This is a genomic window from Microbulbifer mixtoriginis (SeqCode) (assembly GCF_052466695.1).
The window spans coordinates 4,132,501-4,188,838 of the sequence record NZ_CP174285.1; the positions used below are offsets into that span (position 1 = coordinate 4,132,501).

Annotated in this window: 59 protein-coding genes, 5 tRNA genes and 2 rRNA genes (2 of these 66 running past the window's edge); 58 read left to right on the forward strand and 8 right to left on the reverse strand. The window is 51.8% G+C overall.

Annotated features, from left to right (window positions below; translation table 11 throughout):
- Positions 1-2,624: ribosomal RNA gene (locus ACJJI0_RS18010) — 23S ribosomal RNA — on the forward strand (it extends 258 nt beyond the left edge of the window).
- Positions 2,625-2,827: 203 nt separating this feature from the next.
- Positions 2,828-2,943 (forward strand): 5S ribosomal RNA (gene rrf / locus ACJJI0_RS18015).
- A 786-nt stretch (positions 2,944-3,729) separates the two neighbouring features.
- Here rrf and ACJJI0_RS18020 read toward each other — a convergent pair.
- Complete coding sequence (locus tag ACJJI0_RS18020) at positions 3,730-4,692, reverse strand: hypothetical protein (RefSeq protein WP_252084396.1); 963 nt, start codon at positions 4,690-4,692, stop codon at positions 3,730-3,732.
- Between the two features lie 300 nt (positions 4,693-4,992).
- On the opposite strand from ACJJI0_RS18020, the gene ACJJI0_RS18025 reads away from it, so the two are divergent.
- The 25 genes from ACJJI0_RS18025 (at position 4,993) to tuf (ACJJI0_RS18145) (ending at position 31,007) form a co-directional block, all read left to right on the forward strand.
- The gene (locus ACJJI0_RS18025) at positions 4,993-6,306 is read left to right on the forward strand and encodes an alpha/beta hydrolase (protein ID WP_444885953.1); all 1,314 of its coding nucleotides are present in this window, start codon (positions 4,993-4,995) and stop codon (positions 6,304-6,306) included.
- Positions 6,303-7,058 carry an ABC transporter ATP-binding protein gene (locus ACJJI0_RS18030; protein ID WP_444883673.1) on the forward strand — a complete coding sequence of 252 codons (756 nt, stop codon included), beginning with the start codon at positions 6,303-6,305 and terminating at the stop codon, positions 7,056-7,058. The genes ACJJI0_RS18025 and ACJJI0_RS18030 overlap by 4 nt, the downstream gene beginning before the upstream one ends.
- On the forward strand, positions 7,055-8,245 hold the full coding sequence (locus ACJJI0_RS18035; RefSeq protein ID WP_444883674.1) for an ABC transporter permease: 1,191 nt from the start codon (positions 7,055-7,057) through the stop codon (positions 8,243-8,245). Before ACJJI0_RS18030 ends, ACJJI0_RS18035 begins: the two co-directional genes overlap by 4 nt.
- Before the next feature lie 25 nt (positions 8,246-8,270).
- Positions 8,271-9,383, forward strand: coding sequence for an alanine racemase (alr, locus tag ACJJI0_RS18040; RefSeq protein WP_444883675.1), 1,113 nt, complete (start codon positions 8,271-8,273; stop codon positions 9,381-9,383).
- Between the two features lie 5 nt (positions 9,384-9,388).
- Positions 9,389-10,390: a bifunctional biotin--[acetyl-CoA-carboxylase] ligase/biotin operon repressor BirA gene (gene birA / locus ACJJI0_RS18045; protein WP_444883676.1), complete on the forward strand. Its 1,002-nt coding sequence runs from the start codon at positions 9,389-9,391 to the stop codon at positions 10,388-10,390.
- Positions 10,387-11,124, forward strand: a complete 738-nt coding sequence (locus tag ACJJI0_RS18050) for a type III pantothenate kinase (RefSeq protein WP_444883677.1) — start codon at positions 10,387-10,389, stop codon at positions 11,122-11,124. The genes birA and ACJJI0_RS18050 overlap by 4 nt, the downstream gene beginning before the upstream one ends.
- A gap of 15 nt (positions 11,125-11,139) precedes the next feature.
- Positions 11,140-11,829 (forward strand): SPOR domain-containing protein, encoded by a 690-nt coding sequence (locus tag ACJJI0_RS18055; RefSeq protein WP_444883678.1) that lies wholly within the window; start codon positions 11,140-11,142, stop codon positions 11,827-11,829.
- Positions 11,830-12,021: 192 nt separating this feature from the next.
- A tRNA-Thr gene (locus tag ACJJI0_RS18060) sits at positions 12,022-12,097 on the forward strand.
- A 111-nt stretch (positions 12,098-12,208) separates the two neighbouring features.
- Positions 12,209-12,292, forward strand: a tRNA-Tyr gene (locus ACJJI0_RS18065).
- A 60-nt stretch (positions 12,293-12,352) separates the two neighbouring features.
- Positions 12,353-12,426: transfer RNA gene (locus tag ACJJI0_RS18070), tRNA-Gly, on the forward strand.
- Positions 12,427-12,494: 68 nt separating this feature from the next.
- Positions 12,495-12,569: transfer RNA gene (locus ACJJI0_RS18075), tRNA-Thr, on the forward strand.
- Positions 12,570-12,699: 130 nt separating this feature from the next.
- The gene (gene tuf, locus ACJJI0_RS18080; RefSeq protein WP_252084404.1) at positions 12,700-13,893 is read left to right on the forward strand and encodes an elongation factor Tu; all 1,194 of its coding nucleotides are present in this window, start codon (positions 12,700-12,702) and stop codon (positions 13,891-13,893) included.
- A gap of 101 nt (positions 13,894-13,994) precedes the next feature.
- A tRNA-Trp gene (locus tag ACJJI0_RS18085) sits at positions 13,995-14,070 on the forward strand.
- Positions 14,071-14,187: 117 nt separating this feature from the next.
- Positions 14,188-14,556: a preprotein translocase subunit SecE gene (gene secE / locus ACJJI0_RS18090; RefSeq protein WP_152451114.1), complete on the forward strand. Its 369-nt coding sequence runs from the start codon at positions 14,188-14,190 to the stop codon at positions 14,554-14,556.
- Between the two features lie 10 nt (positions 14,557-14,566).
- On the forward strand, positions 14,567-15,100 hold the full coding sequence (gene nusG, locus ACJJI0_RS18095; RefSeq protein WP_252084405.1) for a transcription termination/antitermination protein NusG: 534 nt from the start codon (positions 14,567-14,569) through the stop codon (positions 15,098-15,100).
- Between the two features lie 158 nt (positions 15,101-15,258).
- Positions 15,259-15,690, forward strand: coding sequence for a 50S ribosomal protein L11 (rplK, locus tag ACJJI0_RS18100; RefSeq protein ID WP_252084406.1), 432 nt, complete (start codon positions 15,259-15,261; stop codon positions 15,688-15,690).
- Positions 15,691-16,386 carry a 50S ribosomal protein L1 gene (gene rplA, locus ACJJI0_RS18105; RefSeq protein ID WP_152451120.1) on the forward strand — a complete coding sequence of 232 codons (696 nt, stop codon included), beginning with the start codon at positions 15,691-15,693 and terminating at the stop codon, positions 16,384-16,386. It begins immediately after the preceding gene.
- Positions 16,387-16,665: 279 nt separating this feature from the next.
- On the forward strand, positions 16,666-17,160 hold the full coding sequence (gene rplJ / locus ACJJI0_RS18110) for a 50S ribosomal protein L10 (RefSeq protein ID WP_020411124.1): 495 nt from the start codon (positions 16,666-16,668) through the stop codon (positions 17,158-17,160).
- Positions 17,161-17,238: 78 nt separating this feature from the next.
- Entirely contained in the window at positions 17,239-17,607 is a 369-nt protein-coding gene (gene rplL / locus ACJJI0_RS18115) for a 50S ribosomal protein L7/L12 (protein ID WP_252084407.1), read from the forward strand.
- A gap of 294 nt (positions 17,608-17,901) precedes the next feature.
- A complete protein-coding gene (gene rpoB / locus ACJJI0_RS18120; RefSeq protein WP_444883679.1) occupies positions 17,902-21,975 on the forward strand; it encodes a DNA-directed RNA polymerase subunit beta in 4,074 nt (1,357 codons plus the stop codon).
- A 131-nt stretch (positions 21,976-22,106) separates the two neighbouring features.
- A complete protein-coding gene (rpoC, locus tag ACJJI0_RS18125) occupies positions 22,107-26,336 on the forward strand; it encodes a DNA-directed RNA polymerase subunit beta' (RefSeq protein ID WP_252084409.1) in 4,230 nt (1,409 codons plus the stop codon).
- Positions 26,337-26,585: 249 nt separating this feature from the next.
- A complete protein-coding gene (gene rpsL, locus ACJJI0_RS18130; RefSeq protein ID WP_067150990.1) occupies positions 26,586-26,960 on the forward strand; it encodes a 30S ribosomal protein S12 in 375 nt (124 codons plus the stop codon).
- A gap of 110 nt (positions 26,961-27,070) precedes the next feature.
- On the forward strand, positions 27,071-27,541 hold the full coding sequence (gene rpsG, locus ACJJI0_RS18135) for a 30S ribosomal protein S7 (RefSeq protein ID WP_143729448.1): 471 nt from the start codon (positions 27,071-27,073) through the stop codon (positions 27,539-27,541).
- A gap of 90 nt (positions 27,542-27,631) precedes the next feature.
- Positions 27,632-29,737 carry an elongation factor G gene (gene fusA / locus ACJJI0_RS18140; protein ID WP_444883680.1) on the forward strand — a complete coding sequence of 702 codons (2,106 nt, stop codon included), beginning with the start codon at positions 27,632-27,634 and terminating at the stop codon, positions 29,735-29,737.
- A 76-nt stretch (positions 29,738-29,813) separates the two neighbouring features.
- On the forward strand, positions 29,814-31,007 hold the full coding sequence (tuf, locus tag ACJJI0_RS18145) for an elongation factor Tu (protein WP_252084404.1): 1,194 nt from the start codon (positions 29,814-29,816) through the stop codon (positions 31,005-31,007).
- Positions 31,008-31,685: 678 nt separating this feature from the next.
- Here tuf (ACJJI0_RS18145) and ACJJI0_RS18150 read toward each other — a convergent pair.
- The gene (locus tag ACJJI0_RS18150; RefSeq protein ID WP_444883681.1) at positions 31,686-32,162 is read right to left on the reverse strand and encodes an aminoacyl-tRNA deacylase; all 477 of its coding nucleotides are present in this window, start codon (positions 32,160-32,162) and stop codon (positions 31,686-31,688) included.
- Between the two features lie 175 nt (positions 32,163-32,337).
- Here ACJJI0_RS18150 and rpsJ point away from each other — a divergent pair, with 175 nt between their 5' ends.
- The 30 genes from rpsJ (at position 32,338) to ACJJI0_RS18300 (ending at position 47,574) form a co-directional block, all read left to right on the forward strand.
- On the forward strand, positions 32,338-32,649 hold the full coding sequence (gene rpsJ / locus ACJJI0_RS18155) for a 30S ribosomal protein S10 (RefSeq protein ID WP_010133849.1): 312 nt from the start codon (positions 32,338-32,340) through the stop codon (positions 32,647-32,649).
- Positions 32,650-32,760: 111 nt separating this feature from the next.
- On the forward strand, positions 32,761-33,396 hold the full coding sequence (rplC, locus tag ACJJI0_RS18160; RefSeq protein ID WP_252084412.1) for a 50S ribosomal protein L3: 636 nt from the start codon (positions 32,761-32,763) through the stop codon (positions 33,394-33,396).
- Between the two features lie 18 nt (positions 33,397-33,414).
- Positions 33,415-34,029, forward strand: a complete 615-nt coding sequence (gene rplD, locus ACJJI0_RS18165) for a 50S ribosomal protein L4 (RefSeq protein ID WP_252084413.1) — start codon at positions 33,415-33,417, stop codon at positions 34,027-34,029.
- Entirely contained in the window at positions 34,026-34,322 is a 297-nt protein-coding gene (gene rplW / locus ACJJI0_RS18170; protein ID WP_152451143.1) for a 50S ribosomal protein L23, read from the forward strand. The genes rplD and rplW overlap by 4 nt, the downstream gene beginning before the upstream one ends.
- Positions 34,323-34,336: 14 nt before the next feature.
- Entirely contained in the window at positions 34,337-35,161 is an 825-nt protein-coding gene (gene rplB / locus ACJJI0_RS18175) for a 50S ribosomal protein L2 (RefSeq protein ID WP_020411387.1), read from the forward strand.
- A gap of 37 nt (positions 35,162-35,198) precedes the next feature.
- The gene (rpsS, locus tag ACJJI0_RS18180; protein ID WP_020411388.1) at positions 35,199-35,477 is read left to right on the forward strand and encodes a 30S ribosomal protein S19; all 279 of its coding nucleotides are present in this window, start codon (positions 35,199-35,201) and stop codon (positions 35,475-35,477) included.
- Positions 35,478-35,492: 15 nt separating this feature from the next.
- Positions 35,493-35,825, forward strand: coding sequence for a 50S ribosomal protein L22 (gene rplV / locus ACJJI0_RS18185; protein WP_020411389.1), 333 nt, complete (start codon positions 35,493-35,495; stop codon positions 35,823-35,825).
- A 19-nt stretch (positions 35,826-35,844) separates the two neighbouring features.
- A complete protein-coding gene (gene rpsC, locus ACJJI0_RS18190; protein ID WP_444883682.1) occupies positions 35,845-36,525 on the forward strand; it encodes a 30S ribosomal protein S3 in 681 nt (226 codons plus the stop codon).
- Between the two features lie 11 nt (positions 36,526-36,536).
- Positions 36,537-36,950 (forward strand): 50S ribosomal protein L16, encoded by a 414-nt coding sequence (gene rplP / locus ACJJI0_RS18195; RefSeq protein WP_020411391.1) that lies wholly within the window; start codon positions 36,537-36,539, stop codon positions 36,948-36,950.
- Positions 36,950-37,141, forward strand: a complete 192-nt coding sequence (gene rpmC / locus ACJJI0_RS18200; RefSeq protein ID WP_020411392.1) for a 50S ribosomal protein L29 — start codon at positions 36,950-36,952, stop codon at positions 37,139-37,141. The genes rplP and rpmC overlap by 1 nt, the downstream gene beginning before the upstream one ends.
- 2 nt (positions 37,142-37,143) lie before the next feature.
- Positions 37,144-37,407, forward strand: a complete 264-nt coding sequence (gene rpsQ / locus ACJJI0_RS18205) for a 30S ribosomal protein S17 (protein WP_108731660.1) — start codon at positions 37,144-37,146, stop codon at positions 37,405-37,407.
- A 46-nt stretch (positions 37,408-37,453) separates the two neighbouring features.
- Positions 37,454-37,822 (forward strand): 50S ribosomal protein L14, encoded by a 369-nt coding sequence (rplN, locus tag ACJJI0_RS18210; RefSeq protein WP_067151032.1) that lies wholly within the window; start codon positions 37,454-37,456, stop codon positions 37,820-37,822.
- Positions 37,823-37,842: 20 nt separating this feature from the next.
- A complete protein-coding gene (rplX, locus tag ACJJI0_RS18215; protein ID WP_108731661.1) occupies positions 37,843-38,154 on the forward strand; it encodes a 50S ribosomal protein L24 in 312 nt (103 codons plus the stop codon).
- A 31-nt stretch (positions 38,155-38,185) separates the two neighbouring features.
- A complete protein-coding gene (rplE, locus tag ACJJI0_RS18220) occupies positions 38,186-38,725 on the forward strand; it encodes a 50S ribosomal protein L5 (RefSeq protein ID WP_020411396.1) in 540 nt (179 codons plus the stop codon).
- A gap of 9 nt (positions 38,726-38,734) precedes the next feature.
- Positions 38,735-39,040 (forward strand): 30S ribosomal protein S14, encoded by a 306-nt coding sequence (rpsN, locus tag ACJJI0_RS18225; protein ID WP_020411397.1) that lies wholly within the window; start codon positions 38,735-38,737, stop codon positions 39,038-39,040.
- Positions 39,041-39,080: 40 nt separating this feature from the next.
- A complete protein-coding gene (rpsH, locus tag ACJJI0_RS18230) occupies positions 39,081-39,473 on the forward strand; it encodes a 30S ribosomal protein S8 (protein WP_252084415.1) in 393 nt (130 codons plus the stop codon).
- Between the two features lie 12 nt (positions 39,474-39,485).
- Entirely contained in the window at positions 39,486-40,019 is a 534-nt protein-coding gene (gene rplF / locus ACJJI0_RS18235) for a 50S ribosomal protein L6 (protein WP_252084416.1), read from the forward strand.
- A 13-nt stretch (positions 40,020-40,032) separates the two neighbouring features.
- Positions 40,033-40,383, forward strand: a complete 351-nt coding sequence (gene rplR / locus ACJJI0_RS18240; protein WP_252084417.1) for a 50S ribosomal protein L18 — start codon at positions 40,033-40,035, stop codon at positions 40,381-40,383.
- A 10-nt stretch (positions 40,384-40,393) separates the two neighbouring features.
- The gene (gene rpsE / locus ACJJI0_RS18245; RefSeq protein ID WP_252084418.1) at positions 40,394-40,900 is read left to right on the forward strand and encodes a 30S ribosomal protein S5; all 507 of its coding nucleotides are present in this window, start codon (positions 40,394-40,396) and stop codon (positions 40,898-40,900) included.
- 38 nt (positions 40,901-40,938) lie between these two features.
- Positions 40,939-41,124: a 50S ribosomal protein L30 gene (rpmD, locus tag ACJJI0_RS18250; RefSeq protein ID WP_020411402.1), complete on the forward strand. Its 186-nt coding sequence runs from the start codon at positions 40,939-40,941 to the stop codon at positions 41,122-41,124.
- A gap of 1 nt (position 41,125) precedes the next feature.
- Entirely contained in the window at positions 41,126-41,560 is a 435-nt protein-coding gene (gene rplO, locus ACJJI0_RS18255; RefSeq protein ID WP_444883683.1) for a 50S ribosomal protein L15, read from the forward strand.
- Positions 41,561-41,571: 11 nt separating this feature from the next.
- Positions 41,572-42,918 carry a preprotein translocase subunit SecY gene (gene secY / locus ACJJI0_RS18260; protein ID WP_444883684.1) on the forward strand — a complete coding sequence of 449 codons (1,347 nt, stop codon included), beginning with the start codon at positions 41,572-41,574 and terminating at the stop codon, positions 42,916-42,918.
- A 41-nt stretch (positions 42,919-42,959) separates the two neighbouring features.
- Complete coding sequence (gene rpmJ, locus ACJJI0_RS18265) at positions 42,960-43,076, forward strand: 50S ribosomal protein L36 (RefSeq protein WP_010133825.1); 117 nt, start codon at positions 42,960-42,962, stop codon at positions 43,074-43,076.
- A 348-nt stretch (positions 43,077-43,424) separates the two neighbouring features.
- Complete coding sequence (rpsM, locus tag ACJJI0_RS18270) at positions 43,425-43,781, forward strand: 30S ribosomal protein S13 (RefSeq protein ID WP_152451165.1); 357 nt, start codon at positions 43,425-43,427, stop codon at positions 43,779-43,781.
- A gap of 87 nt (positions 43,782-43,868) precedes the next feature.
- Positions 43,869-44,258 (forward strand): 30S ribosomal protein S11, encoded by a 390-nt coding sequence (gene rpsK / locus ACJJI0_RS18275; protein ID WP_020411406.1) that lies wholly within the window; start codon positions 43,869-43,871, stop codon positions 44,256-44,258.
- A gap of 15 nt (positions 44,259-44,273) precedes the next feature.
- A complete protein-coding gene (gene rpsD, locus ACJJI0_RS18280) occupies positions 44,274-44,894 on the forward strand; it encodes a 30S ribosomal protein S4 (protein WP_108731669.1) in 621 nt (206 codons plus the stop codon).
- Between the two features lie 44 nt (positions 44,895-44,938).
- Positions 44,939-45,943, forward strand: coding sequence for a DNA-directed RNA polymerase subunit alpha (locus ACJJI0_RS18285; RefSeq protein WP_252084420.1), 1,005 nt, complete (start codon positions 44,939-44,941; stop codon positions 45,941-45,943).
- Between the two features lie 123 nt (positions 45,944-46,066).
- The gene (gene rplQ, locus ACJJI0_RS18290; protein ID WP_152451171.1) at positions 46,067-46,453 is read left to right on the forward strand and encodes a 50S ribosomal protein L17; all 387 of its coding nucleotides are present in this window, start codon (positions 46,067-46,069) and stop codon (positions 46,451-46,453) included.
- 72 nt (positions 46,454-46,525) lie between these two features.
- On the forward strand, positions 46,526-46,780 hold the full coding sequence (locus tag ACJJI0_RS18295; RefSeq protein WP_444883685.1) for a DUF1315 family protein: 255 nt from the start codon (positions 46,526-46,528) through the stop codon (positions 46,778-46,780).
- 158 nt (positions 46,781-46,938) lie between these two features.
- Positions 46,939-47,574 (forward strand): hypothetical protein, encoded by a 636-nt coding sequence (locus ACJJI0_RS18300; RefSeq protein ID WP_444883686.1) that lies wholly within the window; start codon positions 46,939-46,941, stop codon positions 47,572-47,574.
- Positions 47,575-47,638: 64 nt separating this feature from the next.
- Here ACJJI0_RS18300 and ACJJI0_RS18305 read toward each other — a convergent pair whose 3' ends face one another.
- From ACJJI0_RS18305 to uvrA, 6 genes are all read right to left on the reverse strand, one after another.
- Positions 47,639-49,093, reverse strand: coding sequence for a pectin acetylesterase-family hydrolase (locus ACJJI0_RS18305; protein WP_444883687.1), 1,455 nt, complete (start codon positions 49,091-49,093; stop codon positions 47,639-47,641).
- A gap of 411 nt (positions 49,094-49,504) precedes the next feature.
- Entirely contained in the window at positions 49,505-50,482 is a 978-nt protein-coding gene (locus ACJJI0_RS18310) for a 5-oxoprolinase subunit C family protein (protein ID WP_444883688.1), read from the reverse strand.
- 13 nt (positions 50,483-50,495) lie between these two features.
- On the reverse strand, positions 50,496-51,194 hold the full coding sequence (gene pxpB / locus ACJJI0_RS18315; RefSeq protein WP_444883689.1) for a 5-oxoprolinase subunit PxpB: 699 nt from the start codon (positions 51,192-51,194) through the stop codon (positions 50,496-50,498).
- Between the two features lie 29 nt (positions 51,195-51,223).
- Positions 51,224-51,973, reverse strand: a complete 750-nt coding sequence (gene pxpA, locus ACJJI0_RS18320; protein ID WP_444883690.1) for a 5-oxoprolinase subunit PxpA — start codon at positions 51,971-51,973, stop codon at positions 51,224-51,226.
- A 52-nt stretch (positions 51,974-52,025) separates the two neighbouring features.
- Complete coding sequence (locus ACJJI0_RS18325) at positions 52,026-52,628, reverse strand: hypothetical protein (protein ID WP_444883691.1); 603 nt, start codon at positions 52,626-52,628, stop codon at positions 52,026-52,028.
- A 172-nt stretch (positions 52,629-52,800) separates the two neighbouring features.
- Positions 52,801-55,626: an excinuclease ABC subunit UvrA gene (gene uvrA, locus ACJJI0_RS18330; protein WP_444883692.1), complete on the reverse strand. Its 2,826-nt coding sequence runs from the start codon at positions 55,624-55,626 to the stop codon at positions 52,801-52,803.
- Between the two features lie 160 nt (positions 55,627-55,786).
- Here uvrA and ACJJI0_RS18335 point away from each other — a divergent pair, with 160 nt between their 5' ends.
- A protein-coding gene (locus ACJJI0_RS18335; RefSeq protein ID WP_444883693.1) for a mannose-1-phosphate guanylyltransferase/mannose-6-phosphate isomerase crosses the window boundary here: on the forward strand, positions 55,787-56,338 show its 5' portion. Its footprint extends 855 nt past the window's final position; only the first 552 of its 1,407 coding nucleotides appear in the window; it begins with the start codon at positions 55,787-55,789; its stop codon lies off the right edge, out of view.

The following is a 56,338-nucleotide window of genomic DNA, read 5'->3' on the forward strand; positions in this document are numbered from 1 at the left end:
ATTAGCCCTTAAGCTCTTTATGTTTTAGTGGAAGGTTCTGGAAAGTACCGCGATACAGGGTGATAGCCCCGTACACGAAAAGGCATTTAGAGTGAAATCGAGTAGGTCGGGACACGTGTTATCTTGACTGAATATGGGGGGACCATCCTCCAAGGCTAAATACTCCCAGCTGACCGATAGTGAACCAGTACCGTGAGGGAAAGGCGAAAAGAACCCCGGAGAGGGGAGTGAAATAGAACCTGAAACCGTATACGTACAAGCAGTAGGAGCCCTTCGGGGTGACTGCGTACCTTTTGTATAATGGGTCAGCGACTTATTGTCTGTAGCAAGGTTAACCGCTTAGGGGAGCCGTAGAGAAATCGAGTCTTAATAGGGCGTTTAGTTGCAGGCAATAGACCCGAAACCCGGCGATCTATCCATGGGCAGGTTGAAGGTTGAGTAACATCAACTGGAGGACCGAACCCACTAATGTTGAAAAATTAGGGGATGACCTGTGGATCGGAGTGAAAGGCTAATCAAGCCGGGAGATAGCTGGTTCTCCTCGAAAGCTATTTAGGTAGCGCCTCGCGTCTCACCCTCGGGGGTAGAGCACTGTTTGGGCTAGGGGGTCATCCCGACTTACCAACCCCATGCAAACTCCGAATACCGAGGAGTGCAATCGCGGGAGACACACGGCGGGTGCTAACGTCCGTCGTGGAAAGGGAAACAACCCAGACCGCCAGCTAAGGTCCCAAATACCAGTTAAGTGGGAAACGATGTGGGAAGGCCCAGACAGCTAGGAGGTTGGCTTAGAAGCAGCCATCCTTTAAAGAAAGCGTAATAGCTCACTAGTCGAGTCGGCCTGCGCGGAAGATATACCGGGGCTAAAACTGGTAACCGAAGCTGCGGATGCTCTTAGGAGCATGGTAGAGGAGCGTTGTGTAAGCCGTTGAAGGTGGATCGGGAGGTCTGCTGGAGGTATCACAAGTGCGAATGCTGACATGAGTAACGACAAGGGAGGTGAAAAACCTCCCCGCCGGAAGACCAAGGGTTCCTGTCCAACGCTAATCGGGACAGGGTTAGTCGACCCCTAAGGCGAGGGCGAAAGCCGTAGTCGATGGGAAACAGGTTAATATTCCTGTACTCGCTATTGCTGCGACGGAGTGACGGAGAAGGCTAGGCCAGCATGGCGATTGGTTGTCCATGTTTAAGGTTGTAGGCTGGGGACTTAGGCAAATCCGGGTCCCTAAGGCTGAGAACTGATGACGAAGCCCACTTAGTGGGTGAAGTGGTTGATGCCCTGCTTCCAGGAAAAACTTCTAAGCTTCAGGCAATAGTGAATCGTACTCTAAACCGACACAGGTGGTCAGGTAGAGAATACCAAGGCGCTTGAGAGAACTCTGGTGAAGGAACTAGGCAAAATGGTACCGTAACTTCGGGAGAAGGTACGCCGGTTTTGGTGATGGGACTTGCTCCCTAAGCTGAGGCCGGTCGAAGTGACCAGGTGGCTGCGACTGTTTATTAAAAACATAGCACTCTGCAAACTCGTAAGAGGACGTATAGGGTGTGACGCCTGCCCGGTGCCGGAAGGTTAATTGATGGGGTTAGCTTCGGCGAAGCTCTTGATCGAAGCCCCGGTAAACGGCGGCCGTAACTATAACGGTCCTAAGGTAGCGAAATTCCTTGTCGGGTAAGTTCCGACCTGCACGAATGGCGTAACGATGGCCACGCTGTCTCCACCAGAGACTCAGTGAAATTGAAATCGCTGTTAAGATGCAGTGTACCCGCGGCTAGACGGAAAGACCCCGTGAACCTTTACTACAGCTTTGCACTGAACTTTGAGCCTACTTGTGTAGGATAGGTGGGAGGCTTTGAAGCAGTAACGCTAGTTACTGTGGAGCCGTCCTTGAAATACCACCCTGGTATGTTTGAGGTTCTAACTCTGGTCCGTTATCCGGATCGAGGACAGTGTATGGTGGGTAGTTTGACTGGGGCGGTCTCCTCCCAAAGAGTAACGGAGGAGTACGAAGGTGCACTCAGCATGGTCGGAAATCATGCAATGAGCATAATGGTATAAGTGCGCTTGACTGCGAGACAGACATGTCGAGCAGGTACGAAAGTAGGTCATAGTGATCCGGTGGTTCTGTATGGAAGGGCCATCGCTCAACGGATAAAAGGTACTCCGGGGATAACAGGCTGATACCGCCCAAGAGTTCACATCGACGGCGGTGTTTGGCACCTCGATGTCGGCTCATCACATCCTGGGGCTGAAGCCGGTCCCAAGGGTATGGCTGTTCGCCATTTAAAGTGGTACGCGAGCTGGGTTTAGAACGTCGTGAGACAGTTCGGTCCCTATCTGCCGTGGGCGTTGGAAATTTGAGAAGAGTTGCTCCTAGTACGAGAGGACCGGAGTGAACGAACCTCTGGTGTTCGGGTTGTCACGCCAGTGGCATTGCCCGGTAGCTATGTTCGGACGGGATAACCGCTGAAAGCATCTAAGCGGGAAGCCTCCTTCAAGATTAGATTTCCCTGACTCCTTGAGAGTCCTAAAGGGCCGTGGAAGACTACCACGTTGATAGGCTGGGTGTGGAAGCGTTGTGAGGCGTTGAGCTAACCAGTACTAATTGCCCGTGCGGCTTGACCATACAACAGAGATGGTTACTAACGACTAGCTAAGCTAGCGGATTGTGGAATGAAAGACACACAATGATCGCTTGCGGTGTATTACTACAGATTGTTTTACCGACTTATTTGGGGTTATCGCCGGTCACCAGACCGAGGCAAACAGCGATAACACGGCAGGCCAAGCAGATTGCTTATAAGACCAACGCCAACCCAAGCCAGTTTGCCTGACGACAATAGAGTTGTGGAACCACCTGATCCCTTGCCGAACTCAGAAGTGAAACGCAACATCGCCGATGGTAGTGTGGGGCTTCCCCATGTGAGAGTAGGTCATCGTCAGGCTTCTAATCCGAAAAGGGCCACCCAATAGGGTGGCCCTTTTTTTATGTACAAAAATATTGAATGCATAAAAAAATAAAAACAGAGAATAAAAAATAAAATTCAAAATACAGAAAAATAAAAAGCCCAATCGAATTTTTACTCGCAACACTCCCGCCGAAAAATCCAACTCGGTAAATGCCAATGAAAAAAGCGCAGGCTCTAAAAAGCTCCGAAGAGCCTTCCCTCCTATAAATAAAGCGCTTTCTTAAGTTTTTTCTGTAAGGAAAAAATGAAAATACAAAAAAATAACGCGCTTTATTTAATCTGTACCTCAAGCACCACCAAAAAAACACCTGAAATAAAAAAAGTGCTCTTTAAACTAGAAAAATCATTGCGTTGAAAAAAACGGCGCAGAAATAACAATAAAAATACCGGTGATTTTTTGCACGTTTTAATGAACCTGTGCAACCACGGGGCCTGGCGCGGATATACCGCAGTTATGCACAAGTCTATCCAGACTTTCTGTTAATAACGCCAAGCGGTGGAAAGTGGATAAATGGCTGGTGTTTTTTTGCCCGTTGAAAAGGGCCCCGCGGAAACAGGGGCCTGAGCGTGGATATCCCTGAGTTATACACAGCTCTATCCATGGATTCTGTTAGTAACAGCCTGTTAATGGAATGGTCATCAGCAGGAAACAGAAATATGCCTTGCTGTTGTGGGTAACTTGGAAGGATATTTGGCTGTGTGTAAAAGGGGAGTAATAAAAAGCCCCTAGAGAGGGGCTTCTGAAAGTACTTAAAACTTGAATTAATTGACCTGCTCATAGGCATTGTCCGGAACTAGATCATACTGCATTTCTTTCAAGCGTAATTCATCGAGAGGAACAAGAGCTGAGGGAAGAGTAAAGTGCCGAATAACTGTACCTGCCTGGCAGTCTATTATCTCAATATCTTCCTGTGTCTCCTGCAGACTATGTAACAAGCCCTTCAGGTGGGTTGCACTGGCATTGGAGAGGGATTGGTAATCATGTGTGCCATTGAGCCTGACAAAACGAGCTTCGGCGCCAGCTTCTTCTATACGGAGCCAGGCAATACCGGCTTCCTTTCCAGGTTCTCCAAAGACTATAGGGCCGAGAGAGTCTTCGTCAACAGGAGCAAAATCTGTGTCGGTTGGGGATAGTAAGGTACCTACCCAAACCCAGCCAGGGAGGCTTATACGGCTAAGCTGCCACTCACACAACCAGACAGTTTGATCGTCATCAATACGGAATTCTCGATAGTCTCTTTGGCTAAGGTAATTGTCAAAGGAGACTTTGGCGGTGGGGTTGTCTCTGCGGAAGCTGTGTAGTTGTTGGGTCATCTCATAATTGACTTCCCAGTGTTTTTTTAATCGCCATTGCATGGGGTATTGTCCCCACTCAACGATATATTCTTCCCGCTCAGAAATGGTTTCAACCACTCGCCAAAAAGCGCCATCAATCAGTATGCAAGTTTCACCAATTTTACATCCTGGCGCGATGATGCTGCACTCGGGAGATGCTTCAGAAGCACTGACGATATGCTCAGCACGCCCCTCAATAACTTCATACCAGGGAAAACCGTGGCGCAGAGGGGGAGGAAAAGCCAGTGCTGGTCGGCCACCAAGTAAGCGACGGAAAAGTACCGACTTCTCAATTTCAAGGTCAGAAAGTGTATAGCCCTCCTGCTGGGTGATCTGGCCCCAGGCAAAAGCGGCTCGAATTAAGTGTTTTTCACGGTCTGAAAAGCTCATGGGTGCAGTCATGGGCAAGCTAAAACTGAAACCTTACCACTCAGAGCAGATGGGTGCTAATGCAATTCTTCGAGATTGAGTGGCTTGGGACAGAGATGTTGGAAGTTGGATACACTGCGATGCTTGGCACCATAGATTAAGGAGAATAATAACGTGTTAGGGGTAAACAGTCTTCGAACGGCTATCGCCATATTAAGCGTCTTGTTATTAGCGCCGGTAATAACTGCAAAGGAATTGTCTAATACGCAGGAATGCTATTTGGATGGTTGGCGGCACCCATTAAGGTGCGAGCGAATTTCAGTGGGGCACGGAGATAGCAAGGTAAATTTAGCAGTATTTGTTTCACCGGCTCTAGATGAGACGCTGCGAGAGCCTTTATATCTTCTTGCTGGTGGTCCAGGTCAGGCCGCGAGTGGTCTGATTCCGCTATTGCACACATTCCGAAAAATTAATCAGAAGCGGGCAATAGTCATGGTTGACCGGAGGGGAACCGGGCACTCTCGGTCATTTGGTTGTGGTATAGATCGGCATACACCAATGGATTTATCACTGATTTCCAAAGAATTGGAGCAGTGTTATCTACAGCAGGCTAATTTTGCTAATTCATTGAGTAGTCGACAAGCGGTTGAGGACCTGGAAAAGGTACGAAAGCATTTTAATCACAAGCAAATATCTCTTTGGGGGGGATCTTGGGGGACCCGAACAGCGCTTCTCTATCAACAGTGGTATCCGAACAGTTTGAAATCATTGGTGCTCGATGCGGTTGCACCTATCGATACAAAAGTCTTTTTGAGTGCTGCAGCTGCGGAGGACGCTATTCAAATACTGATGCGTGATTGCAACTTAGAGTTAAGCTGTTCTAAGTTTGGAAGCTGGCGGGAAGTGTTGGATAAATTATTAAGTCAATGGGATGAGTCTAAATCCATAGATTTCCCTGATCCTGTGACAGGAAAGCCAATGAAGCACTCAGTGTCTCGTTGGATGCTACAAAATACTATACGTGCTGCCCTTTACTCTCCAGAAGCTGCTGCACAATTACCCTTTGCTATTCAGCAGGCTGGCTTGGGGAATTATTATCCGCTTGCGGGTATTACTGGTTTATTTCCCGAGTCAGCGTTAGGTATGTCTCTTGGCTTAACGCTTTCTATTGCTTGTGCGGAAGAATTATCCCGTATCAGTGAGGAGGAGGTTTTAGCTGATACTAATGGGTCTTTTGCGGGGAATGCTTTTCTTGAGATATTTGAACGTGGTTGTGAAGTTTGGCCTGTAGCCGATCGCTCCTATGCTAAACCACAACATCGAGAGCACCCAGTTTTACTAATTTCCGGGGAAGCCGATCCAATAACACCTCCAAGATATGCCGAAAAACAACTTGGCTACTTGACCAATAAACAGCATTTAATCATTGCTAGCGGTGGTCATATTAATTCCATGAGAGGTTGTGTACCGCAGTTAATCGAAGAGTTCCTGGACTCTTCAGGGAAAGAATTGGCAACGACCTGTGTTGATGAAATTCACAGGCCACCGTTTGTGAGTGGAATTTATGGGCCAGAGATAATGCAGCGCGTAGCGCCCACCACTGCAAGTGGAAAGCTTGGGGAGAATGCACTGTGATTAAGGTTGAGGGGGTAAATAAGCAATTTTCTGGGGTTTCTATACTGCGCAATCTTAGCTTTTCTGTGCCAGATGGTGAGATAACGGCCTTGCTTGGTGCTAACGGTGCTGGAAAGACCACGTGCCTGCGAATTATTGCTGGTCTTTTGAAGGCAGATAGCGGCAAAGTTTTTGTTGGTGATATAGACCCTTGTGAAAATCCAAAAGGTGCTCGTAGGCAGCTTGGTATTGTAGGTGATAGGGAGGGGCTTTATGAGCGACTCACTGTTGCAGAATATTTATCGTTTTTTGCCTGTGCTCAAGGGCTGACTGGGTCAGAATTAGAATTTGCACTGCAATCGGTTAAGGAAGAATTAGAGCTATCGAACCTGTGGAATCGCCGAACCAAGGGGTTTTCTCAGGGAGAGCGGATGAAAGTTTCTCTCGCTAGAGCATTGGTGCATCGTCCGAGTCACTTGGTGCTCGATGAGCCAACCCGGGGGTTGGATATACTTGCTGCTCGCCTGTTACGTAAGACGCTTTTGCGCTTGAGGGCAGAGGGAACTGCTGTTTTATTTTCCAGCCATATTATGGCTGAAGTGCTCGAGCTATCCGACAGAGTGCTAGTTATGGCGGGAGGTTCGATAGTGGGGAGCGGGACCCCGGATGAACTTATGCAACAGACTGGCTCCGCAAGCCTTGAGGATAGCTTTGTGGAGCTTGCCTATGGGAATTTGTTAGAAAAAGACAAATGCGGTGAGCCGGTAGGATGAGTTTTAAAAATCTATTTTCTTTGCAGATGCGAGCATTACTTCTTAAAGAGTTACGCGAAGTTTGGCGTGATCGACGCGCCCTAATGATCACGCTAGGTTTCACCTTATTGTTCCCTGTGCTGATCATTAGTAGTGGCGCTTTATCTTTGAAAGTAATGTCTGATACCTCCTTTGATGTAGCTATTATTGGGGCTGAGTATGCGCCGCTGTTGGAGGAGCAGTTACAGACAGGGGACTTGCGAATTGAGCGCTTGCAAGATGGGGCTCCTAAAGCGCTTTTAGCAGATACATATGATGTGGTTCTGCGAGTAGAGCAAAACTTTACTGAAGATTATCGAAGCCTGTTGTCTCCCAAGATTTATCTGTATGTAAATAGTGCCGATCAGTCTGCGGGGCGTGCTGTACAGCTGGTGCAGCAGCAGTTGGCGCTATTTCAGCAGGTGATTGTGCGGCAGCGTTTAGCGGCCAGAGGTTTAGCAACTCAGGTTTTAGCACCGTGGCAGCTTGAGGTGCGGGATGTCAGTACGCCGTCCAGTCGAGGATTGGCAATTTGGGGACTGATGGTTCCCTTGTTACTGATAATGGCACTGCTAGTGTGTAGTGCGGCCCCCTCTATTGATACTTCTGCTGGGGAGCGTGAGCGCATGACCATTGAGGTATTATTACAGCAGCCTATAAGCAGCTGGCAACTTGTGGTGGCGAAAGCTGTAGCCGTTACCAGTATTGGTTGGTTTGGTGCACTTCTTTCTCTGGCAGTTTTAACTGTATCACTTAGCTTGCTTCCCTTGGCTGAGATTGGTGTCCGCTTTTCAGCTGGCATCAATGAACTGATGGCGATAAGTCTTATTTTACTGCCCTTAGCAATTCTGGTTGCGGTATTGCAGATTCTGCTATCTCTGCGTTCCCGTTCCTTTAAAGATGCCCAGATTCAGCTGAGTATTTTACAGGCTCTACCTGTCACACTGTTAATTGTATTGAAGTTGTCCAATATTGAACTGGACTCGCCCTTGTGGCAGTTGACACCACTTATCGGGCAGCAGCAGTGGTTGAGTGAATTAATGGCTGGGGAGTCCGTTTCTGTCTCCCTGGTGATAGCTGGTTCCCTGGTCACCCTTTCTTTGGTCGGGCTGTGTATATTAGTAGGTGCCCGTGCTTTACGGCGTGAAAGCTTACTTGGGGCAACCTAGCTGGTGAACTGAGAGTTGTAATGGCATGAACGATTTTCGCGAGGGTCTGCTGAGTATCAATTTGCAGTCCATTGCTGACAACTACCTGGATCTGACTAAGCGACTGGCAGCGGGTACTCGCTGTGGCGCAGTAGTCAAAGCGGATGCCTATGGCCTTGGTATGAATCAGGTAGTGCCGGCTTTGTATAGACAGGGTTGCCGAGACTTTTTTGTGGCAACGCAAACGGAAGGGGAGCGCCTGCGTAAAGAGCTGGGTGATAGCGTTCGCATTGTTATCTTGACTGGGGTGCGCACCGGGGCAGAGCTGGAATGTGCACGCGCAGGATTAATGCCGACACTTTTCACACTAGAGCAGTTGCGCAACTGGGTGGATATTTCCGTTAGCGAGGGGATTAAGGCGCCTTGTGCGGTAAAGATAGATTCGGGTATGACTCGCCTGGGTATGTCTCCCGAAGAGTTTGACCTACTGCTAAGGGATAGTCAGTTGTTGCGCTCGGCGGATATTCGTATTTTGCTGAGCCACCTTGCCTGTGCGGATGAACCCCAGCACCCACAAAACAATATTCAGTTGCGTAGCTTTAAAGCGGCTGGGGAAAGATTGAGGGCCCTGTGCCCTGAGGTTCAGCTGAGTCTCGCCAATTCATCGGGTATTTTCCTAGGTGAAGAGTATCATTTTGATATTGCGCGGCCGGGCTCTGCGCTTTATGGCGTCAATCCAATACCCGGGACCACAAACCCTATGCGCTCAGCTGTGGCACTCAGTCTGCCTATCGTGCAAAAGCGATTTGTCAGTCGTGAACAATGGGTAGGCTATGGAGCTACCCAACAAATAGCAGCGGGCAGCTGGTTGGCGGTAGCCCGTGGTGGATATGCCGATGGAATAATCCGGGCTCAGGGAGGGCGCGGTTGTGGCTGGGCCTATGGCCGCCAACTGCCGATAATTGGCCGGATTTCCATGGATTCCACAACGTTTGATATTTCTGCTCTCTCTCATGAGGAGCGGGAATCCCTCCAATCGATTGAGATACTGAATAAAGACCTGACCGTAGATGAGGTGGCTGAATACGCTGGCACCATAGGTTATGAAGTGCTGACCAGCTTAGGGCACCGTTATTTCCGTCGCTATATAAAAAGTTAATTACCTTGCTAGACACTATTAAGAAAAGTCCACTGGAACCATTGCGCCCAGTTTTGGAATTATTGGCTGATGGCGAGACGCACTCTGGCGAGGCGCTAGGATTGGCTCTAGGAGTAAGCCGGGCTGCGGTTTGGAAACAGTTACAGAAGCTAGAGCAGTACGGATTGGCTTTGGAGTCTATTAAGGGGCAAGGCTATCGCTTGCCTGGTGGTTTGGAGCTCCTATCCTCAGAAAAAATTTACAGCACATTGGGTGAGCAAGCCGGGCTGCTATTGCGAGAGTTGATGCTATTTGATGAGGTCGACTCCACCAATACCCAGTTGCTATCACTTATGGAGGAAGGGAGTGGGCACGGGGTTGCACTGCTCTCCGAGCGGCAGAGTGCCGGGCGCGGTCGTCGTGGTCGGCAATGGGTTAGCCCCTATGGGACAGGCATCAGCCTATCCATTGGGTGGGAGTTCAATGGGGGGGTGCAATGCCTCGAAGGATTGAGCCTCGCCGTTGGGGTGGCTATTGCCCGGGCATTGGAGCGCTTTTCGGTACCAGATGTACGTCTCAAATGGCCAAATGATGTTTGGTGTCGCGGTCGAAAGTTATCCGGTGTTTTACTGGAGCTTAAAGGCGATCTTACGGATCGCTGTGCTGTGGTGATTGGTATTGGCTTAAATAGTGGCCTGCGAAGTGAGATTGCCACGGCAATAGATCAGCCATGGGCAGACTTGCAACAAGTGAAGCCCGGAATATCTCGCAATCAATTGGTGGCAGCGATTCTGACTGAGCTGCTACCGCTTTTATACAGCTATACCGAACAAGGTTTTGTTGCTTACCGTGAAGCCTGGATGAAGCTGGATCAGTTTGCTGGGCAAAAGGTTACTCTGCAGGCAGGGAGTCAAACCTGGAGCGGAGTTGCAGTTGGCGTTAGTGAAAAGGGTGCTTTGAAGTTAAATATGGACGGGCAAGTGCATCACTTCCATGGTGGTGAGATTTCTTTGCGGGGGCAGGTTTGATTCTCGAACTGGATATCGGTAATACCCGGGGCAAGTGGCGCCTGTTAGATGAAGTACAGGTAAGTGCCAGGGGTAGCTTTATGACTGCCGATCTGCGCGATGGGCATTTGCCCGATGGGTGGGATCTGTTGGATCCGCGGAGAGTACGCGTGGTCAATGTGGCCGGACCGCAAGTTGCGGAGACGCTGATCGGGCATATTCAGGAGTTGTTTTCACTTGAGGTGGAGTTTTCTCAGGTACTGCTGGAATGTGCTGGAGTAGCCTGTGGCTATGATAATCACCGCCTGCTCGGCACTGATCGCTGGCTGGCTATGCTGGCTGCCTATGATCGAGAGCGGCGGGCGGCCCTAATTGTCGACTGCGGCAGCGCGGTCACTCTGGATTTGGTCGACAATAGCGGGCGTCACTTAGGGGGCTACATTGTCCCTGGTGTCGGCCTTATGCAACGTTCTTTGTATCTGGATACTCATGCGGCTAAAAGTGCGCAGGATATTGCTCTAACTGAGTCCCTCGGTGCAGGCCGTAGTACCGATGAAGCCATAAACCGAGGCCTCCTGCTTATGGTGCTTGGTGCCATCGATCGTGCACTGGAAGAGTTGCGTGGATACTGTGCTGAAGAACCGCTGTTGTGGTTGACAGGCGGCGATGCCCCAGTGCTGTCAGCTCTTTATCAGCGGGAGCACCATTTGGTTCCTGAGCTGGTAATGGATGGCTTGGCGTTAAGTAATCCTTGAAATAAATAACACCCTATGCGCTGGATAGCTCTTTTCTTAATACTGTTGAATTTTGGCGTCTTTGCTTGGTTTGTTGGTACTTCAACCTCTGATAAAGAGAGAATAAGGGTTGCCGATAAAAGGGCGGAGGTACAGGTCCAGAGTATTGCCCTGGTCAATGAAATATCTCCGCAGAAGCTGTCTCCTCTGCCGATGGCTCCCATGTCGCCAGCAAAGGCAGGCTCTACTGAGCAGCTCTGCACTTTGCTTGGCCCATTTGCGGAGGAGTTACTTGGAGAGGCGATAGTACAGCGCTTAAAGTCCCTGCAGGTTTCTGCCGTATTGCGAGATGTGGAGATGCAAGGGCAGATGCGTTACTGGGTTTTTCTGCCACCATTGAATTCCAGGCGAGAAGCCTACAACCGTTTACGAGAATTGCAGGCACAGGGAATAGATAGTTATGTGATCCCCAAGGGTGCGTTGGCTGATGGTATTTCCTTTGGCATTTTCAGCGAGCGTTCGCGTGCTGAATCTCTGACAGGTGAGTTGATTAAGAAAGGCATACGGGCTCAATTCCGCGAGGAGCCTCAGACCCACGCCGAACGCTGGATCGTATTGGCGCCAGGTGCCTCAGATAGTTTAGCCCCGGATTTTTGGTTGCAGTTGCAGCAAGAGCATCCCGAGCTGGATCGTCGCCGTAATCTTTGTGAAGAAGTGTCCGGTTGATGGGGTTGGGTTAGAGGTCTAGGTCCCCAGCCGTGAAACAAGGTTCACCGTATTTTTCTATACGTGGCAACAGGCGACATAAAAATTCTGATTTTTCTGCAAAAAGGGTGTTGCGTGTCGGGATAACTTCCCATAGAATCCCGCCTCCATTGACGAGGGTGACTATTCAACTTCGGCAATGGACGGGATAGGGCTGGCGTAGCTCAGTTGGTAGAGCAGCTGACTTGTAATCAGCCGGTCGGGGGTTCGACTCCTCTCGCCAGCTCCATTTTTATCCCGGCGCTGCTCGACATTAGATTTTTCAGCTAAGTCTGTGAAATTTAAAGAAAAAAATGTTGACAGCGCGGCGGAAGGTGTAGAAAATGCACCCCGCATTGAGGCAGGGGTTCCCGAGTGGCCAAAGGGATCAGACTGTAAATCTGACGCGAAAGCTTCGGTGGTTCGAATCCACCCCCCTGCACCATTTTTTACACCGTAAGGTGTTGCCGGCAAGACAGGTAGTTTTGTCTGGAGGCTCCCGCAAGCGGGCATAGTTCAATGGTAGAACCTCAGCCTTCCAAGCTGATGATGCGGGTTCGATTCCCGCTGCCCGCTCCAACTATGGGTTCGGCTGGAATGCTCTCCAAAATGGCAAGCCTTGTGGTCGCCTAGGAAGGCGTTGATTTGCTCATGTAGCTCAGGGGTAGAGCACACCCTTGGTAAGGGTGAGGTCGGCGGTTCAAATCCGCCCATGAGCTCCATTTTTTAATAGCCGCAAGGGTGAGAGCTCTTGCGGTTGTTTGTGTCCGGGGTCGGGCTTTTCCGGGTCGGATGCGCATGTTCTGTACGTGGGTGGTGCCGTTAGCGGCTCATCTATATTAGGAGGCTGCAATGGCAAAAGAAAAGTTTGAACGTTCCAAGCCCCACGTGAACGTGGGCACCATCGGTCACGTTGACCACGGTAAAACCACCCTGACCGCTGCTCTGACCCGCGTATGTGCGGAAGTATGGGGCGGTGACGCTGTTGCTTTTGACGGTATCGACAATGCTCCGGAAGAGCGTGAGCGCGGTATCACCATCGCTACTTCTCACGTTGAGTACGAGTCCCCGACTCGCCACTACGCGCACGTAGATTGCCCGGGACACGCCGACTACGTTAAGAACATGATCACCGGTGCTGCTCAGATGGACGGCGCTATCCTGGTATGTTCCGCAGCTGACGGCCCCATGCCGCAGACTCGTGAGCACATCCTGCTGTCCCGTCAGGTAGGTGTACCTTACATCGTTGTATTCCTGAACAAAGCGGACATGGTAGACGACGAAGAGCTGCTCGAGCTGGTAGAAATGGAAGTTCGCGAACTTCTGGACCAGTACGAGTTCCCAGGTGACGACACACCAATCATCGTTGGTTCCGCTCTGATGGCCCTGAACGGCGAAGACGACAACGAAATGGGTACTACCGCTGTTAAGAAGCTGGTAGAAACTCTGGACGAGTACATCCCTGAGCCGGAGCGTGCAGTAGATCAGCCGTTCCTGATGCCGATCGAAGACGTATTCTCCATCTCTGGCCGTGGTACCGTAGTAACCGGTCGTGTAGAGCGTGGTGTAATCAACACTGGCGACGAAGTTGAGATCGTTGGTATTAAAGAAACCACCACCACTACCTGTACTGGTGTTGAAATGTTCCGCAAGCTGCTCGACGAAGGTCGTGCTGGTGAGAACATCGGTGCGCTGCTGCGTGGCACCAAGCGTGACGAAGTAGAGCGTGGTCAGGTACTGGCTAAGCCGGGCTCCATCACTCCGCACACCAAGTTCGAAGCGGAAGTGTACATCCTGTCCAAGGACGAAGGTGGTCGTCACACCCCGTTCTTTAAAGGCTACCGTCCTCAGTTCTACTTCCGTACTACCGACGTAACTGGTGCGGTTGAGCTGCCGGAAGGCACTGAAATGGTAATGCCGGGCGACAACATTCAAATGGTTGTTACCCTGATCGCTCCGATCGCCATGGAAGACGGCCTGCGCTTCGCTATCCGCGAAGGTGGTCGTACCGTAGGTGCGGGCGTTGTTGCTAAGATCATTGAGTAATCTTTGATCTTCGTGTCGCCAGGGTTCCCTGGCGGCGCAGTAGATGAGAGGGTGGTCTGTAGCCCTCTTTATCTTCGGATGCTAAGGCATCCAAGCTGTACAGGCCAGTAGTTCAATTGGTAGAGCACCGGTCTCCAAAACCGGGTGTTGGGGGTTCGAGTCCCTCCTGGCCTGCCATTTTAAACACTCCACTTGAAATAAGTTTAGGGGTGTCGCAAGACCCTACTTGTCAGTGGGGCTTTTGTGTTTTTGAGCACTAAGGACTTACTCTGTAGTGCGCTAAGGGCTTCATATATGAATGCTAAAGCAGAAGCGAAAACCTTTCGTCTTGACGGCCTGAAATGGCTGCTAATAGTGCTGCTGGTTGGTGGCGCTGTAGCGGGCAATTCTTATTATGCCGAATTCCCCCTGATTTACCGCGTGCTGGCAGTGACTGCAATCTGCCTGGCTGCCCTGGTTGTCGCGGTGAATACTGCGAAGGGTAATGCACTCTGGCAACTGTTGCGCGAAGCGCAAACGGAAGTCAGGCGCGTGGTTTGGCCGACTCGTCAAGAGGCCACCCAGACGACTGTGATTGTGGTGGTTTTTGTGTTGATTATGGCGCTAATTCTCTGGGCGCTGGACTCCGCTTTAGGTTGGGCGGCATCCAAACTCATCGGCTAAAGGTTGATACATGTCAAAGCATTGGTATGTGGTCCAGGCTTACTCGGGCTATGAGAAACGTGTAGCTAGCTCTCTCAAGGAGCGAATTGAGCTGCACGAAATGGATCACCTGTTTGGTGAAGTGCTGGTTCCCACCGAAGAAGTGGTGGAGATGCGAGCAGGGCAAAAGCGCAAGAGTGAGCGCAAGTTCTTCCCCGGTTATGTCCTGGTGGAAATGGAACTGAATGACGATACTTGGCACTTGGTAAAAGAAACTCCTCGAGTGCTCGGTTTTATCGGAGGCAAGGCGGATAGGCCGGCCCCGATCACTGATCGCGAAGCGCAGGCTATCCTGAATCGAATCGACGATTCCGCCGATAAGCCCAAGCCCAAGACCCTATTTGAGCCAGGTGAAATGGTTCGGGTTATCGATGGTCCGTTTAATGATTTCAACGGTGTGGTCGAAGAGGTCAACTACGAGAAGAGTCGCTTGCGAGTGGCTGTGTTGATCTTTGGACGCTCCACCCCAGTTGAACTGGAGTTCAGTCAGGTAGAGAAAACCTGATTCCAGTATAAATTTTTTGCCCTCTTTCGCCGCAAGGTGGAAGGGGGTTTTCGCGTCCCCGGAAAATAGATTTTATTGGTCGGGGCGGGGAGCCAGTTGCAGTAACCATTAACGGTTAGGTGTAGCAGGCGTTACCACCCATCTAGAGGAGAGCTGTAATGGCTAAGAAAGTAGAAGCTTATATCAAGCTGCAAGTTAAGGCCGGTCAGGCCAACCCAAGTCCGCCCGTTGGTCCTGCACTGGGTCAGCACGGCGTGAATATCATGGAATTCTGTAAGGCGTTCAACGCCCAGACTCAAGGCCTTGAGCCAGGTCTGCCGGTGCCGGTTGTGATCTCTGTATACAGCGATCGTTCCTTCACCTTCATCATGAAGTCCCCGCCCGCCGCAGTACTGCTGCGCAAGGCCGCCAAGATCAAGAGTGGTTCCGGTCGCCCGAATACCGACAAGGTCGGTAAGGTTACCCGCGCTCAGATCGAAGAGATCGTAGAAATGAAAAAGGCTGACCTGACTGCATCCGATATGGACGCGGCCGTGCGCACAATCGCCGGTTCCGCACGCAGTGCCGGTATCGAAGTGGAGGGTCTCTAAGTGGCTAAATTGAGCAAGCGTCAGCGCGTAATCGCTGAGAAAGTTGAAGCTGGTAAAGCATACGGCATCGAAGAAGCCGTAGCTCTGCTGAAAGAGCTGTCCAACGTTAAGTTTGCAGAGACTGTAGACGCTTCTGTAAACCTGGGTATCGATCCGCGTAAATCCGACCAGGCTGTTCGCGGTGCGACCACTCTGCCGCATGGTACAGGTAAAGAAGTTCGCGTAGCTGTTTTCACCCAGGGTGCAAACGCTGATGCCGCTAAAGAAGCGGGCGCTGACCTGATCGGTATGGACGAGCTGGCTGCCGACGTTAAAGCGGGCAAGATGGACTTCGACGTAGTAATCGCTTCTCCCGATGCGATGCGCGTTGTAGGTCAGCTGGGTCAAATCCTCGGCCCGCGCGGCCTGATGCCGAACCCGAAGACTGGCACTGTAACTCCAGACGTTGCTACCGCAGTTAAAAATGCCAAAGCTGGTCAGGTGCGTTTCCGCGCTGACAAAGGCGGCATCATCCACGGTGGTATCGGCAAAGTTGCTTTCGATGCGAACTTGCTGAAAGAGAACCTGGAAGCTCTGGTAGCAGACCTGAAGAAGGCCAAGCCGGCTTCTGCAAAAGGTGTGTACCTGAAGAAGATCACCCTGAGCACCACTATGGGCCCAGGTCTGGTTATCGACCAGTCTTCCCTGAACATCTAATTGAAGCTGTGCGCTGACACTGTTGGCGCATAGTAAATCGAACTTTGGGGTCCACTTGATGCTTAGGCAGAAATGTGGGCCGTCAAAGACCGTAGGTGCCAGATGCGTTGAGGTTTAACGTGTCTGGCTTAATCCAAATCTCGGCCAGGTTGGCCGTTGAGAGGTTTGAGCCTACGCAGACGGTGTCGCCCAAACCAGTATTTTTACTGGATTTGAGCTTTATGCACCGGAACGGATCGGGCTTTGAGCCCGGTTTTTTTCAAATCCAGGAGTGACACTATGGCTATTGGACTCGAAGACAAGAAAGCGATTGTCGCAGATGTCCAGCAAGCTGCTGAGGGTGCTCTGTCTGCGGTAGTTGCGGATTCCCGCGGCGTTACCGTAAATGACATGACTGCCCTGCGCAAAGAGGCTCGCGAGAACGGCGTTTGGTTGAAAGTCGTCCGCAATACTCTGGCGCGTCGCGCTCTGGCAGGAACCGATTACGAATGTCTGACTGACAAATTCGTAGGTCCTAGCATCATTGCATTCTCTAACGAACACCCAGGTGCCGGCGCGCGCATCCTGAGCCAGTTCGCCAAGGGCAATGACAAGCTGGAACTGAAAGGTGCTGCCTTCGAAGGCGCGATCACCGACGTCGCATTGTTGGCAAGCCTGCCGACTTACGACGAGGCGATCGCCAAGCTGATGAGCGTGTTGAAAGAAGCATCTGCTGGCAAGCTGGTCCGCACTATTGCGGCCGTTCGCGACCAAAAAGAGCAGGAAGCTGCGTAATTGTATTCGCTTTAGCGAATCGCGGTTTCAAAACGAAATACGAGCAGCTACTGCTCAAACCAATTCAGGTAATGACTCATGTCTCTGACTAAAGAAGATATCATCAACGCTGTTGCCGAAATGTCTGTTAAAGACGTTGTTGAGCTGATCGAAGCAATGGAAGAGAAGTTCGGTGTAACTGCTGCAGCAGCAGTTGTAGCCGGCCCGGCTGGTGGCGAAGCTGCCGCTGAAGAGAAAGACTCTTTCGACGTAGTTCTGACTTCTGCAGGCGACAAGAAAGTGAACGTGATCAAGGTTGTCCGCGGCATCACCGGCCTGGGCTTGAAAGAAGCCAAGGCACTGGTTGACGGCGCTCCAAGCCCGCTGAAAGAAGGCGCAACCAAAGACGAAGCTGAAGCCGCTAAGAAAGAGCTGGAAGAAGCTGGCGCAACTGTAGAACTGAAGTAATTCGGTTGTTGCGATTCCCGCTATTGGTCGCCTAAAACGACACATAGCGGTAAGGCTGGTGGACTTTTGTCCGCCGGCCTTTTTGCCGTTTGCGGTACTGAGGTTTTAGCGGTGCCGGCGGTATAAAACCGTGGCAAACCTCATTTAACCATAGCGCAGTTGCGCTGCCCGAAAGCAAGCGGAGAGGTTTCTGAACAGCACAGGCAATCTGTGTTGTTCAGAGGCTTCTCGCCCGGAGGGGCTCCCAAATGGAGTCCCACGAAGTCTTGTCACTGATCAAGCTGGGGAATTTGAATGGCTTACTCATATACTGAGAAAAAACGTATCCGCAAGGATTTTGGCAAACTGCCTAAGGTCATGGATGTGCCCTTCCTGCTTGCGATACAGCTGGATTCATATCGCAATTTTACACAGGCCGACAAGCGCCCCGACGATCGCTTAGATGTCGGCCTGCAGGCGGCGTTTAAATCCGTATTTCCGATTGTCAGCTATTCAGGCAATGCCGCTCTGGAGTACGTGAGCTACACACTGGGTAAGCCCGCTTTCGATGTTAAGGAATGTACTCTGCGCGGCGTGACCTACGCCTGTCCGCTGCGTGTACGTGTGCGCCTGATTATTTACGATAAAGAGTCTGCGAATAAGTCCATTAAGGACATCAAAGAGCAGGAAGTTTACATGGGCGAAATCCCGCTCATGACCGACAACGGTACCTTTGTAATTAATGGTACTGAGCGTGTTATCGTATCCCAGCTACACCGTTCCCCGGGTGTATTTTTCGATCACGACAAAGGCAAGACCCATTCCTCCGGTAAGCTGCTGTACGCTGCGCGTGTAATTCCTTATCGTGGCTCCTGGCTGGACTTCGAATTCGATCCAAAGGACTTGGTATTCGTTCGTATCGATCGCCGCCGCAAACTGCCTGCGACAATTCTGTTGCGTGCACTGGGATATAGCTCCCAGGAAATGCTGGAGATGTTCTTCGAGACCAGCAAGTTTGAGCTGCAGGAAGACCGCGTTAGCCTGGAACTGATTCCCTCCCGCTTGCGCGGTGACGTGGCCTCTTTTGATATTAAAGATGGCCAGGGCAAGGTGATTGTGGAAGAGGGGCGTCGTATCACCCCACGTCATATTCGCCAGCTGGAGAAAGCCGGCGTAGAAAAGCTGGACGCGCCACTGGAATACCTGTTTGGCCGTATTCTGGCTCACGATATTGTCGATGAGTCTACTGGTGAAATTGCAGTTGAGTGTAATGCTGAGATTACCGCTGAAGTAATCGCCCAGTTACGCACACTCAATATTAAGACTTTCGAAACGCTGTACACCAATGATCTAGACCGTGGACCGTTTATCTCCGATACCCTGCGTGCAGAGCCTTCCCGCACTCAGCTGGAAGCGCTGGTAGAGATCTACCGCATGATGCGCCCAGGCGAGCCGCCCACCAAGGAGTCTGCGGAATCCCTGTTTGAAAACCTGTTCTTCACCGACGAGCGCTACGATTTGTCCGCCGTTGGTCGCATGAAGTTCAATCGTCGCCTGGGCCGTGAAGACGAGACCGGCGAAGGTACCCTGAGCAAAGAAGATATCGTCGATGTACTGAAGACCTTGATTGATATCCGTAACGGCCAGGGCATGGTGGACGATATCGATCACCTGGGGAACCGCCGCGTGCGCTCCGTGGGTGAGATGGCCGAGAACCAGTTCCGCGTTGGTCTGGTACGTGTGGAGCGCGCGGTCAAAGAGCGCCTGTCGATGGCGGAGTCCGAAGGCCTGATGCCGCAGGACCTGATCAATGCCAAGCCGGTAGCTGCTGCAGTGAAGGAATTCTTCGGTTCCTCGCAGCTGTCCCAGTTTATGGACCAGAACAACCCGCTGTCGGAAGTAACTCACAAGCGTCGTGTTTCCGCACTGGGCCCAGGTGGTTTGACCCGTGAGCGCGCTGGCTTTGAGGTGCGCGACGTGCACCCGACTCACTACGGCCGCGTATGTCCGATTGAGACGCCGGAAGGACCGAACATCGGTCTGATCAACTCCCTGGCCACTTACGCTCGCGCTAACCACTACGGTTTCCTCGAGAGTGCTTATCGCAAAGTGGTTGATGGCAAGGTAACCAACGAAATCGCTTACCTGTCAGCGATCAATGAAGCAAATTACATTATTGCCCAGGCGTCTGCGGAAGTAGATGACAACGGCAACTTCATTGATGACCTGATCAGCGTGCGTCACCATGGCGAATTTACCCTGAAGGCACCGGGTGAAATCCAGTATATGGATGTTTCCGCCAAGCAGGTGGTTTCTGTCGCTGCGGCGATGATCCCGTTCCTTGAGCACGATGACGCCAACCGTGCATTGATGGGCTCGAACATGCAGCGTCAGGCGGTACCGACCCTGCGTGCTGAAAAGCCGCTAGTAGGCACCGGAATGGAGCGCACCGTAGCGCGCGACTCCGGGGTATGTGTGGTAGCCAAGCGTGGCGGTGTGATTGAGCGCGTTGATTCCAGCCGTGTGGTAGTCCGCGTGGCGGACGCTGAGGTGGAAGCTGGTGATGCAGGTGTAGATATTTATAACCTGACCAAATACATCCGCTCCAACCAGAATACCTGTATCAATCAGCGCCCGATTGTTAACACTGGTGATCGCGTAACCCGCGGCGATATCCTCGCCGATGGTCCTTCGGTAGATCTGGGTGAGCTGGCTCTTGGCCAGAATATGCGCATCGCCTTTATGCCCTGGAATGGTTACAACTTTGAGGACTCCATCCTCATTAGTGAGCGCGTTGTACAGGAAGACCGCTTCACCACTATTCACATCCAGGAACTGACCTGTATTGCCCGAGATACCAAACTGGGTAGTGAGGAGATCACTGCGGATATCCCCAATGTGGGTGAGTCTGCGCTGAATAAGTTGGACGAGTCCGGCATTGTATATATCGGTGCGGAAGTAGGTGCCGGCGATATCCTGGTCGGTAAGGTTACTCCTAAAGGCGAAGCACAGCTGACCCCAGAAGAGAAGCTGCTGCGTGCAATCTTCGGTGAAAAAGCTTCCGACGTTAAAGACACTTCCCTGCGCGCGCCCAGTGGCACCCGCGGTACGGTGATCGATGTTCAGGTGTTCACCCGTGACGGCCTGCAGAAAGATCAGCGTTCCATCGATATCGAGAAGGCGCAGCTGGACGAGGTTCGCAAGGACCTGAACGAAGAGTACCGCATTGTTGAAGGCGCTACCTTTGAGCGTCTGCAGCAAGCACTGCTGGGCCAGAAGGCTGCCGGTGGTAAAGGTATCAGCAAGGGCCAGGAGCTCACCACTGAAGTACTCGCCGCTCTGCCGCGTGAAGACTGGTTCAAGCTGCGCATGGAAGACGAGGGTCTCAACGAGCAGCTGGAGAAGGCAGAAGTACAGCTGAAAGAGCGTCGCAAGCTGCTCGACGAAGCCTTCGAAGACAAGAAGAAAAAACTGGAGTCCGGCGATGACCTGGCTCCGGGCGTATTGAAAATCGTCAAGGTCTACCTGGCGATCAAACGCCGTATCCAGCCGGGCGACAAGATGGCCGGTCGCCACGGTAACAAGGGTGTGATCTCCGTGATCAAGCCCGTTGAGGATATGCCTTACGACCAAAACGGTGAGCCGGTAGATATCGTTCTGAACCCACTGGGTGTTCCCTCGCGGATGAACGTTGGTCAGGTTCTGGAAATGCACCTGGGTATGGCTGCTAAAGGTCTTGGCGTAAAAATCGACAAGATGATCAAGGAACAGCAGGAAGTCGCCAAGGTGCGCGGATTCCTGGAAGAGGTCTACAACTCCACAGGCGGTCGCAAGGAAGAACTGGATCAGTTCTCCGATCAGGAAGTCATGACCATGGCGCAGAACCTGCGTCGCGGTGTACCCATGGCGACCCCGGTATTCGACGGTGCCGATGAGAGCGAGATCAAGCAATTGCTGCGCCTCGCCGATATCCCTGATTCCGGCCAGATCACTCTGCACGACGGTCGTACCGGTGATGCTTTCGAGCGTCCGGTTACCGTGGGCTACATGTACATGCTGAAGCTGAACCACCTGGTGGACGACAAGATGCACGCGCGTTCCACTGGCTCCTACAGCCTGGTTACCCAGCAGCCGCTGGGTGGTAAGGCACAGTTCGGTGGTCAGCGTTTCGGGGAGATGGAAGTGTGGGCGCTGGAAGCCTACGGCGCCGCATACACCCTGCAGGAAATGCTCACGGTCAAATCAGACGACGTGGAAGGGCGGACCAAGATGTACAAAAACATCGTGGATTCCGACCACCGTATGGAGCCTGGCATGCCGGAGTCCTTCAACGTACTGGTTAAGGAAATCCGCTCTCTCGGTATGAACTTCGAGCTCGAGCACGAGTAAGACCGATTGGTGCAAAAGCCTGTTCGCAGGTGAATTGAGACAAGCGCCGGCACCCTGGAAGCAGTGGGGTTGCCGGCCCGCCCGGCCCGGCGTAACGGCCGGGTTGACTACCCCCTAGTGGAGGAAAGGCCTTGAAAGATTTATTAAATCTGGTGAAGTCCCAGGAGCACCTGGAAGAGTTTGATGCGATTCGTATCGGTCTGGCCTCGCCGGACATGATCCGCTCCTGGTCCTACGGCGAAGTGAAGAAGCCGGAGACCATCAACTACCGTACCTTCAAGCCTGAGCGTGAAGGCTTGTTCTGCGCCAAGATCTTCGGCCCGGTAAAAGACTACGAGTGCTTGTGCGGTAAGTACAAGCGCATGAAGCACCGCGGTATTATCTGTGAGAAGTGCGGCGTTGAGGTCACCAAAGCCAAGGTGCGCCGTGAGCGTATGGGCCACATTGAACTGGCCAGCCCGGTTGCGCATATCTGGTTCCTGAAATCCCTGCCGTCCCGCATCGGCCTGTTGCTGGACATGACCCTGCGCGATATCGAGCGCGTGCTGTACTTCGAGTCCTACGTGGTAACCGAGCCCGGCATGACCACCCTGGAGCGCGGCCAGCTACTGAACGATGAGCAGTACTTTGAGGCGATGGAAGAGTTCGCCGATGAGTTTGAAGCGAAAATGGGTGCCGAGGCTATCCAGGAATTGATGGCAGATATTGAACTGCCGGTTGAGATCCAGCGCCTGCGGGAAGAGATCCCGGCGACCAATTCCGAAACCAAGATCAAGAAACTGTCCAAGCGCCTGAAGCTGCTGGAAGCCTTCTACAAATCCGGTAACAACCCGGAGTGGATGGTAATGAAAGCTCTGCCGGTTCTGCCACCGGATCTGCGTCCGCTGGTACCGCTGGATGGTGGCCGCTTCGCGACCTCCGATCTGAACGACCTCTACCGTCGTGTGATCAACCGTAACAACCGCCTGAAGCGTCTGCTCGAGTTGAACGCGCCGGATATTATCGTGCGTAACGAAAAGCGCATGCTGCAGGAATCTGTGGATGCACTGTTGGATAACGGCCGTCGCGGCCGCGCTATCACTGGCTCCAACAAGCGCCCGCTGAAGTCCCTGGCTGACATGATTAAAGGTAAGCAGGGCCGCTTCCGTCAGAACCTGCTGGGTAAGCGTGTGGACTACTCCGGTCGTTCCGTGATCGTGGTTGGCCCGACCCTGCGCCTGCACCAGTGTGGTCTGCCCAAGAAAATGGCTCTGGAGCTGTTCAAACCGTTTATTTTCGGCAAGCTCGAAACTCGCGGTCTGGCCACTACGATCAAAGCCGCCAAGAAAATGGTGGAGCGCGAAGAGGCCATCGTTTGGGATATCCTCGACGAGGTGATCCGCGAGCACCCGGTACTACTCAACCGTGCACCGACCCTGCACCGTCTGGGTATTCAGGCGTTCGAGCCGGTACTGATTGAAGGTAAGGCAATCCAGCTACATCCGCTGGTTTGTGCTGCCTATAACGCCGACTTCGACGGCGACCAGATGGCGGTACACGTACCTCTGACCATCGAAGCGCAGCTAGAATCCCGCGCGCTGATGATGTCCACCAACAACATCCTGTCGCCCGCCAATGGTGAGCCGATCATCGTACCGTCCCAGGACGTGGTACTGGGCCTGTACTGGATGACCCGCGAGCGCGTCAACGATAAAGGCGAGGGCATGTCCTTCTCCGATATCAAAGAGGTGAGCCGTGCCTTTTATGCCAAGCAGGTTGGCTTACAGGCGAAGGTTAAAGTGCGTATCCGCGAAAATATTGTGGGTGAAGATGGTGAGAAACACGAAACCATCTCTGTACAGGACACCACAGTAGGCCGCGCGCTGCTGTGGAATATTGTCCCGGAAGGCCTGCCCTTCGAGCTGGTTAACCAGCCGATGAAGAAGAAGTCTATTTCCCGTGTACTGAACGAGTGCTACCGTAAGGTGGGCCTGAAGGCGACCGTTATCTTCGCCGACCAGCTGATGTACACCGGTTTTGATTTCTCTACCAAGTCCGGTTCCTCCATTGGTGTGAACGACTTCGAAATCCCGGCCGAGAAAGCTCAGTTGATCGAATCCGCGGAAGCGGAAGTGAAGGAAATTGAAAGCCAGTTTGCCTCCGGTCTGGTAACCCAGGGTGAAAAATACAACAAGGTCATCGATGTTTGGTCCCGTACCAACGATAAGGTGACCCAGGCGATGATGGCGGGGATTAAGAAAGAGAGGGTGACTGACCGAGAGGGCAAAGAGACCCAGCAGGACTCTTTCAACTCTGTTTTCATGTATGCAGACTCCGGTGCACGGGGCTCCGAAGCACAGATTCGTCAGCTCGCTGGTATGCGTGGTCTGATGGCCCGTCCAGACGGCTCCATTATCGAGAACGCCATTACCGCAAACTTCCGTGAAGGTCTGACCGTACAGCAGTACTTCATCTCGACCCACGGTGCTCGTAAAGGTCTGGCGGATACCGCACTGAAAACCGCCAACTCCGGTTATCTGACCCGTCGCCTGGTGGACGTTGCTCAGGACGTGGTAATTACCGAACTAGATTGTGGCACTGACGACGGCCTGACCATGGCGCCGGTGATCGAGGGCGGTGACGTTATCGAATCTCTCGGTGACCGTATCCTCGGTCGTGTTGTGGCTCGCGATGTATTGAAGCCCGGCAGCGATGAAATCGCCGTTTCCGCCGGCACCATGATCGACGAGAAGTGGGTAGAGCGCATCGAAGCCATGGGTATCGATGAGGTTCTGGTTCGCTCCCCGATCACCTGTACTACTGCACACGGTATCTGTGCCCAGTGTTACGGCCGTGACCTGGCCCGAGGCCACCGCGCCAACCCGGGTGAATCTGTGGGCGTTGTTGCCGCACAGTCCATCGGTGAGCCGGGTACCCAGCTGACCATGCGTACCTTCCACATCGGTGGTGCTGCGAGCCGCGCCTCTGCTGCAGACAGCATCCAGGTGAAGCTGGGCGGTACCGTCCGTCTGCACAATGTGAAGACCGTTAAGACTGAAGCTGGCAACTTGGTAGCGGTTTCCCGCTCCGGTGAATTGGCGATTGCCGATAGCGCTGGGCGCGAGCGCGAGCGCTACAAGCTGCCTTACGGTGCTGTAATCAGTGTCTATGAGGGTGCTGAGGTTGATGGTGGCCAGATTGTGGCCAAGTGGGATCCGCACACCCACCCGATCATCACCGAAGTTGCCGGTTGGGTGAAACTGTCCGGTATGGAAGAGGGTCTCTCCATCCGCAAGCAGACCGATGAAATTACCGGTCTGTCCTCGATCGAAATTATCGATCCAGCCGAGCGTCCGGCGGCAGGTAAAGACCTGCGTCCGGCGGTAACTCTGTTGGATGAGAATGGCGAAGAACTGACTCTGGCCAACAGTAATGCGCCTGCGCACTACGCATTGCCGGCGCGTGCAATTCTCAGCCTGAAGAATGGTGACAAGGTGAACGTGGGTGACGTAATCGCACGTATCCCGCAGGAATCTGGCGGTACCAAGGACATCACCGGTGGTCTGCCCCGCGTTGCCGACTTGTTTGAAGCGCGTAAACCGAAAGAACCGTCCATCCTGGCGGAGATCTCCGGTACCGTTTCCTTCGGTAAAGAGACCAAAGGCAAGGTGCGTCTGCAGATCACCCCGCGCGACGGCAAGCCACTGGCCAACGGTAAGGACCACTACGAGGTTCTGATTCCGAAACACCGCCAGCTGACTGTGTTCGAAGGTGAAACTGTAGAGAAGGGCGAGGTTATCTCCGATGGCCCGTCCAACCCGCACGATATTCTGCGTCTGAAAGGTGTGGAAGAACTGGCGCGCTACATCACTAATGAGATCCAGGAAGTTTACCGTCTCCAGGGTGTAGGTATTAACGATAAGCACATCGAGACTATCGTGCGCCAGATGCTGCGCAAGGTGGAAATCCTCGAGATGGGCGATTCCAGCTTAATTAAGGGCGACCAGGTGGAATACCAGCGCGTGATCGAAGAGAACGAGCAGTTGCGCGCCGAAGGCAAACAGCCCGCTCAGTTCGAGCGCCTGTTGCTGGGTATTACCAAAGCGTCTCTGGCCACTGAGTCCTTCCTGTCTGCGGCTTCGTTCCAGGAGACTACCCGCGTTCTGACCGAGGCGGCGGTAACCGGTAAAGAAGATAGCCTGCGCGGTTTGAAAGAGAACGTGGTTGTGGGCCGCTTGATTCCGGCCGGTACCGGTCTGGCCTACCACGCAGAACGCAAGCGCAAGCGCAACCTGCAGCTGGAAGAAACCTTCGGCGAAGGTCCTTCTGCAGCAGAGGTAGAAGCGGCACTGACCGAGGCCCTCAAGTCCTCTGGCGAATAAGGCGTATTCCACTCCATCCGATGATGGAGTGGGGTAGGTCGGGGCACTTCGGTGCTCGATCTGATATTGGCGACTGTCTGTGATGTAAGCACTTACTTCTGTCGCCGATTGACTAGGCGGGTTGTCGCTTATAGAATGCGGCCCCCGCTGATGTGGGGTGTTTCGTTCGGCCTCTGGGTCGGCGCTACACACAGACGACAGGCCCTCACTTTTAGAGGTGGGGGCATTTTATTTTTGGAGTGATTTTTAATGGCAACGATCAACCAGTTGGTTCGTAAGCCGAGAAAACGCAAAGTCGAAAAAAGCGACGTTCCCGCTCTGCAGGCTAGCCCGCAGCGTCGTGGAGTTTGCACTCGCGTGTACACCACTACACCGAAAAAGCCGAACTCCGCACTGCGCAAAGTTTGCCGTGTGCGTCTGACCAACGGTTACGAAGTAACTTCGTACATCGGTGGTGAAGGCCACAACCTGCAGGAGCACAGCGTGGTACTGATTCGCGGCGGTCGTGTAAAAGACCTGCCGGGTGTGCGCTACCACACTGTACGCGGTGCACTTGACTGTGCCGGCGTAAACGATCGCAAGCAGGGCCGTTCTAAATACGGCGCCAAGCGTCCTAAAGGTTAATCGCCTTTAACGATTTGCGTTTCGGTTTCCAACCGGAGTAAGGCTGAGCTCGCCGGATTGTAAGGTTTTACGGCGGCGTCTCAGAATAACCCTGAAGAGAGGCAATTCCCATGCCGAGAAGACGAGTAGTCGCTAAGCGCGAAGTACTGCCCGACCCCAAGTTCGGGAACGTCACCCTAGCCAAGTTCATGAACCACGTCATGATCAGCGGCAAGAAATCAGTAGCAGAGCGCATTGTATACGGTGCCCTTGATACTATTTCTGAAAAACTGAACAAAGACCCGATCGAAGTGTTTGAAGAGTCTTTGGAAAACATCGCGCCTATGGTGGAAGTTAAATCCCGCCGTGTTGGTGGTGCGACCTATCAGGTGCCTGTAGAAGTGCGCCCCTCGCGCCGTACGGCTCTGGCAATGCGTTGGCTGGTAGAGTTCTCCCGCAAACGCGGCGAGAAGTCTATGGCTCAGCGCCTGGCCAATGAAATGATCGATGCAGCTCAGAACAAGGGCGGCGCGGTCAAGAAGCGTGAAGATGTACACCGCATGGCGGAAGCCAACAAGGCGTTCTCTCACTACCGCTTCTAAGTCTGATGATTACCAACATCGGAAATTAATACCGAAAGGCAGCACGGAAATTTCCAGGCTGCCTTTTGCCGTTATATCGAGGATACAACTGTGGCACGTAAAACGCCTATCGCACGCTACCGTAACATCGGTATCTGTGCCCACGTAGACGCCGGTAAAACCACCACTACTGAGCGCGTACTTTTCTACACTGGTCTGTCCCACAAAATTGGTGAGGTGCACGAAGGCGCCGCAACCATGGACTGGATGGAGCAGGAGCAGGAGCGTGGTATTACCATCACTTCCGCTGCAACCACCTGTTTCTGGGCCGGCATGCAGCAGCAGTTCGACCAGCACCGCGTAAACATCATCGACACCCCAGGACACGTTGACTTTACCATTGAAGTAGAGCGCTCCTTGCGCGTACTCGACGGCGCGGTTGTTGTACTGTGTGGTTCCTCTGGTGTTCAGCCGCAAACTGAAACCGTTTGGCGCCAGGCCAACAAATACCACGTGCCGCGTATGGTATTCGTGAACAAAATGGACCGCGCCGGTGCGAACTTCCGCAACGTTGTGGACCAGCTGAAAGATCGTTTGAACGCGAACGCCGTACCGCTGCAAATGACCATCGGTGCTGAGGACGAGTTTAAGGGTGTTGTTGACCTGGTGAAAATGAAGGCCATTCTGTGGAATGAAGCCGATCAGGGCATGACCTTCGACTACGCTGACATCCCCGCTGAGCTGCAGGACGAGTGCGACGAAATGCGCGAGTACCTGGTAGAAGCGGCCGCTGAAGCCAGCGAAGAGCTGATGGAAAAGTACCTGGAAGAGGGTGAGCTGACCGAAGAAGAGATCAAGGCAGCTATCCGTCAGCGTACCCTGGCCAATGAAATCGTACCGGTTCTGGGCGGCTCTGCGTTCAAGAACAAGGGTGTGCAGGCCATGCTGGACGCGGTTATCGAATACCTGCCGGCGCCGACTGAAGTAAAGGCGATCGAAGGTACTCTGGAAGACGGCGAAACCGTTGAGACTCGCGAAGCCGACGATGACGCTCCGTTCGCCGCTCTGGCGTTCAAAATTGCTACCGACCCCTTCGTTGGTACTCTGACTTTCTTCCGCGTTTACTCCGGTAAGCTGGAGAGCGGTACTGCGGTATACAACTCCGTAAAAATGAAGAAAGAGCGCGTTGGTCGTATGGTGCAGATGCACTCCAACGATCGTAAAGAGATCAAAGAAGTACTGGCGGGTGACATCGCAGCTGCGATTGGTCTGAAAGACGTGACCACTGGTGACACCCTGTGTGCCGAGAGCAACAAAATTGTTCTGGAGCGCATGGAATTCCCAGAGCCGGTAATCTCCGTAGCGGTTGAGCCCAAGTCCAAGCCGGACCAGGAAAAAATGGGTATTGCCCTCGGCAAGCTGGCCCAGGAAGACCCGTCTTTCCGCGTGAAGACCGACGAAGAAACTGGCCAGACCATTATCTCTGGTATGGGTGAGCTGCACCTGGACATCATCGTCGACCGTATGCGTCGCGAGTTCAATGTTGAAGCGAACATCGGTAAGCCTCAGGTGGCCTACCGCGAAGCGATCCGTAACACCTCTGAGATCGAAGGTAAGTTCGTTCGTCAGTCCGGTGGTCGCGGTCAGTTCGGTCATGTTTGGGTGAAATTTGAGCCCGCTGAGGATGAGTCCGCAGAAGGACTGGAATTCGTTAACGAAATCGTTGGCGGTGCAGTACCTAAGGAATATATCCCTGCGGTATCAAAAGGTATCGAAGAGCAGATGCAAAACGGTGTTCTGGCTGGCTACCCGCTGCTAGGCCTGAAAGCGACTCTGTATGACGGTTCCTACCACGATGTGGACTCCAGTGAAATGGCGTTTAAAATCGCCGGTTCTATGGCGACCAAGAAGCTCTCCTCTGTGGGCGGCGCGGTACTGCTTGAGCCGATGATGAAGGTGGAAGTAGTAACTCCAGAAGAGAACATGGGTGACGTAGTTGGCGACCTCAACCGTCGTCGCGGCCTGATCCAGGGTATGGAAGACAACCCCGCGGGTAAGGTGGTAAACGCAGAAGTGCCTCTGGCAGAGATGTTCGGTTACGCAACCGACCTGCGCTCTGCTACTCAGGGCCGTGCTACCTACACCATGGAATTCCTGAAGTACGCCGAAGCGCCGAAAAACGTTGCCGATGAGATCATCGCCAAGAACAAAGCCTAATTAACTTCTGCTTAAAGGGGGCTGGGCCAACAGCTGGGGCCCCTTTGGCAAACTTTTAGCTAGAGGACATCTAAAGATGGCAAAAGAAAAATTTGAACGTTCCAAGCCCCACGTGAACGTGGGCACCATCGGTCACGTTGACCACGGTAAAACCACCTTGACCGCTGCTCTGACCCGCGTATGTGCGGAAGTATGGGGCGGTGATGCTGTTGCTTTTGACGGTATCGACAATGCTCCGGAAGAGCGTGAGCGCGGTATCACCATCGCTACTTCTCACGTTGAGTACGAGTCCCCGACTCGCCACTACGCGCACGTAGATTGCCCGGGACACGCCGACTACGTTAAGAACATGATCACCGGTGCTGCTCAGATGGACGGCGCTATCCTGGTATGTTCCGCAGCTGACGGCCCCATGCCGCAGACTCGTGAGCACATCCTGCTTTCCCGTCAGGTAGGTGTACCTTACATCGTTGTATTCCTGAACAAAGCGGACATGGTAGACGACGAAGAGCTGCTCGAGCTGGTAGAAATGGAAGTTCGCGAACTTCTGGACCAGTACGAGTTCCCAGGTGACGACACTCCGATCATCGTTGGTTCCGCTCTGATGGCCCTGAACGGCGAAGACGACAACGAAATGGGTACTACCGCTGTTAAGAAGCTGGTAGAAACTCTGGACGAGTACATCCCTGAGCCGGAGCGTGCAGTAGATCAGCCGTTCCTGATGCCGATCGAAGACGTATTCTCCATTTCTGGCCGTGGTACCGTAGTAACTGGTCGTGTAGAGCGTGGTGTAATCAACACTGGCGACGAAGTTGAGATCGTTGGTATTAAAGAAACCACCACCACTACCTGTACTGGTGTTGAAATGTTCCGCAAGCTGCTCGACGAAGGTCGTGCTGGTGAGAACATCGGTGCGCTGCTGCGTGGCACCAAGCGTGACGAAGTAGAGCGTGGTCAGGTACTGGCTAAGCCGGGCTCCATCACTCCGCACACCAAGTTCGAAGCGGAAGTGTACATCCTGTCCAAGGACGAAGGTGGTCGTCACACCCCGTTCTTTAAAGGCTACCGTCCTCAGTTCTACTTCCGTACTACCGACGTAACTGGTGCGGTTGAGCTGCCGGAAGGCACTGAAATGGTAATGCCGGGCGATAACATTCAAATGGTCGTTACCCTGATCGCTCCGATCGCCATGGAAGACGGCCTGCGCTTCGCTATCCGCGAAGGTGGTCGTACCGTAGGTGCGGGCGTTGTTGCCAAGATCATTGAGTAATAGTTACTTTTGATCTAAATAAAAAACCGCAGCGGACGCGCTGCGGTTTTTTTTTGCCTGATATTTTTTGTTTTTTCTCGCCAATACAGCCTGTTAAGTGTTTATTTTAATTGGCTACTTGGGAGGGTTTTATGGATAAGTGTTTGCAAAGAAAAACCGTAAAGAAGGTTGTCGGAGAGGTTCAAGTTTAGCTTCGTAATTTATGATGGGCGTTGCTGTAGTTGTGCAATTTGATAAAGATTTATAAAGGCTTTATTTCAGAGGTATTTATTCGCGATAGCGTATTGGAGAGAGTTAAATTGGGGATTGTTTTATCTTGTGTATAGCTTTTTGAGCGTTAGCATTTACTGTGTTCTCATTGTGGCTCTGCAGGGCTTCAGGTAGCGTAGGTGTCCTGTTTTACAAGCTAAAACCTCTTCAGGGTATGTATTTGTTTTGCGTTTTGTAGAAATATTTAGGGTGGTTAAAACAAATATCCCTGTGCCCATCGATTTGCTGGTATAGCCTAGTCGCTGGGTAGGGTACTTATCTAATCTGATAGGTTGGTGGAAGAGAAATGTATGTAGTGTTTGCTGGTCAGAATCCTGTGGCTCTGGCTTGAGCAGCACCACAGGATTACATTTCTTTGTGGCGCCTTATTTAGGCAGATATTCCAAATCCTTCTGCTTCTGGGGCTGCTTATGGCCAGTCCTTACTAAGATCAGCGCTTCGACACCCGGCAAACAGTTTATTGAATTGTGGTCCATTCATTTCTACCAGTTCTTCGTGGTCACCGGCCTCAAAAAAGATCGTCTCACAGCGGCTGAGCCCACTGTCTATCAGGGTAGTAATGCCATAAGCCTGGCCGACAGGGGGTAGGGCGCCCAGCTCGCAGTCTGGGAAGACCGATCCCAGCTCATTTTCTGCAACCATCTCCAGGTCGTTGCGGCCGGTTTCAGTGTGCACTGCGCGTAGATCCAGGCTGCTGCTGGCGGGTATTACCGCCATCACGAACCCCTCCTTATCGCGCAACAGGATTGCCTTGGCTACCTGGTCTTCGCGCACATGAGCAGCGTGCGCGCTCTCTCGACTGGTGCGTGTGTGGGGATGCTGTATTAGGTGGTAGTCAACTGACTGGTCATTCAAGTATTGACTTAATCTCGCAGCAATAGTCATGTCTTTACCCTCAATTTACTTAAGGTACTCCATTGTAGTTTGAGCCGATTGAAATTTGATCATGCTGTACAGTTGACAGCCTCTTGTACGCCCCGTAGAATTCGCGCTCCTTTTCGCCCGCCCTCGGGGTTGCGAGAAAGGACGTTCTTTAGTTCATAAGTTGGAGTTTGATTCCATGCAGGGTCAACGTATCCGAATTCGCCTGAAGGCCTTCGATCACAAGCTGATCGACGCGTCTACTCAGGAGATCGTAGAGACGGCTAAGCGCACTGGCGCACAAGTTCGCGGTCCTATCCCGCTGCCGACTCGCAAAGAGAAGTACACCGTACTGATTTCCCCGCACGTTAATAAAGACGCTCGCGACCAGTATGAGATCCGTACTCACAAGCGTTTGCTGGACATCGTTGAGCCTACCGAGAAAACCGTCGACGCGCTGATGAAGCTCGATCTGGCGGCCGGTGTTGAGGTCCAAATTAGTCTCGGCTAAACACTTTTAACTAACTACCGAACCCCAGGCGAAAAAGGTCTGGGTAGTGTAACGCTCTGAAATTGGGCGGCCGCAGTGGGTTAAAGCCCCGTGCACTGAGAGGTTAATAAGATGACTATAGGTATTGTCGGCCGCAAGAGCGGCATGACTCGCGTCTTCACTGAAGATGGCGTATCCATTCCGGTAACCGTTGTTGAGGTTGCTCCGAATCGCGTCACCCAGGTGAAAACTGTGGAAACCGATGGCTATGCCGCTGTTCAAGTAGCAGTGGGTAACCGTAAGGCTTCCCGTGTCTCCAAGCCCGAAGCGGGCCACTTCGCCAAAGCCAATGTAGAGGCTGGCACTAATCTTTTCGAACTGCGTACTGACGCTTCCGAAGAGACTTTCGAAATCGGTTCTGAAATCACTGTAAGCAGCTTTGAAGCTGGCCAGAAGATCGACGTAACCGGCACTTCCAAGGGTAAAGGCTTCCAGGGTGGCGTTAAGCGCTGGAACTTCCGTACTCAGGACGCAACCCACGGTAACTCTCTGTCTCACCGCGCTCCCGGTTCTATCGGTCAGTGCCAGACTCCTGGCCGCGTATGGAAAGGCAAGAAAATGGCCGGACACATGGGTGCTGAGCGTGTAACCGTGCAGAACCTGGAAGTAGTTCGTGTCGATGCCGAACGCAACCTGCTGCTGGTTAAAGGCGCTGTTCCCGGTGCTCCCGGTGGCAACGTTATCGTTCGTCCGGCAGTAAAAGCCTAAGTCTGAGGGGAATTAGATATGGAACTGAATATCGCTACTCCCGAAGGCGCTAAAGGCACAGTAGCTGTCTCTGAAGTGACTTTCGGACGTGAGTTCAACCAAGATCTGGTACACCAGGCAGTTGTCGCCTACATGGCTGGCGCTCGTCAGGGTACCAAGGCGCAGAAGAATCGTTCTGATGTTTCCGGTGGTGGTAAAAAGCCCTGGCGCCAAAAAGGTACTGGCCGCGCACGTGCCGGTACTATCCGCAGCCCGCTGTGGCGCTCCGGTGGTGTAACTTTCGCCGCTGACCCGCGTGATCACAGCGTTAAGCTGAACAAAAAGATGTACCGCGCTGCACTGCGCTGCATCCTGTCTGAGCTGGCTCGTCAGGAGCGCTTGATAGTGGTTGAGTCCTTCGATGTGGACGCGCCCAAGACCAAGCAACTGGTTAGCAAACTGGCTCAGTTTGACCTGTCCGATGCGCTGATCGTGACTGAAGAGGTTAGCGAAAACCTGTACCTGGCCGCTCGCAACTTGCACAAAATCGATGTTCGTGATGTGCAGGCGATCGATCCAGTAAGCCTGATTCGCTTTGATAAGGTCGTGGTTACCGTTTCTGCGCTCAAGAAAATTGAAGAGGTGCTGGGATGAACCAAGAGCGACTCTACAAAGTACTGCTGGGCCCGGTAATTTCCGAAAAAGCTGCTGTGCTGGCCGATAGCGCCAACCAAGTAGTTTTCAAGGTTTCCACCGATGCCGAAAAAGCTGAGATCAAGGCCGCGGTTGAAAAGCTGTTTAACGTTTCTGTTGAGCAGGTTCGCACCGTGAACGTTAAAGGTAAAACCAAGCGTACCCGCTACGGCATGGGCCGTCGCAGCGATTGGAAAAAAGCCTACGTTCGCCTGGCCGAAGGCAGCGACATCAACTTTGAAGCTGCTGAGTAAAGGGGACTGTTACAATGGCAATTGTAAAAACAAAACCGACCTCCGCCGGCCGTCGACACCTGGTTAAGGTTGTTAACCCCGACCTGCACAAGGGTGCTCCTTACGCTCCTCTTTTAGAGAGCAAGAGCAAAAGCGGTGGCCGTAACAACAACGGTCGTATCACCACTCGTCATATCGGCGGTGGTCACAAGCAGCACTACCGCGTAATCGACTTCAAGCGCAACAAAGACGGTATCCCCGCTAAAGTTGAGCGTCTGGAGTACGATCCCAACCGCAGCGCACATATCGCTCTGGTTTGTTACGCGGATGGTGAACGTCGTTACATTATCGCACCGAAAGGCCTTAAGGCTGGCGCCACCATTCAGTCCGGCGATGCCGCACCGATTGCTGTGGGCAACACCCTGCCTCTGCGCAACGTTCCGGTGGGTTCTGTAATTCACGGTATCGAGCTGAAGCCTGGTAAAGGCGCTCAGTTGGCCCGTTCTGCGGGTGCTTCTGTACAGCTGGTAGCCCGTGAAGGCCAGTACGCGACTATTCGTCTGCGTTCCGGCGAAATGCGCAAGGTTCTCGCTGAGTGCCGCGCAACCCTGGGTGAAGTGAGCAACTCCGAGCACAGCCTGCGCAAGCTGGGTAAAGCTGGTGCTGCACGCTGGCGTGGTGTTCGTCCTACCGTTCGCGGTGTGGCGATGAACCCGGTAGATCACCCGCACGGTGGTGGTGAAGGTCGTACCTCTGGTGGCCGTCACCCTGTTACTCCGTGGGGCGTTCCGACCAAGGGTAAGAAAACGCGCAAGAACAAGCGCACCGATAAGATGATTGTACGTCGTCGCGGCAAGTAAGCCGCGCGATGTCTGAGCAGCTAGAGAGGAATCGACAGTGCCACGCTCATTAAAAAAAGGTCCCTTTATTGATCTGCACTTGATCAAGAAGGTGGAGGCGGCGATTGAAGCAAACGATCGTCGACCGATTAAAACCTGGTCCCGCCGTTCCATGATTATGCCGGAAATGGTTGGACTGACGATTGCCGTTCACAACGGTCGTCAACACGTGCCCGTTTTGGTTAACGAAGAAATGGTTGGCCATAAACTGGGCGAGTTCGCTGCTACCCGCACTTACCGCGGTCACGCTGCGGACAAGAAAGCGAAGAAGCGCTAAGCCGAGGTTAAAAAGATGGAAGTAGCAGCAAAATTACGCGGCGCACGTCTATCGGCGCAAAAGGCGCGACTGGTAGCTGATCAGGTTCGCGGCAAAGGCGTTGAAGAAGCCCTGGATATTCTTGCATTTAGCAATAAAAAGGGTGCGGCGATCGTCAAGAAAGTACTGGAATCGGCCATTGCCAACGCCGAGCACAACGAAGGTGCTGACGTTGACGAGCTGAAGGTTTCCACAATTTTTGTGGACGAAGGTATGACCATGAAGCGCATTAAACCGCGTGCGAAAGGTCGTGCAGATCGCATTCTTAAGCGTACTTGTCACATCACTGTGAAAGTGGCCGAGAAATAAGAGAGCAGGCGAGAAAACCATGGGACAAAAAGTACATCCTACCGGCATTCGTCTGGGTATCGTTAAAAAGCATACCTCTGTTTGGTATGCCGGCAGCGACGAGTACGCAGACAAGCTGTACACGGATCTGAAAGTTCGCGAATTTATTCGCAAAAAACTGGCCCACGCTTCCGTGAGCCGTATCGAGATCGAACGTCCGGCGAACACCGCTCGTGTGACTATTCACACTGCGCGTCCAGGCATCGTGATCGGTAAAAAAGGTGAAGACGTAGAACGTCTGCGCAACGCTGTTAGTGCGCAGATGGGCGTACCTGTGCACATCGACATCGAAGAAGTGCGCAAGCCTGATATGGACGCAGCTCTGGTTGGCCAGAACGTTGCCCAGCAGCTGGAACGCCGCGTTATGTTCCGTCGTGCGATGAAGCGCGCCGTACAGAACGCTATGCGTCAGGGCGCCGAAGGTATCAAAATTCAGGTAAGTGGTCGTCTCGGCGGTGCGGAAATCGCACGTACCGAATGGTACCGTGAAGGTCGTGTGCCCCTGCATACCCTGCGTGCCAATATCGACTACGCCACTGCTGAAGCGATGACTACCTACGGCATCATTGGTATCAAGGTGTGGATCTTTAAAGGTGAAGTCATCGGTGACGAAATGCCCGATGAAAAGCCGGTAAAGAGCCGCAAGAAAGCTGCTAAATAAGGGGTACGCAAATGTTGCAACCAAAGCGTACAAAATTCCGCAAGGTACAGAAGGGTCGCAACCGCGGTCTTTCTCAGCGCGGCTCTAAAGTGAGCTTTGGCGAGTTTGGCCTCAAGGCCATCGGTCGCGGTCGCATTACTGCGCGCCAGATCGAAGCGGCTCGTCGCGCTATGACTCGTCACGTTAAACGTGGCGGTAAAATCTGGATTCGCGTGTTTCCGGACAAGCCAATTACCAATAAGCCCCTCGAAGTCCGTATGGGTAAAGGTAAAGGTGGCGTTGAATACTGGGTAGCTCAGATCCAGCCGGGCAAAGTCCTCTATGAGATGGAGGGTGTGTCCGAGGAGCTGGCTCGTGAGGCTTTCGCACTTGCTGCGGCCAAGCTGCCTGTAAAAACAACTTTCGTTAAGCGTTCGGTGATGTAATGAAGACTGCAGATCTACGCGAAAAGTCAGTTGAAGAGCTGAACCAGGAACTGCTGAACCAGCTCGAAGCTCAATTCAAGCTTCGTATGCAAAAGTCCACCGGTCAGCTGGCTCAGACTCATCTGCTGAAGCAGACTCGTCGCGACATTGCTCGCATAAAGACTGTGTTGACCGAGAAGGCAGGTAACTAATCATGGCTGAAGCAAAACTGAAGCGTACTCTGACCGGTAAGGTCGTGAGTGACAAGATGGATAAAACCATCACCGTTTTGATCGAGCGCCGTGTTAAGCACCCGATCTACGGCAAAATTGTAAACAAGTCCACAAAGCTTAAGGCACATGACGAGAACAATGATTGCAGCATCGGCGATGTTGTAACCATCGAGGAATCTCGTCCGCTGTCCAAGAGCAAATCTTGGGCTTTGCAGAAAATTGTAGAGCGTGCGGCGAAGGTATAACCCCTAGCGCATTGACTGCCGAATTGAAAGGTTTCGGAGAGAGACAATGATTCAAGCGGAATCCTACTTAGAAGTAGCTGACAACAGTGGGGCTCGCCGCGTCATGTGCATCAAGGTGCTGGGCGGCTCCCATCGTCGTTATGCCGGCGTGGGCGACATTATTAAGGTAACCGTTAAGGAAGCCATTCCCCGCGGTAAAGTGAAGAAAGGTCAGGTAATGAACGCCGTTGTGGTTCGCACCAAAAAAGGTGTGCGTCGCGCGGACGGTTCCCTGATTAAATTTGACGATAACGCAGCGGTGCTGCTGAACCAGCAACTGGCGCCGGTTGGCACCCGTATTTTTGGTCCGGTAACTCGCGAATTGCGCGGTGAGAAGTTCATGAAGATCATCTCCCTCGCTCCCGAAGTTATCTAGGCCTCGAGCGGAGAAGAGTTATGCGCAAGATCAAGCGTGACGACGAAGTGATCGTTATCGCCGGTCGTGACAAGGGCAAACGTGGTTCAGTACGTAAAGTACTGAACGACGGCCGTCTGATTGTCTCCGGCATACAGATGATCAAAAAGCACCAAAAGCCAAACCCACAGATGGGTATTGCGGGTGGCATCGTTGAGAAAGAAGCTGCTATCCAAGCTTCCAACGTAGCCATCTTCAACCCTAACACCCAGAAGGCTGACCGGGTGGGCTTTAAAGTACTGGAAGACGGCACTAAGATTCGCGTCTTCAAATCCAGCGGCGAAGCCATCTAAGGCTCTTGACGCAAAAGCAGGTTGGTAGATCATGGCAAAGCTTAAAGAGCTCTACACTAAGGACCTCGTGGCCAAGCTAAAAGAAGAGCTTGGTCTCGAGAATGTGATGGCAGTGCCGCGCATCACCAAGATCACCATCAACATGGGTGTTGGTGAAGCGATTGGTGATAAGAAGGTGCTGGAGCACGCTGTCAACGATATGACAGCAATTACTGGTCAAAAGCCCATCGTTACTAAAGCGCGCAAATCTATTGCGGGCTTTAAGATTCGCGACGGTTGGCCGATCGGCTGCAAGGTAACTCTGCGCGGTGAGCGCATGTATGAGTTCCTGGAGCGTTTGGTTGATATCGCGATTCCGCGTATCCGCGACTTCCGTGGCATTAGCCCGAAGCAGTTCGACGGCCGCGGTAACTTCTCTATGGGCGTGACTGAGCAAATCATCTTCCCGGAAATTGACTACGACAAAGTAGACAAGCTCCGCGGTCTGGATATTTGTATTACCACTACAGCTGCAAACGACGATCAAGGTCGTGCGCTGCTGAAAGCGTTCAACTTCCCTTTCAAGGGTTAAGAGGATTCCATGGCGAAGAAATCCATGATTGCGCGCGAAAACAAGCGCGCTCGAACCGCAGCTAAGTACGCCGAAAAGCGTCAAGAGCTGAAGGCGATCATCGCCAGTTCCACTGCTTCCGAAGAGGAGCAGTGGGAGGCTCAACTCAAGCTGCAGAAAATGCCGCGCGATGCAAGCCCGGTACGTCAGCAACGCCGCTGTCGTATTACTGGTCGCCCCCACGCTGTATACCGCAAGTTCGGCCTGTGCCGTAACAAGCTTCGCGAAGCTGCGATGCGTGGTGATGTTCCTGGCCTCGTGAAGTCCAGCTGGTAATTACCAGCTGGTTTAAGGCAGATTTGAGGAGTCTCATAAGATGAGTATGCAAGATCCGTTGGCAGATATGCTGACTCGCATCCGCAATGCCCTGGCACGCGGAAAGGCGGAAGTCACCCTGCCATCATCCAAACTGAAAGTAGCAGTGGCCAAAGTCCTGAAAGACGAAGGTTACGTTACTGATTTAAATGTAAGCGAAGGCGCAAAGCCGGAACTGACCATTGCTCTGAAATACTTCCAGGGCAAGCCGGTTATTGCCGAGCTGAATCGCGTTTCCCGTCCGGGCCTGCGCGCTTACACTGGTAAAAAAGCTCTGCCTACCGTACGCGGTGGCCTGGGTATCGCGATCGTTTCCACCTCTAATGGTGTGATGACTGATCGCGCTGCACGCCAGGCTGGTGTTGGTGGCGAAGTGCTTTGCACCGTATTCTAAGCGGGGGTTGCAATGTCTCGAGTAGCAAATAGTCCGGTAGTTCTCCCCGCAGGTGTTACCGTAGATCTGAAAGGTCAGAACATCGCTGTTAAAGGCGGTATCGGTAACCTGGATATGGTTATTCACGGTGATGTAGAAGTAAGCCAGGCTGAAAGCCAGCTGACTTTTGCCGCGCGCAATAACTCCAAACAGGCCAAAGCGCTGGCGGGTACTACCCGTGCTCTGGTCAATAACATGGTGATAGGCGTAAGCAAGGGCTTCGAGAAGAAGCTGCAGTTGCTGGGTGTTGGTTATCGTGCGAAAGCCGCCGGTAAAGCGGTTAACCTGACCCTGGGCTTCTCCCATCCGATCGATTATCAGTTGCCGGAAGGTGTGACTGCGGAAACGCCATCCCAGACTGAAATCGTACTTAAGAGCAGCAATAAACAGCTGCTGGGCCAAGTGGCCGCTGAGATCCGTGCGTTCCGTCCGCCGGAGCCCTACAAAGGTAAGGGTGTCCGTTATGCCGATGAACGCGTGTATCGCAAAGAGGCCAAGAAGAAGTAAATAGGGCATAGATATGAACGTTAAGAAAGCATCTCGCTTGCGTCGTGCACGTCGTGCCCGCGCCAAGATCCGTGAGCTGGGCGCCGTTCGCCTCACCGTGAACCGCACACCGCGTCACATTTACGCACAGATCCTGTCTGCCGAAGGCAATGCGGTATTGGCTTCTGCCTCTACCCTGGACAAGGACCTGCGCGAAGGTAAAACCGGTAACGTCGACGCCGCTTCCGCGGTTGGCAAACTGATCGCTGAGCGCGCGAAAGCCGCTGGTGTTGAAGAAGTTGCCTTCGATCGCAGTGGCTTCAAGTTCCATGGCCGTGTAAAGGCTCTGGCTGACGCTGCCCGCGAAGCCGGTCTGAAATTCTAAGGGTTGAGTTATGGCTAGAGAGAAAGACAAAAGCAACGACGAAGGCCTGCAGGAGAAGCTGGTCCAGGTCAATCGCGTTGCCAAGACTGTTAAAGGTGGTCGTATCTTCGCCTTTACCGCGCTGACCGTAGTTGGCGACGGCAATGGCCGTGTCGGTTTCGGCCGTGGCAAGGCGCGTGAAGTGCCTGTTGCGATCCAGAAAGCGATGGAAGCTGCACGCCGCAATATGATCCAGGTAGAGCTGAATGGTGACACCATCCAGTACGCTACCAATGGTCGCCACGGCGGTTCCAAGGTTTACATGCAGCCCGCCTCCCAGGGTACCGGTGTAATTGCCGGCGGTGCCATGCGCTCCGTACTGGAAATGGCTGGTGTACACAACGTACTGGCTAAGTGCTACGGCTCTACTAATCCGGTGAACGTAGTACGTGCAACTTTCAAAGCTCTGGATCAAATGCAGAGCCCGGAAGATGTAGCTGCCAAGCGCGGTAAATCAGTCGAAGAGATTCTGGGCTAATCACAGCCCAGATTTAAGGTTATTGGTGGGTTAAGACCATGGCTAAGAAGACCATTAAAGTCACCCAGACCAAAAGCATCAACGGACGCCTGAAAAGTCATCAGGCGTGCGTTGCGGGTCTGGGCCTGCGCCGCATCGGCCACACAGTGGAAGTGGAAGATACTCCTTCCGTACGCGGCATGATCAACAAAGTAAACTACCTGGTTAAGGTTGAGGGGGAATAACATGCGTTTGAATGACCTGTCTCCCGCACAAGGCCACAAGCACAGCGCCAAGCGCGTTGGCCGTGGTATTGGTAGTGGTTTAGGTAAGACCGGTGGCCGCGGCCACAAAGGTCAAAAAGCGCGCTCCGGCGGCAGCGTTCGTCCGGGCTTCGAAGGCGGTCAGATGCCTTTGCAGAAGCGTCTGCCTAAGTACGGTTTCACCGCTCGTGTTTCTCGCTTCACCGCAGAAGTACGTCTGGCAGAGCTGTCCAAGGTAGAAAGTGACGTAATCGATTTGGCAGCGCTGAAGAATGCCGATATCATCGGCAGCCATATTAAACGCGCCAAAGTGTTTCTCTCAGGTGAGCTGACTAAAGCTGTAACCGTAAAGGGTCTGGGAGTGACCAAAGGTGCAAAGGCGGCTATCGAAGCTGCTGGCGGTAAAATAGAAGACTAATCGAGGCGCCAATGGCACGACCAGGATCCGGTGGAAATCCCCTGGGCAACAGCAAGGGATTGGGCGAGCTCTGGGCTCGCCTTCGTTTTCTTTTTCTAGCGATACTTGTTTATCGCTTGGGAACACATATTCCGGTGCCCGGCATTGATCCGGAAAAGCTGTCAAATCTGTTTAATCAGAATCAGGGAACCATCCTTGGTCTGTTTAACATGTTTTCAGGCGGCGCCCTGGAAAGGATGAGTATTCTGGCTCTGGGCATCATGCCCTACATCTCCGCATCCATCATTATGCAGTTGATGAGTGCGGTGACTCCCTCTCTGGAAGCATTGAAGAAAGAAGGGGAGGCCGGAAGGCGTAAGATCAACCAGTACACCCGTTATCTGACGGTGGTGTTGGCCCTGATTCAGGGTATCGGCATGACCTTCGGGTTGGCAGGGCAAAATCTGGCTTACTCATCTGAGCCTGCGTTTGGTTTTTACTTTGTGGCGGTAACGTCGCTGGTGACCGGTGCCGTATTCATGATGTGGCTCGGTGAGCAGATCACTGAGCGCGGTGTGGGCAACGGCATTTCCATGCTGATTTTTGCCGGTATCGTTGCTGGGTTACCCGGCGCTATCGGACAGGCGTTCGAGCAGGCCCGACAGGGTGAGTTGCATATTCTTATGCTGCTTATCATCGGTGTTATCGCTTTAGCTGTGGTGTTCTTTGTTGTAGTAATGGAGCGCGGTCAGCGCCGAATTACGATCAACCACGCCAGGCGACAAGCCGGTCGCTACTCCGCAGCACCAGCTGCGCAGGCGAGCCACCTGCCTCTGAAGGTGAATATGGCCGGTGTTATTCCGGTGATCTTCGCCAGCAGTATCCTGCTGTTCCCAGCGACGCTGGCACAGTGGTTTGGACAGGGTGGTGAAGGTGTCGGTGCCCAGATTCTGCAGTGGATGGCATTGCAGCTGGGTCCAGGGCAGCCGCTGAACATTATTCTGTTCGCACTGCTGATTGGTTTCTTCTGTTTCTTCTATACGGCGTTGATGTTCAACCCGAATGAAGTTGCAGATAACCTGAAAAAGTCTGGTGCCTATGTACCTGGTATTCGTCCAGGTGAGCAGACAGCCCGCTATATCGATAGTGTGTTGACCCGACTCACTCTGGTAGGTGCTGTGTATATCGCACTGGTATCCCTGCTGCCGCAGTTCCTGGTGGTTGGGTTTAACGTTCCCTTCTATCTGGGGGGTACCTCACTGCTGATCGTTGTAGTCGTAGTGATGGACTTTATGGCACAGGTACAATCGCATCTGTTGTCACACCAGTACGAAGGCTTGATGAAAAAAGCGAACCTGCAAGGCTACGGTCGTCGCTAGTGCGTCACCTGCTCGCAGTTTGATTGAATTGAGGTAAGGTCATGAAAGTACGCGCTTCTGTAAAAAAGATCTGCCGTAACTGCAAAATCGTGCGTCGCAAGGGCGTTCTGCGGGTAATCTGCAGCGCTGAGCCACGTCACAAGCAGCGTCAAGGCTAATAGGGGCCAGCCCCTTACAGAGAGCGTCCGTTGGGCGCCTCTGTAAAAGCTGGAAAAATTCGCTATTTGTTACAGCCCCGTAATGAATGGCAACACCATAAAGAATTTCTTTGTGGTGGGAGGTCAGCCTAAAGGTTGGACCTCCGCTAGGGGGCGTTGACTGTCGTCCACATCCGCTGCGGGAGGCCGTGGTGGGCGTGGGCTATTGCAATTTGGTGTCTGAAAAGCTATTCTTGCGCGCCTTTTTGGTGGCGCCGTCGGTTTTTTAGTCGCTGTCAGCGCCGAAATCAAAGTAGAGTCACATACTTAATATAAAGCAGTGGCTCCCAATACGTGGAGTACGCCTCTATGGCACGTATTGCTGGTGTCAATGTACCAGACCACAAGCACGCCGTGATCTCCCTGACCCACATTTATGGGGTAGGTCTTACTACGGCTAAGTCTATTTTGGCAGCGGTTGGTATCGCTGAATCCACCAAAATCCGCGACCTGTCTGAAGAGCAGATCGAAACCATCCGCGGTGAAGTTGCAAAGCTTACCGTAGAAGGCGACCTGCGCCGTGAAGTATCCATGAACATCAAGCGTTTGATGGACCTGGGTTGCTATCGCGGTCTGCGTCACCGTCGCAGCTTGCCGCTGCGTGGTCAGCGCACCAAGACCAATGCTCGCACCCGTAAGGGTCCGCGCAAGCCGATTCGCAAGTAAGCCTTAACTAAGGCGCGAAATCGCGGTTCAAGATGCCCCGGCTGGCTAATCGCCGCGGGGATTTGATACAGGATTTAGGATACTGGTATGGCTAAGCCAAAAACTACTGTTCGCAAAAAGGTCAAAAAGACCGTTGTCGACGGTATTGCCCACATCCACGCATCGTTCAACAACACGATCGTGACGATCACTGATCGCCAGGGTAATACCCTCAGCTGGGCCACCGCAGGTGGATCTGGCTTCCGTGGCTCACGTAAGAGCACCCCGTTTGCAGCCCAGGTTGCCGCTGAGCGCGCAGGTACTGCAGCTCAGGAGTACGGCCTGAAAAACCTCGACGTAGAAGTGAAGGGCCCTGGCCCCGGTCGCGAATCCGCTGTTCGCGCACTGAACAACTGCGGCTACAAAATCACCAATATCACCGACGTGACGCCTATCCCGCATAACGGATGTCGTCCGCCCAAGAAACGTCGCGTGTAAGAGGGGGCTGATAGAATGGCACGTTATATTGGACCAAAATGTAAACTGTCCCGTCGTGAAGGGACTGACCTGCAGCTGAAGAGTGGTGTACGTCCGCACGACTCCAAGTGTCGCGCAGAATCTAAGCCCGGTCAGCATGGCGCTGGTCGCGGCCGTCTGTCCGACTACGGCATCCAGCTGCGTGAAAAGCAAAAAGTTCGTCGTATCTACGGCGTACTGGAAAAGCAGTTCCGTAACTACTATAAGGAAGCAGCACGTCTGAAGGGCGCTACAGGTGAAAACCTGCTGCAACTTCTCGAGCAGCGTCTGGACAACGTGGTTTACCGCATGGGCTTCGGCTCAACTCGCTCTGAAGCGCGTCAGCTGGTTTCCCACAAAGCAATTCTTGTAAACGGCACTACCGTTAACATTCCTTCTTTCCAAGTTAAAGAAGGCGACGTTATCGCTGTACGTGAGAAAGCCAAGAAGCAGCTGCGTATCCAGAATTCCGTTTCCCTCGCTGCCCAGCGTGGCGATGTCGAGTGGGTAGACGTAAACGCGAGCAAACTGGAAGGCACTTTTAAGCGCACTCCGGATCGTGTCGATCTGCCGGCAGAGATCAACGAAAACCTTATTGTGGAACTGTACTCCAAGTAACAATTAGTCCACTTTAAGGAATGCAACTGTAAACAGGTATGGCTATGCAGACTGCTGTCAACGAGTTTTTGACACCGCGTCGTATTGACGTCACCGAGTACAATCCGAATCACGCCAAAGTGGTTCTGGAGCCCCTGGAGCGTGGTTTCGGCCACACTCTTGGCAATGCGCTGCGTCGCATCCTGCTGTCCTCCATGCCGGGCTGCGCCGTCACCGAAGTAGAAATCGACGGTGTCGAGCACGAGTACAGCGCGATTGAAGGTGTGCAAGAAGATGTTATTGAAATCTTGCTCAACCTGAAAGAAATCGCGGTTGTTATGCACGGCAAAGATCAGGCGGTATTAAGCCTGAGCAAGAAGGGCCCGGGTGCAGTGACCGCTGGAGATATCCAGGTAGATCACGATATCGAGATTGTGAATCCTGAACACGTGATTGCCAATATCACAGGTGATGTAGAACTCAACCTGCGACTCACTGTTGCGCGTGGACGTGGTTATCAGCCCGCCGACGCTCGCCGTGATGAGGAAGAGGAAAGCCGCGCGATTGGCCGTCTGCAACTGGACGCATCTTACAGCCCGGTTCGCCGTGTATCTTACAGCGTGGAAAGCGCACGTGTAGAGCAGCGTACCGATCTAGATAAGCTGGTTTTGGACCTGGAGACCAATGGTACTCTGGACCCAGAAGAAGCTATTCGTCGTGCAGCCACTATTCTGCAGCAACAGCTGGCAGTATTTGTGGACCTGGAAGGCGAGAAAGATGCGCAACCGAAGGCGGAAGAGCCCGAAGTTGACCCAGTATTGCTGCGCCCGGTTGACGACCTGGAACTCACCGTACGTTCGGCTAACTGTCTGAAAGCGGAAAACATCTACTATATCGGTGACCTGATTCAGCGCACTGAAGTAGAGCTGCTGAAGACTCCGAACCTTGGCAAGAAGTCTCTGACTGAAATCAAGGATGTACTGGCTTCCCGTGGTTTGTCACTGGGTATGCGTCTGGAAAACTGGCCACCGGCCAGCCTTAAAGGCGATAGCAAATTAAGCCCCCTGTAAGCATTTGGTAGTCGCGGCGATGTCGCGACTAGTAGAAAGAACCCGAGCGGTGCCACAGCTTAGCGCGACACCGCTCCAGAACGACCTGCTGAGACAGCAACTGTGGTCGTAAGGAATTGAGTCATGCGTCATCGCTATAGTGGCCGTAAATTCAGCCGTACCAGCGCTCACCGCAAGGCCATGTTCAAGAACATGACCGCTTCTCTGGTAGAGCACGAACTGATCAAAACTACACTGCCAAAAGCCAAGGAGCTGCGTCGCGTCGCCGAGCCGCTGATTACCCTGGCTAAGAAAGACAGTGTTGCCAACCGTCGTCTGGCTTTCGCTCGTATCCGTGATAAGGATGCTGTGCGCAAGTTGTTCGATGAGCTGGGTCCTCGTTACGAAGCCCGTCCAGGTGGATATATCCGTATCCTGAAGTGTGGTTTCCGCGCTGGTGACAAAGCACCGATGGCTTACGTTGAACTGGTGGATCGTCCACAAGTTGAAGACGAAGCTGCTGAAGCATAAGTTGCACTAGCAATTTTGCTACGGAAGGCCGGTCATAGACCGGCCTTTTTTGTATATACGGGAGAATTTTGTATGTCTTTTGAGCAGTTGTTAAATAATTTGAACCCGCAAATTGTTGCCAGCCTGCGGCGAGCAATTGAGTTGGGTAAATGGCCCAATGGTGTTGTGATTACTGCAGACCAACGTAGTCTCTGTGCAGAGGCGGTTGCCAGCTGGGAGGCCCAAAATCTGCCTAAAGAGCAGCAGCTAGGCTATGTCGCACCAAAGACCTCCAAAGACCCCTGTTCTGCTAAAAAAGGTGATGAACAACCTTTGAGCTGGGTATAAGTTGCTTTAGCTGATTCACTTACTTTCCAGCTGTTTAATAGATATTGGCGCATATCTCTTCAGCTGGGACGCCCTTCCCATTCATCCCTCCGCTTTTCTCTGCTTATATAGTTACCGACATAACGAAATATAAATTTAAATTTGCTCGGTAATTGGATATGAAAAAACTGATATTGCTTGCCGGTGCAGTAAGCCTAGCTGTTGTCGGCATTGATCATTACGATATTAATGTCAAAGAAAGTGTGGCGAGAGTGCAACAGTTTGTGCAGCCATTAAAGGAAAATAATAGGTTAGCACAGGATATCTCTGAAAAAATACCTTGGTCAGAGCTGGATGCAACGGAGATGGTGGAACTACTGGACCATCCTCGGGTGAAGGCCTATCTCGATCGTGAGAAGTTAAAGCAGGAGTTAAAAGATTACTTTGCCGACCTTGGGAGCTTATCCAGTGCTGAGGCCTGGGACGCAATTGAGCAGGTGGAGAGTGAGAAACGAGTAACGGGTTATGAAGCGCTGTCGATGAAACTAGCCTGGTTAGAAAAAAATAGCCTTAACGAAGCCGATTTCAAGCAGCGCGCCGAAGAACTTTTTAATATTTATCGAGAAAAGGCTCAGTCAGTGATTAGCCGCTATGACCCACATACTCAAGTGCCAGGCTTCTCTACCTATAAAGATCTAGAGCGTTCTATTGTTGAAGAGGTTCAGCAAATGACATCTTTCCCCAATGGAATGAATAAGCAAGAATATTTGCGACAACGCTTACAGGAAGCTCGGGAAACGGTTTACGGAAGCTAATCAATAAACAGTGCTGCTACTTTTAGTACTTTTAGCAGCAGCACTGCCCTACGCCTGATACGAGTTACATAAACAGGCCAATTAGGTCATAGAACCAATTACTGTTGTTTTCAAAGTCGGAGACTTTGTCTGTCTCATAGGCGCGGATCATGCCGCCACCGTTGTGGTTCACGATATTGTCCAGAAAATCCTTTAATTCCAGTCCATGCTCGGCGATTTCGCCGTATTTAAGATCAATAATCGTGGTGCAGTGGCTCTCATTTAGGTTGCGAAACATTGGGAAGTAGTAGCCCCAATTACTGGTTTGATCCAAGAGTGGTATTAGATTTTCATGGGTGTCCTTTTGCCAGCGCTGGCGCAGTTTATCTAAACGAGAGTTGGCATCTGGGTCGTTGTAAATATCTTCGTAGAAGCGCTCATAGGAGTATGAAGAAAAGTTACCATCCGCCAGGAAGTGCGTGATACCCAGGCGATCTGTAGGGAATTTATCTGACAGTGCGCGGTATATCGAAGCCAACTGATTGCTGTCAAATCCTGGAGTAAAAGATTTTATCGCATTAATAGGGTTCTCTTCATTGGGATCCCCATCAGTTGTATAAGTAGTCCAGGAATGAAGCACTTCGTTGTGTAACGGTAAGGATGGGTATTGAGTGTTGTTATCACTGTCCAGAGGCGCTTTGTAAAGCGGGCCGGAATCATCTATCAGATAGCCGTATTCGACATCCATATCCTCACGAAGTTTCGTGTAATTTAACAGAGCCCCTACGCTGCCTGCACTGCAACCAGCGGCAAGCATTTGCTTGGGTTTCTGCAAATTATTCTTTACCCATGAGGTTACTGCCTGCACATTGCGCAGGCCATTATGATGCCAAATTAGATCCGAATTCTGTCCGTTCTTATCCTTATATATCTCTGTCTTATCACCAACATAAATATCACCAGTGCAGTATGGAACGTAAACCATGTTCCACTCGCCAGTTTTATACTGGTTGTACGGGTGGTGAGTATAAATAAGGGGTGAAACACCTGCGGTAGTGAGATTATCGAAATTTGTGAAATCTAAGAGGTGTACATTGCTGAGATAGTCATCAGGGATGCCATTAGGGTTGCGTGCCCCGCGAATACCAGCCTGGCCGGAGCAGCTTTCGTAGTCCCAACAGGCACCGCCACCTTCAAAATAAAAAATGGTATTGCTGGTATCGGGCACCCGATAAACAAAAAATTTATAGGGGGAGCCATTGCCGCACATGGCGCCGGTCCTGGCAGGAACATCTACTTTTTGCCAAGTATTAAAATCTTTAGGCTCGAAGTCATCGTTAAAGCTTGGGTCGTGCATGGTCAGAGGGTACATCCCCTGAGCTTGCTGGGTAGAGACCGGTGCATCAGCGTTGGGAGGATCAAAGAGGTGTTTGAGGGTTTTCCAGAAATTGTAATCACCTGGTTCTGCTTGTGCATATGAGGTGATAAGGAGTGAGCTGGCAATAAATGCCATAGTTAAACCACGGAGAATTTTTATCATTATTAATCCCCTTCCGGTAATTTGTGTTTTCTCTCTGGACCAGGCCGCATCGCGAACACAAGTTGTAGAAAATAACGTCACTTCAACGCTTGCAGTTAGCCAAGTAGGACACTCGTCCAAATCGCGCTTTAGGTAAAACCCAAGAAGACTAGTTAATAATGGACTTTTGGTCTAGCTAAAGACTAGTTAAAACTGATAAGTCATGCTGGACCAATTGGTCTGACAGATTTCGTGGAAAATATTTTATTAAGTTGGGGTTGTTGATGGTTTTTGGAACGTGCGTTGGTTTTAAGGGTTTGGATAAATATTGCTTAGCCACAATGTGTGACCAGGCTGCTACATAAGTAGGTGACTTTCGTAGTTTAATTGTTTGTCTTACATAAAGTGAAAAGCATTAACTTAAGCCTTACTTTAGAGGATGAAAGACTCATTGTTTTCTGGTGCTAGATTATTTTTAAGGTTCTTAAGATACTTCATTTTTTTTAACAGAATCTCTCTTGCCTGTACCTGATTAACTAGTTGAAAGTTAATTTTATCCTGAGCCTTGAGTTGTCCTAATCTATGCAGGTCGGCTCGAATAATATGGCCAATACGAGGATATCCGCCGATAGTTTGCCCCTCAATAAAAGAAATAATGGGTTCGCCAGTGTTAGGTATCTGAATACAGCCAGGGTAAAGTCCGGAGGAAATCATTTCATCCGAACTCTCCGTAATAGCTTTTGAATCTACAATGATTGATGGGGATAGACGAATCCCCATGCGATTGCTTTGGGCGGATACTTGAAAGGTTTTTCTGAAAAAATTATTTAATGTTAACTCTGTAAATCGCTTTTTTTCTGGTCCGTAGATAACTCTAAAAAGTGGTCGAGATTGATAGCAGGGTTGTAGGCTTCGATCTATGTGAGCGGATTTTGCGATGCGAATATTTTTCAGATGAAGGCGTTCTTTGTAACTGATAGCCTTACCTTTGTTGCCCCCAAAGTGACTGATCAAGTGTGTTGATACGCTGCTGAAAGCCTGAGAGGTGGAAATTGTGGCAGATAAACCAATATATGCTCTGGTGCCACTTAGTAGTTGACCAAATTCTAAAATGTCTCCCCGCTTAACTTGGATGACCTTGTAATTTTCTACAGTTATTTTATTTAACAGAACATTGAATTGTGCTCCTGTGATAGCTATTGAGATATCACATTCGAACTTGATAAATGGACCAGTTAACGTTAATTCCAATACAGGGTTGTTAAGGTAGTTACCCAATAGCAGGTTGGCAAGTTGCATGGACAGGATGTCAGCTGCGCCCCCCTGGGGAATTCCACAGTGCATTAGACCTGGGCGCCCAAAGTCCTGAATACTCGTTTGTAGGCCTGGACGAATAAAATAGATGCTCATAGTTAGATCAGTTTCACATTGTAGACTGATGAATATCGTCAAATTCTGCTTGATTAATCGAGTAGAACTTAATGATATCTAATGGATCTGCAATAAATGGATGGCTGCTATAAGGTTGGAATAATTGAATGGGAGTCTGGCCGATAATTTGCCACCCTCCTGGTGTGGCTTGTGGGTAAACTCCTGTCTGGCTGCCGCCGATGCCAACAGCTCCTGCAGGAATGCGCACTCGTGGATTTTTTTTACGAGGACATTCCAGTTTAGGGTTGAGACCGCCGAGATACAAAAATCCGGGAGTAAAGCCCAACATATGTACGAGATAAGAGGGTGCTGTATGCAGCTTAATAATTTCTTTGCTGGATAAGCCGGTGTGCCTGCTTAATATTAAAATGTCTGGAGCAAAAATTGATTCATAGCACACAGGAATGCGAATGGTACGGGATTTTCGTGAAATGTTTTTATGGGCTTTAAGGAAGTCTTGAATTGATTGTTGAACTTTCTGTGAGAGCATCTCGCTATCAAATAAAGCAGGGTTAAAAATCAGAGTCAGACATTGATAGGCAGGAATTAATTCAATAAAATTATTGGGGGTTTTATTAAGGAGATATTCTTTAAGCCCAATAATATAACGGCTAAGGTTTTCACTTGGCTCTGAGTTGAAGCGGATATCTAACGCACTATCTCCATTTGGGTAAACACTAAAATCGAGCATAGTCGAGTGATTTCTTTGTTTGGAGGATGTCACGATTGTATGTTCAGGCCATGATGTTGTAGGTGCTTGACTAGTGCTTTTGCGATTTTTAGAGCGGCAGGATTGTCACCATGTAAACAAATCGTATCCACAGAGAATTTCAGCGGTGTGCCATAATAGCTTGTGAAGTCTGTACCCTTTGCCAATGCGACAGCTCGTTCTAGGCAGTTTTCAATATTGTTTAGCACTGAGCCAGGTAGATTACGTGGGGCTAATTTGTCTTTGTTTAAGTAGTGCCTATCTATAAAACCCTCCCGATAAAAGGTGCACTGCTTCTCTATTGCCACAGACTCCATCGCACCGTTGGCTAAACCGATAATTTTCAGAGAGGGATACTCTTTGGCGAAGAGTGAGATAATTTCTTTAGCGAGTAACCTATCTGCTTCGGCATCGTTATATAAAGCGCCATGTAGTTTAACGTGATCCAGCAGTACACCTGCTTCAGTAGTCAGGAATTGCAGCTGCTCAATCTGTTGAAACAATGAGTCAAGTAATAGATTTATTGGGATTTTGACAGACTTTCTTCCAAAATTTTCCCGATCTGGGTAGCCGGGGTGTGCTCCAATTTTTAAATGATGTTTTTGTGCGTTGAAAATGGAAAGGCGCATAATGTCCCGGTTTCCTGCGTGAGCGCCACAGGCGATATTGCAGCGGGAAATAAAGGGCATGATTTGCGTGTCCCTAATGCAGCTTTTTAGATCGCTACCTTCACCCAGGTCACAGTTGATGTCTATGCGCATAATATCAGTCCCTTCGACTTACACTCATCTTTAGGCCTAAACTATTTCATTTTCAACTTGTAGGGCAAGACTTCACCTCTGAAGAAATTTGCACACCTTTTGATTCATAGCAGTCGCCCAGAGGTGAGCAAAAACATGCTTTCACTTCAATGTCATTTCTTAATGCATTTAACTTTGTCCAAAGTGGTTCATTGGCGGCTGTTCTTTGAAGTGTCAAGAATTTTAGGGGGAAATGTGAAGCGATAATGGCTTGTTCCAATATTACTGTGTTTAAGCCACTCCTTGCCGCGAGAGTGCTTTCTCCTTTATTTTCTAGCTCGTGAATCGTCAGATATAAATTTTTTTCTTCTTTGTGGCAGCAAGAGGTTAGAAACGCTTCAAGGTCTGAGTAAGTTTTATCATTATAAGTGAACTCTAGAGACTTCAGGATTGCGGGTCCCGAGCCGGCGTTATGTAATGAGAAGATTATAGTTGGTTTTTGTGTCGCTCCATCAAAGTTTCCTTGATCAAATTTAACCACAGGCATAGTCATAACTCGGACTTGTTTGTTTGCGGCCTTGGCTTGCAGATAAGTGGCATAAAAAGAGGCTATAGAAATTAAAATTGCGCATAATGCAATTATTAAGTTGAGCCTTTCTTTATTGAGAAAATTCATTTATTTAGGTCTTTAAAAGGTAAGGGGAGTCTTCGAGTAATTCACAGAGGCACTTCTCTTGCTTCAGGGGGGGGGAGCCTCCTGAAGCAAGACAAAATACTTAGACTCTTTTAAGAGCAGCATAGAGATTTGCCAGAAAAGTGCCGAGGGGCCAAGCGCTCTGGCCATCAATTTATCCAAGCATGGGTTTAAGGAAGCGGCCGGTATGGGAAACTTTCATTTCTGCCACATCCTCTGGAGTCCCCGCTGCAATAATCTGTCCTCCACCGGAGCCGCCTTCCGGGCCTAGGTCCACAATCCAGTCGGCAGTTTTAATGACGTCGAGATTGTGTTCGATAACCACGATGGTATTGCCGTGATCGCGCAGGCGATGTAAGACATCCAGTAATAATTGGATGTCGGCAAAATGCAGGCCAGTGGTGGGTTCGTCAAGGATATACAAGGTTTGGCCGGTGTCGCGCTTGGACAGTTCACGAGAGAGTTTTACTCGCTGCGCTTCGCCGCCGGAAAGTGTGGTGGCCGCCTGGCCAAGTTTGATATAGGAGAGACCGACATCCATCAAGGTTTGTAATTTCTTGGCAATTGCGGGCACGGGGTCAAAAAACTCTCGCGCATCTTCCACTGTCATTTCCAATACCTCGTGGATATTTTTGCCTTTGTAATGTACTTCCAGGGTTTCGCGGTTGTACCGTTTACCATGGCAGGTGTCGCAGGGCACATAGATATCCGGTAGAAAATGCATTTCGACTTTGATCACACCGTCGCCCTGACAAGCTTCACAGCGACCGCCTTTTACATTAAAGCTGAAACGGCCTGGCTTGTAGCCACGTGAGCGCGCTTCCTGGGTACCGGCAAATAGCTCTCGAATCGGGGTAAAAATACCTGTGTAGGTGGCCGGATTAGACCTTGGGGTGCGGCCTATAGGGCTCTGATCGATATCCACACATTTATCGAAATGCTCTAACCCATGAACGGACTCATATGGGGAGGCCTTCAAGGTGGTGGCTTTATTGAGTGCTGTGGCAGCTAGAGGGTAGAGGGTGGTATTGATTAGGGTAGATTTACCAGAGCCTGAGACACCAGTGACACAGGTAAAGAGGCCTACGGGGATTTCCAGGTCTACGTTTTGTAAATTGTTGCCGCTGGCACCTTCGAGGCGCAGCATATAGTCCTCGTTGGGGATATAGCGCTCTTCCGGTACAGCAATTTTCTTTTTTCCGGACAGGTACTGTCCGGTGAGAGATTTTTTACACTTGGTGATTTTATCCGCGGTACCAGCCGCGACTACTTCGCCACCGTGAACACCGGCACCGGGGCCTATATCGACAATAAAGTCGGCACTGCGGATAGCGTCCTCATCGTGCTCAACGACAATTACTGTGTTACCAATATCGCGTAGATGGGTAAGAGTGTTAAGTAGGCGTTCGTTGTCCCGTTGGTGTAAGCCAATAGAAGGCTCGTCGAGGATATACATTACGCCCACCAGGCCGGCCCCGATCTGGCTGGCCAGGCGAATCCGCTGTGCCTCACCGCCAGATAGAGTTTCTGCGCTGCGATTCAGAGTTAGGTAGTTGAGCCCCACATCTACCAGGAAGCGAAAGCGATCGCGCAGTTCTTTAAGAATTTTATCGGCAATTTCTTTTTGGGCACCTCTGAAGGTCAGCTCGTGATCAAAATAGTTGAAAGCATCGCCGACGGGCAGCTCGGTAATCTGTGCCAGGGTGCGGTTGTCCACAAAGACATGACGGGCCTCGCGGCGCAGTCGGGTGCCATGGCACTCAGGGCATTTTTGTGTGCTCAGGTATTTGGCCAGCTCTTCGCGTACAGATTGGGATTCCGTGTCCCTATAACGGCGTTGGAAGTTGGGAATAATGCCCTCGAAAGTGTGCTGCCGCACGGTAACATCACCGCGATCATTTACATAGCTGAAGTCGATTTCCTCATCGCCGCTGCCCTGTAAAATGATCTTGCGGTGCCCCTTGCGTAGTTTCTTCCAGGGTTTGTCCAGATCGAAGCCGTAGTGCTCGGCGAGGGAGTCGAGCATGTGATAGTAGTAGATGTTGCGTCTGTCCCAACCGCGAATAGCACCCTCGGAGATGCTGCTCTCTGGGTCGAGAATCACCTTATCCTCGTCAAAGAACTGCTTAACCCCCAGGCCGTCGCAACTGGGGCAGGCGCCGGCCGGGTTGTTGAAGGAAAACAGGCGCGGTTCCAGTTCGTCCAGTGAATAGTCACAGACGGGGCAGGCGTGGCGTGCGGAAAAAAGTCGGTCTTCCTGGTCACCATCCATAAAACTGATGGAAGCGATGCCATCGGTGAGATTCAAAGCAGTTTCGAAGGACTCCGCCAGGCGTAACTGCAGGTCATCGCGCACCTTAAAGCGGTCTACCACAACCTCTACGGTGTGCTTGCGTCGCTTGTCCAGCTTGGGCGTGTCGTCCAGATCACAGATAACGCCATCGATACGTGCTCGAACGAAGCCGTCACGGCGCAGCTGTTCAAATACATGCTGGTGCTCGCCCTTGCGGTCGCGTACTACGGGTGCCAGTAGCATCAGCTTAGTGCTCTCCGGCAGGGTCAGTACCTGATCCACCATCTGGCTCACGGTCTGGGCCTGTAGCGGTTCGTCGTGTTCCGGGCAGCGCGGTTCGCCGACACGGGCGAACAACAGTCTGAGGTAGTCGTAAATCTCAGTAATGGTGCCTACGGTGGAGCGCGGGTTGTGGGAGGTGGACTTCTGCTCAATGGAGATGGCTGGCGACAGTCCCTCAACAGTATCCACATCCGGCTTTTCCATCATCGATAGGAATTGCCGTGCATAGGTGGACAGGGATTCCACATAGCGGCGCTGGCCTTCAGCGTAAAGGGTGTCAAAGGCCAGGGAGGATTTACCGGAACCAGACAGTCCGGTTATCACGATCAGCTTGTCGCGGGGGATGTCCAGATCGATATTTTTCAGGTTGTGGGTGCGAGCACCCCTCACATAAATCGTGTCCACGCTCTACCTATATTGCTGCTAATACTGGGCCGGGCCACGGACTTGCTCCGCACGGGGCGATCACAACTGCGGTGCCGGGAAAACAGCCGAGTATAAACTCGCGACCCAATGTGCCAAAATCGTCTACCGCAAAAAACCAACCGATGAACAGAAAGCGCTGATGATCCCTGTAATTCTTTGTGGCGGCACTGGCTCGCGCCTGTGGCCACTGTCCCGGGAAACCTACCCAAAGCAATTTTTGCCGCTAACAGGTGAAGAAACCATGTTGCAGGCCACCGCGAGGCGGTTGGAAGGCGTGGCACAGCTACAGGCTCCGATTTTAGTGTGCAATGAGGAGCATCGCTTTGCTGCAGCGGAGCAGTTGCGCGAGATTGGTCACGGTGCCCAATCTATTTTGCTGGAGCCCTGTGCGCGCAATACGGCACCCGCTATCGCTCTGGCGGCCCTAGCAGCGCTTGAATCTGGTGAAGACCCCCTGCTACTGATACTGCCGGCGGACCACGCGGTGGCCGATGTGGCGGCCTTTCAGGAGGCACTCAAGCCTGCCCGGGCCTTGGCTGAGCAGGGACATTTGGTGACTTTTGGTATTGTTCCGACAAGAGCTGAGACCGGTTACGGTTATATCCGCCGTGGAGAAGGGCTTTCTGCTGGTGCCTGGGCAGTCGCAGAATTTGTTGAAAAGCCTGATGCCGAGACAGCTGAGTCCTATCTG

Excerpts from the sequence above, each read along its gene's own strand:
- rpmD (WP_020411402.1), top strand. The coding sequence starts at position 40,939 with ATGGCTAAGAAGACCATTAAAGTCACCCAGACCAAAAGCATCAACGGA.
- rpsD (WP_108731669.1), top strand. The coding sequence starts at position 44,274 with ATGGCACGTTATATTGGACCAAAATGTAAACTGTCCCGTCGTGAAGGG.
- ACJJI0_RS18295 (WP_444883685.1), top strand. The coding sequence starts at position 46,526 with ATGTCTTTTGAGCAGTTGTTAAATAATTTGAACCCGCAAATTGTTGCC.
- ACJJI0_RS18055 (WP_444883678.1), top strand. The coding sequence starts at position 11,140 with ATGCGCTGGATAGCTCTTTTCTTAATACTGTTGAATTTTGGCGTCTTT.
- ACJJI0_RS18300 (WP_444883686.1), top strand. The coding sequence starts at position 46,939 with ATGAAAAAACTGATATTGCTTGCCGGTGCAGTAAGCCTAGCTGTTGTC.
- rplF (WP_252084416.1), top strand. The coding sequence starts at position 39,486 with ATGTCTCGAGTAGCAAATAGTCCGGTAGTTCTCCCCGCAGGTGTTACC.
- nusG (WP_252084405.1), top strand. The coding sequence starts at position 14,567 with ATGTCAAAGCATTGGTATGTGGTCCAGGCTTACTCGGGCTATGAGAAA.
- rplW (WP_152451143.1), top strand. The coding sequence starts at position 34,026 with ATGAACCAAGAGCGACTCTACAAAGTACTGCTGGGCCCGGTAATTTCC.
- tuf (WP_252084404.1), top strand. The coding sequence starts at position 12,700 with ATGGCAAAAGAAAAGTTTGAACGTTCCAAGCCCCACGTGAACGTGGGC.
- rplO (WP_444883683.1), top strand. The coding sequence starts at position 41,126 with ATGCGTTTGAATGACCTGTCTCCCGCACAAGGCCACAAGCACAGCGCC.
- tuf (WP_252084404.1), top strand. The coding sequence starts at position 29,814 with ATGGCAAAAGAAAAATTTGAACGTTCCAAGCCCCACGTGAACGTGGGC.
- ACJJI0_RS18285 (WP_252084420.1), top strand. The coding sequence starts at position 44,939 with ATGCAGACTGCTGTCAACGAGTTTTTGACACCGCGTCGTATTGACGTC.
- rplK (WP_252084406.1), top strand. The coding sequence starts at position 15,259 with ATGGCTAAGAAAGTAGAAGCTTATATCAAGCTGCAAGTTAAGGCCGGT.
- rpsG (WP_143729448.1), top strand. The coding sequence starts at position 27,071 with ATGCCGAGAAGACGAGTAGTCGCTAAGCGCGAAGTACTGCCCGACCCC.
- rpsJ (WP_010133849.1), top strand. The coding sequence starts at position 32,338 with ATGCAGGGTCAACGTATCCGAATTCGCCTGAAGGCCTTCGATCACAAG.
- rpsE (WP_252084418.1), top strand. The coding sequence starts at position 40,394 with ATGGCTAGAGAGAAAGACAAAAGCAACGACGAAGGCCTGCAGGAGAAG.
- rplC (WP_252084412.1), top strand. The coding sequence starts at position 32,761 with ATGACTATAGGTATTGTCGGCCGCAAGAGCGGCATGACTCGCGTCTTC.
- pxpA (WP_444883690.1), bottom strand. The coding sequence starts at position 51,973 with ATGCGCATAGACATCAACTGTGACCTGGGTGAAGGTAGCGATCTAAAA.
- rpsH (WP_252084415.1), top strand. The coding sequence starts at position 39,081 with ATGAGTATGCAAGATCCGTTGGCAGATATGCTGACTCGCATCCGCAAT.
- rpoB (WP_444883679.1), top strand. The coding sequence starts at position 17,902 with ATGGCTTACTCATATACTGAGAAAAAACGTATCCGCAAGGATTTTGGC.
- ACJJI0_RS18150 (WP_444883681.1), bottom strand. The coding sequence starts at position 32,162 with ATGACTATTGCTGCGAGATTAAGTCAATACTTGAATGACCAGTCAGTT.
- rplL (WP_252084407.1), top strand. The coding sequence starts at position 17,239 with ATGTCTCTGACTAAAGAAGATATCATCAACGCTGTTGCCGAAATGTCT.
- rplJ (WP_020411124.1), top strand. The coding sequence starts at position 16,666 with ATGGCTATTGGACTCGAAGACAAGAAAGCGATTGTCGCAGATGTCCAG.
- ACJJI0_RS18035 (WP_444883674.1), top strand. The coding sequence starts at position 7,055 with ATGAGTTTTAAAAATCTATTTTCTTTGCAGATGCGAGCATTACTTCTT.
- rpmC (WP_020411392.1), top strand. The coding sequence starts at position 36,950 with ATGAAGACTGCAGATCTACGCGAAAAGTCAGTTGAAGAGCTGAACCAG.
- rplB (WP_020411387.1), top strand. The coding sequence starts at position 34,337 with ATGGCAATTGTAAAAACAAAACCGACCTCCGCCGGCCGTCGACACCTG.
- ACJJI0_RS18020 (WP_252084396.1), bottom strand. The coding sequence starts at position 4,692 with ATGAGCTTTTCAGACCGTGAAAAACACTTAATTCGAGCCGCTTTTGCC.
- rpsK (WP_020411406.1), top strand. The coding sequence starts at position 43,869 with ATGGCTAAGCCAAAAACTACTGTTCGCAAAAAGGTCAAAAAGACCGTT.
- secE (WP_152451114.1), top strand. The coding sequence starts at position 14,188 with ATGAATGCTAAAGCAGAAGCGAAAACCTTTCGTCTTGACGGCCTGAAA.
- rpsC (WP_444883682.1), top strand. The coding sequence starts at position 35,845 with ATGGGACAAAAAGTACATCCTACCGGCATTCGTCTGGGTATCGTTAAA.
- rpsL (WP_067150990.1), top strand. The coding sequence starts at position 26,586 with ATGGCAACGATCAACCAGTTGGTTCGTAAGCCGAGAAAACGCAAAGTC.
- rplR (WP_252084417.1), top strand. The coding sequence starts at position 40,033 with ATGAACGTTAAGAAAGCATCTCGCTTGCGTCGTGCACGTCGTGCCCGC.
- rplX (WP_108731661.1), top strand. The coding sequence starts at position 37,843 with ATGCGCAAGATCAAGCGTGACGACGAAGTGATCGTTATCGCCGGTCGT.
- rpsQ (WP_108731660.1), top strand. The coding sequence starts at position 37,144 with ATGGCTGAAGCAAAACTGAAGCGTACTCTGACCGGTAAGGTCGTGAGT.
- pxpB (WP_444883689.1), bottom strand. The coding sequence starts at position 51,194 with ATGCTCGATTTTAGTGTTTACCCAAATGGAGATAGTGCGTTAGATATC.
- rpmJ (WP_010133825.1), top strand. The coding sequence starts at position 42,960 with ATGAAAGTACGCGCTTCTGTAAAAAAGATCTGCCGTAACTGCAAAATC.
- secY (WP_444883684.1), top strand. The coding sequence starts at position 41,572 with ATGGCACGACCAGGATCCGGTGGAAATCCCCTGGGCAACAGCAAGGGA.
- rplP (WP_020411391.1), top strand. The coding sequence starts at position 36,537 with ATGTTGCAACCAAAGCGTACAAAATTCCGCAAGGTACAGAAGGGTCGC.
- rplV (WP_020411389.1), top strand. The coding sequence starts at position 35,493 with ATGGAAGTAGCAGCAAAATTACGCGGCGCACGTCTATCGGCGCAAAAG.
- alr (WP_444883675.1), top strand. The coding sequence starts at position 8,271 with ATGAACGATTTTCGCGAGGGTCTGCTGAGTATCAATTTGCAGTCCATT.
- ACJJI0_RS18325 (WP_444883691.1), bottom strand. The coding sequence starts at position 52,628 with ATGAATTTTCTCAATAAAGAAAGGCTCAACTTAATAATTGCATTATGC.
- rplE (WP_020411396.1), top strand. The coding sequence starts at position 38,186 with ATGGCAAAGCTTAAAGAGCTCTACACTAAGGACCTCGTGGCCAAGCTA.
- ACJJI0_RS18305 (WP_444883687.1), bottom strand. The coding sequence starts at position 49,093 with ATGATAAAAATTCTCCGTGGTTTAACTATGGCATTTATTGCCAGCTCA.
- rpsM (WP_152451165.1), top strand. The coding sequence starts at position 43,425 with ATGGCACGTATTGCTGGTGTCAATGTACCAGACCACAAGCACGCCGTG.
- ACJJI0_RS18310 (WP_444883688.1), bottom strand. The coding sequence starts at position 50,482 with ATGAGCATCTATTTTATTCGTCCAGGCCTACAAACGAGTATTCAGGAC.
- rplN (WP_067151032.1), top strand. The coding sequence starts at position 37,454 with ATGATTCAAGCGGAATCCTACTTAGAAGTAGCTGACAACAGTGGGGCT.
- rplD (WP_252084413.1), top strand. The coding sequence starts at position 33,415 with ATGGAACTGAATATCGCTACTCCCGAAGGCGCTAAAGGCACAGTAGCT.
- rplQ (WP_152451171.1), top strand. The coding sequence starts at position 46,067 with ATGCGTCATCGCTATAGTGGCCGTAAATTCAGCCGTACCAGCGCTCAC.
- rpsN (WP_020411397.1), top strand. The coding sequence starts at position 38,735 with ATGGCGAAGAAATCCATGATTGCGCGCGAAAACAAGCGCGCTCGAACC.